We start from the raw sequence: 48,483 nt of genomic DNA on the forward strand, positions 1-48,483 counted from the left end.
GGGGTGTCGGAGGTGGTCGCGGCGCTGTTTCCGGGGAAGGGCTGGGCCTATCCCGCGATCCCGCCGGCGTTCACCACCGTGCCGTCGCCGCCGTTGCCACCCGCTCCCCCGTTGCCGAACAGGATGCCGCCCCGGCCACCGTTGCCGCCGCCGGCCCCGGCGCCACCGCTCCCGCCCGGACCGCCGTTACCGATGAGGCCCGCATTCCCGCCGTTGGTGCCCGGCACGCCGTTGGTCGTGCTGGTGAATCCGGCCCCGCCATCGCCGTACAGGATTCCGCCCGCGCCGCCGGGCTGGCCCGGCGCCGTCGCGTTGGCCCCGTTGCCGATCAGGGGACGCCCGAGCAGCGCCTGCGTCGGGGCGTTGATCGCGGTGAGCACCTGCTGCTCGAACAGCTCGAAAACCTGCAGCGGGGTCAGGTTCGCGGCCTCCGCGGTGGAATACGTGGCGGCGCCGACGCTCAACGCCTGCAAAAACCGCTCGTGAAACGCTTCCGCCTGGGCCGCGAGCGCGTGATAGGCCCTGCCCTGCCCCGAAAACAGCGCGGCGACCACCTCCGACACCTCGTCGCCGCCCGCCGCCAGTATCGCCGTCGTCGGGCCGACGGCTTCCGCGTTCGCCGCGCTCAGCGCCGCGCCGAGATTCGCCAGATTCCCCGCCGACGAAGCCAAAATCTCCGGGATGACCACCAGATGCGGCATCGGCGTCCTCCTAAACCGGCCAGCATCTTCGACCGTAAGCACAGCCCGTGTCGCCGCGCCTACGCGCAGGCGGATTTCGTATCGAGTTCATAGACTTACCTGCGGTCGGCCAGCGCCCGCAGGAAGAATCCCAGGTTGGCGGGGCGCTCGGCCAGGCGCCGCACGAAGTATCCGTACCACTGGGTGCCGAACGGGACGTAGACCCGCACGTGATTGCCGGCCTCGGCCAGCCGAAGCTGCTGGTCGTCGCGGATGCCATATAGCATCTGATATTCGAAATCGTCCGCACCGCGGCAGGATTCGCGAGCTAGGCGGGGCACCGCATCGAGGATCACCGGATCGTGCGAGGCCACCATGGGATAGCCCGAGCCCGCCATCAGCACGGCAAGGCACCGCAGGTAGGAGTCGGTGACCTCCGCGCCGGTGCGGTAGGCCACCGACGCCGGTTCGTCGTAGGCGCCCTTGCACAACCGGGCCCGCGCACCCACGGTGGCCAGCTCCTCGCAGTCGCCGAGCGTCCGCCGCAGGTAGGCCTGCAGAACCGTGCCGAGCCAAGGAAAGTCGACCCGCAGGTCGCCGGAGATCGACAGTGTCGAATCGGTGGTGGTGTGGTCTTCGGCGTCCACGGTGACCCAGGCGCCCACCCGCTCGGCACGTTCGCAGATCGTCCGGGCGTTGTCCAGGGCGATCTTCTGGCCGTCACGATCCAGCGCCTGCCCGAGCGCCGACAGTTTCAGCGACACCTCCAGCGGCCGCACCCCCTCGTGCCCCGCGTCCCCGCGCCCGCCCAGCGCGTCGAGCAGCGACAGGTACGCCCTGACCGTGGCGTCGGCGTCGTCGGCGCCGGTGACGTTCTCACCCAGGTAGTCGATGCTGATGTAGCGACCCGAATCCCGCAGCCCGGCAATGCTTCCCAGGACGTCATCGAGCGAGTCGCCCGGCACGAACCGGCGCACCACGCTGCGCGTGACGGGCGAGCGCTCGACGGTGCGACGCAACCCGCCGGCCCGGCTGGCCGCCAGCATGACCGGGCGCACCGTGTGGGCGAACAAACCGGCCATCAGTCTTGTCCGGTTTCGGGTGCCATGTGCGGGTAGGTGTGGTCGGTGGCCGGGACGAACGTCTCCTTGATCGTCCGCGCCGAAGTCCAGCGCACCAGGTTCAGCACCGACCCGGCCTTGTCGTTGGTGCCCGAACCGCGCGAGCCACCGAACGGCTGGCGCCCCACCACCGCGCCGGTCGGCTTGTCGTTGACGTAGAAGTTGCCCGCCGCGAACCGCAGCCGCTCCTGCGCGGTCCGCACGGCGGCGCGGTCGTCGGCGATCACCGCGCCGGTCAACGCGTAGCGCGAACCGGTGTCGACGACGTCGAGGATCCGCTCGTAGTCGTCGTCGGGGTAGACGTGCACCGAGAGCAGCGGGCCGAAGTACTCCGTCGAGAACGACTCGTCGGCCGGATCGTCGGACAACAGCACCGTGGGTCGCACGAAATAGCCGACGCTGTCGTCGTATTCGCCGCCCACCGCGATCGTGACACCCGGCGTTCCCTTCGCCCGCTCGATCGCGTCGACGTTCTTCAAAAACGCGCGGCGGTCGATCAGCGCGCCGCCGTAGTTGCTCAGGTCGGTGACGTCGCCGTAGCGCAGCGCGGCCGTGGCGCCCAGGAAGTCGTCGCCCATGCGCTGCCACACCGAATGCGGTATGAAGGCCCGCGACGCAGCCGAGCACTTCTGTCCCTGGTAGTCGAAGGCGCCCCGAATCAAAGCCGTGGTCAGCACGTCCGGGCGTGCCGATGCGTGCGCGACGACGAAGTCCTTACCGCCGGTCTCGCCGACCAGGCGCGGATAGCTGTGGTAGTGGCCGATATTCGTGCCGACGTGATACCACAGCCGCTGGAAGGTGGCCGTCGAGCCGGTGAAGTGGATGCCGGCCAGCCGCCGATCCGCCAGGGCCACATCGGAAACCGCGAAGCCGTCGCCGGCGACCAGGTTGATCACGCCGGGCGGCAGGCCCGCGGCCTCGAGCAGTTGCATCGTCAGGTACGCGGAGAGGGTCTGGGTGACCGACGGCTTCCACACGACCGTGTTGCCCATCAGCGCCGGCGCGGTCGGCAGGTTCCCGGCGATCGAGGTGAAGTTGAACGGCGTGATCGCGTAGACGAAGCCGTCCAGGGGGCGGTAGTCGCTGCGGTTCCACTCGCCGGGCCCACTGATCGGCTGCAGCGCCAACAGTTGGCGGGCGAACGCCACGTTGAACCGCCAGAAGTCGACCTGTTCGCACGGCGAGTCGATCTCGGCCTGGTAGACCGACTTGGATTGGCCGAGCATCGTTGCGGCCGCGATCTTTTCGCGCCACGGCCCGGCCAGCAGGTCGGCGGCCCGCAGGAACACGGCGGCGCGCTCGTCGAAGGGCATTGCCGCCCAAGAGTTCTTGGCGGCCACAGCGGCCTCGATCGCCGTCGTCGCGTCGGCGTGCACGGCGTTGGTCAGGGTGCCCAGCTTCGCCGCGTGCCGGTGTGGCTGGACGACGTCGATGCGCTCACCGTCGCCCATCCGGTGCCGGCCGCCGATGACGTGCGGCAGGTCGATCGGGTCGCCGGCCAGAGCACGGAGCTGCGCGAGCAGCCGGCCGCGTTCCGGGGATTCCGGCGCATAGTCACAGACCGGCTCGTTGGCCGGCGTCGGTACCTGAATGATCGCGTCCATGCTCCCCAGGGTCCTCGGCGCAAGGCCCGGTTGTGTTGGTCGATCGGACAAGAATGGGCTCTTGGTGTAGTAAAATCGAACAACATGCGGATGGCCGGTGTCGGGCTGGGACGACTGCTGCTGGCGCTGGACGCGACGCTGGTCAGCCTGGTCGACGCCCCCCGCGGGCTGGACCTGCCGGTGTCGTCGGCGGCACTGATCGACTCCGACGACGTGCGGCTGGGCCTGGCGGCGGCGGCGGGGTCGGCCGACGTTTTCTTTTTGCTCGGCGTCGCCGACGAGGAGGCGTTGCGCTGGGTGGACCGGCAGGTGCGGGAACGCGTGCCGGTGGCGATCTTCGCCAAGGAGCCGTCGCACGCCCTGGTGGCGGCGGCGGTCGCCGCCGGGTCGGCGGTGGTGGCGGTGGAACCGCGGGCGCGATGGGAGCGGCTGTATCGGTTGGTCAACCACGTCTTGGAGCATCACGGCGACCGCGGCGGTGCGACGGATGACTCGGGCACCGACCTGTTCGGTCTGGCGCAGTCGCTGGCCGACCGCATCCACGGCATGGTCAGCATCGAGGACGCCCAGTCGCACGTGCTGGCGTACTCGGCCTCCAACGACGAGGCCGACGAGCTGCGCCGCCTGTCCATCCTGGGCCGCGCCGGCCCTCCCGAACACCTGGAGTGGATCGGCCAGTGGGGCATCTTCGACGCGCTGCGGGCCGGCGACGCGGTGGTGCGCGTGGCCGAGCGCCCGGAGCTGGGTCTGCGCCCGCGGCTGGCGATCGGGATCCATCAGCCCCCGGCCGACGCGCGCCGGCCGCCGGTGTTCGCCGGGGCCATCTGGGTGCAGCAGGGCTCGCGGCCGCTGGCCGACGATGCCGAGGAGATGCTGCGGGGAGCGTCGGTTTTGGCCGCCCGCATCATGTTTCGGCTGGCGACCCGGCCGTCCGCGCACGCACGGCGGGTCCAGCAACTCCTGGGCCTGGCCGACGAAGTCGCCGACGCCGCGACCGTCGCCCGCGAGCTCGGCCTGCCATCCGACGGGACCGCCGCCCTCATCGGCTGGGACACCGCCGGGACGCGTCATCCGCGGTTGGTCGACGTTGTGGCGTTGAGCGCCAGCGCGTTTCGACGTGACGCCCAGGTCGCGTCGCGCAACTCGCGCATCTACGTCGTGCTGCCGCAGACCCAGACCCGGCCGGTCACTTCGTGGGTGCGGGGCACGATCGGGTCCCTGCGCACCGAACTGGGCGTCGAGTTGCGGGCGGCGATCGCCGCGCCGGTCCCCGGCCCCGCGCAATTTGCGGCGGTGCGTGCCGAGGTGGACCGCGTGCTCGACAGCGCCGAGCGCCACCCGGTTTTAGGACGGGTGATCACGCTCGACGAGGCGCGCACCACCGTGCTGCTCGACGAGATCGTCACCCTGGTCGGCGCCGACGAGCGCCTGGTCGATCCGCGGATACGCGACCTGCGTGCGAAAGACCCGGCGCTGGCCGAGACGCTGCGGGCCTACCTGGACGGCTTCGGCGACATCGGCGCGGCCGCGCGGGCGCTGCGCGTCCACCCCAACACCGTGCGGTATCGGGTGCGCCGCATCGAGAAGCTGCTGGCGACCTCGCTGGCCGACCCCGAGGCGCGGTTGCTGTTCTCGCTGGGGTTGCGGGCGACCGAGGTCACCAATTCCGCGTGCCCGCTTTGAGTTTCGCCGCGGCGCCCTGGACCGCGGCGACCCGGGAGCGGTCGACGCCCCAGGGCTGGTCGACGCCGACGCGGCCGTCGAGATCCCACAGGACGCATTCCTCGCCCGGCGCAGCCACGAGCGACCAGGCGAGGACCGTCCGGCGCAGCTGCTCGCCGGGCGGATCGGCCGCCCCCCCAATCCCCTCCGGTGTGCCGCCCTCGGGATGATGGTGCAGGAACTCCCCGTATGCCTTCTCGCAGAACGCCGCATACCGTGCCGTGCACAGGATCAGGCCGTGCCACGCCTCGTCGACCGCGCGCGAGGGCATCCCGATCACCCGGCGGTCGCGCACCGCCGGCGCGCAGCACCGCAGCCACCGCCGCAACCCGGCGTCGACCAGGGTTCTCGGCTGCCACGGGCACGTCTTTGAACACCGCCGCGGGAAGCTCGAGCTCCGCCACCGCGGCGTTGGCCCGGTCGAACCCGCGCCGCCGCACGATGTTCCGCAGGTCAGTGACCCCCGCCACCGCAGCCGCCTCCGCCGCACCCGGATCCCCCGCCGCACCCGCCGTGGCCGCCGCCGCACCCGGAATTGCTTGCGCCGTCTCCCCCACCGGCGGCCCAATAGCGATGGCGGCGCCTGTTGCGGGACCGCAGGTGCCAGACCACGTAGCCGACACCGGCCACCACTGGCATGGCCAGGATCACCAACCCCATCCAGTCCGGCGCGGGTCCGTCCAGCGGCACGAGGCGACCGAGAAATCGCAGCCCGGCCCCGCCCCCGGCGAGAAGAACGAAACCGAGGAGATACCAGAGCCAGAAGCTGCCGAACACCGCCGCGCCGACATCGAGAAGCCTGCGGCCCGGGCTTTGGGGGGCCGCGGCGTGTGTCGCGGGCGTCCCGCCGGGGGGTGGCGGCGCAACCGCCGCCGGATCGGCGCCCCGCTGGGCCCTCAGTTGCTGCTCGACGAGGCCCAGAAAGGTGTCGACCTCGTCCTCGTTGTAGCCGCGCCGGCCGAGCGGGGGCCTCCCGAAGGCCACGCCGCGGACCTGCTCTGCGCCCAGGGTTCCCGCGGGCTGCCGCAGCTCCGCCTCGACGAGATCCAGAAACGCGTCGACCTCGTCCTCGTTATAGCCGGATCTTCCGAGGGGCGGCTTGGAGAAAGCCACGTGGCGAACCTGCTCCGCGGTAAGGCAACCGGGCGCCGGCAACGCGAATCTGTTGACCTTCCATTTGTGTCTCCCATTCGGGCCGGGGGCGCCGGTCGCGCGCTTTTGCTCGGCCAGTTGGCGCTCCAGCTCGGCGATGCGTTTCTCGGGGTCGTCCATGGCGGTTCCTGTCGCGGCAGTCGGGGCGACAGGTTATCGCCGGCCATTTGCGAAATTCTTGCGTCTTGATGCGCGCCCGCGGTCGACCCGGCCCACGGGGCCCACGGCTAGGGCCCGCCCGCCCGCTTGCGGATCGCGACGTTGAGGTACGGCATGAACAGCCCGACGGGCAGCTCCGGGCATTGCCGGTGCAACAAGTTCACGAAGCGACGGTTGGTGGACTGGCGGTAGTACAGCCACCGAAGCGGGTTCTGCTTCATTTGATAGCTGTGCCGGTCGACCATGAAATCGAGCTCGCCGACCGGCCCGAGGGCCAGCTCGAGGTCGTGATAGCTGACGCCCCGGCCGCGGCGGCTGAGCTCCAGGATCGCGCCCTCCGACGCGGTGTCGAACGCCGACGCCTGGTATTTCGGCGTCCGCTTCAGGTACTCCAGCGCGATCTCGTCGGGCAGCCAATGAAAGAACGGCAAGTCCGCGGTGTGGTCGTCGAAAAACCACAGCCGGTTGGGTGCCTCGACGATGCAGAGGATTCCGTCGTCGGCCAACAGCTGCCAGGCGCCGCGGAGGCTGGCCGATCGCTCGCTGTGGGTCATGTGCTCCAGCGATGCGAAGAAGATGACGAAATCGAAGCTGGCGTGGGCGAATTGCGTGCCGATCTCGGTCGCGTTCAGGTGATGCAACGCCGGCTCGTCGAGGCCGAAGAATTGCATCCTGGTCCGCGACACCTCGACGGATTCCGGCACCGCGTCGATGCCGGTGACCTCGCTGCCCTGCTCGACCAGCGCCATGACCGACGACCCTGTCCCGCAGCCGATCTCGAAGATGCGGGCCCCGTCCAGGCGCCGCAGCGCGTTGAGCCAGGGCACGTATTCGTGCCGGCTGTAGGTGAGCCGCCCGACGGTGTGCTCGTCGAGGTCGTGGCGGCCCACCTCGGAATCCCAGTACCCAGGGGTCGCCCAGTTTTCGAGCAGGTGCTCACGGAACTTGTCCACGACCGGCGGGTCGAGCGGCACGAACCGCCGACGAAGACCCGCGGTGGTGCCCCGATCGGCCCGCCAGATGATCCGGCGGACCGACTCTTTGGCGGTGTTCTGCACGATGCGGGCTTCCCGTCGGTAGTGGAGTGCGGTCGGACGGTAATCATCGCATCCGGTAACCGCCACCGCGCGCGGATACCGTAACAGCGCTGGACCCCGCGCAACGGTTATGTTCACAGTGACGAAAAATCGGTGCCTTGCAGCGGGTTTTCCCGCGGTTAGGCTTCGTTGGTGACCGAACGCCCGTCGTCGTATCTGGTGCTGGCCTCCCAGCGCAGCGGCAGCACGCTGCTCGTGGAGTCGCTGCGCGCCACCGGCGTGGCCGGCGAGCCCCAGGAGTTCTTCCAATACATACCGAGCACCAGCCAGGCCCCTCAGCCACGGGAGTGGTTCGCCGGCGTGGACGACGAGTCGATCCTGCGCCTGCTCGACCCCCTGGATGCGGGCACGCCCGACCTCGCGCCGGCCGAGATCTGGCGCGACTACATCCGCACGGTCGGACGGACACCGAACGGGGTGTGGGGCGGCAAGCTGATGTGGAACCAGACGCCGCTGCTGCTGGACCGGGCGAAGGGCCTGCCGAATCGGTCCGGCGACGGGCTGCTCGCCGCGATCCGCGACGTCGTCGGCGAGGAACCGCTCCTGATCCACGTCCACCGGCCCGACGTGGTTTCGCAGGCGGTGTCGTTCTGGCGCGCGGTGCAGACGCGGGTGTGGCGCGGGCGGCCCGACCCGGCGCGCGACGCGCGCGCGATCTATCACGCGGGCGCGATCGCCCACGTCGTCACCATGCTGCGCGCCCAGGAGGAGGGCTGGCGCACCTGGTTCGCCGAGGAGGGCGTCGCGCCGATGGAAGTTCCGTATCCGGTGTTGTGGCGCAATCTGACTCAGGTGGTGGCCACGGTCCTGGAGGCGTTGGGGCTCGACCCCGCGCTGGCGCCCGAGCCGGCGCTGGAACGCCAGGCCGACCAACGCTCCGACGAGTGGGTGGAGCGCTACCGCGCGGACGCCGAGAGGGGCGGGCTGCCGACCTGACGGCGGCCCGAGCAGACACAGCCGTTGCGCCGCCGTGGTTTTCGGCGACCCCGCGGGCCTGGATTCAGCGCGAGCCAATCGCTTGGTCGCCCCTGGCCCGCGGGCCACCATGTCGTGGTGGGTGATACGGAAACGCCGCGGTGGCCTGGCCGGCTCGGACGGCTCGGTGAGGACTGGTGGGCGACGCTGCGCTGATCGGTTTCGTCGTGCTGGGCTTCGCGCTGTTTTGGGGCGCGCGGGGCCAGGCCGACGAGATCGCGCCCGGCGCGCGCGCCAGGGCCGCCTTCATCTGGGCGAAGTTCCCGAAATTCGTGCTCGGCTTCCTCGTGGTCGCGGTCATCGCGACCGCGCACTGGCTCACCAAGGGCCAGGCCGCGAACCTGGCCAACGCGTCGAAGTCGGCGTTCTTGCTGACCTTCGCCGGCGTGGGGCTCGCCACCGACATCCGCCAGATCGCGCGCACCGGATTGCGCCCCTCGTGGTCGCGGTCATCGGGCTCATGGTCGTCGCAACGGTCTCCCTCGGTCTGGTCCTGCTCACCTCTCGCGTGTTCCATTGGGGCTGGGCCACATAGCGGCGGACGGTAACGTGGCCGCATGCAGACCAGGCGGGCGCGCAACCGACATGTCGCATGTGGCTGACCATCCTGGTGATGGCCGTCGCCGTCAGCCTCGAACCGTTCCGGATCGGCATGACGGTGCTGATGCTGAACCGGCCACGGCCGATCCTGCAGCTGCTCGCTTTCCTCGGTGGCGGCTTCGTGATGGGCATGACCGTCGGCGGTGTCGTCCTGTTCGTCCTGCGGCGCCGGCTGCTCGGCTCGACGTACTTCACCTTGCCCCGGGTGCAGATCTTCATCGGCGTGCTGGCGCTGTTGGGCGCCGCCGCCGCGCTGGTCCTCAAACGCGACGACGCGGCGGGACCCGGGAGGCTGGCGGCGCGGGCCCAGCGGCTGGCGGTCGGGCCGTCGCTATGGGTCGCCGGCGCCGCCGGGCTGGGGATCGCGCTGCCGTCGGTGGACTATCTGGCCGCGCTGGCGGTCATCCTGGCCTCGGGCGCCGCGGCCATGACCCAGGTCGGCGCGCTGGTGATGTTCAACGTCGTCGCGTTCGCGCTGGTGGAGGCGCCGCTCGTCGCCTATGCGCTGGCGCCGGATGCGACCCGCGCGTCGATGAGGGCGCTGCACGACTGGATCCGGGCGCGGCGCCGCATCGAGGTCGCCGCCCTGCTGGGCGGGGTGGGCTGCGTCCTGCTGGCCGTTGGCCTAACCGGCGCCTGACAGCGGGTTCGCCGCCCGCCGCGAAGCGTAGATCTCGGCGAGGAACTGCTCGACGGCCACCGCGGCGTGCGCCGCCCGGGCCGATCCGAAAATGTCGAATGCGTGTTGGGCGCAAGGCAACTCGGCGTACACCACCGGCTGGCGGCTGACCTCACGCAGGCGCGCGGTAAAGCTGCGGGCCTGCTCGACCGGGATCAGCGAGTCGTTGGTGCCGTGCAGCACGAAAAACGGTGGCGCGTCCGCGGATACGTGGGTGATCGGCGAGGCGAGGCGGAACGGCTCGGCGACGTCGGTCAGGCTCAGCTTGAACACGCGTTTGGCCACGATCGGCGCCATCAGCGGATGCATCGCCCCGTCGTTGCGGGTGAAGTCGTAGACGCCGTAGAACGGGACGGCCGCCTGCACCCGGGTGTCGGCGTCCGTGAAGCCCGGCTGAAACCGCGGGTCGTTGGGCGTCAGCGCGGCCAGCGACGACAGGTGCCCGCCGGCCGAGCCGCCGGTGATCGCGATCCAGTCCGGGTCGCCGCCGTAGGAGGCGATGTGCTCCTTCGTCCACGCGATCGCCCGCTTGACGTCGACGATCTGGTCCGGCCAGGTGGAGCGGGGACTCAGCCGGTAGTTGATCGCGACACACACCCACCCCGCCTCGGCCAGGTGGCTCATCAGCGGATGTGCCTGTCCCCGTTTGTTTCCCACCATCCACGCGCCGCCGGGGACCTGCAGCAGCACCGGGGCCCGCCCGCCGCGGTCCAGGTCCGGTCGCCGCCAGATGTCCAGGTGGTTCCGCGAGCCGCATTCGCCGTAGCTGATGTCGCCGTCGTGCGCGTAGTCGCGGTAGACCCGCAGCATCCGCGCCACGCCGGGCCGCTTGGCGGTCGCGGCCCCGGGCGGGCGCCGCTTCCACAGATCACCCGACTGCCGGCGGCGGTCGGGGCCCAGCCCGGCGTCCAGCGCTGCGGTCAGGGGCTCGTTCGCGCGCCGCCCGGCGCGGCGCAGGCCCAGCAACCCCAGCCACGACAGCGCCGCCACCAGCCAGCTGAAGCGCAGGATCCGCGCGGGCCCCCGGTGGGACACCGCGGCCAGGGACGCGAGCTGGACGGCGAGGGTCTGCAGCGGAAGCTCGGATGCGAGCAGGCCGTAGCCGAACGCGAGCCCCGACCCCAAGCGGTCCCGGGTCAACGGTCGATAGCCGTTGGCGGTGAACGCGAGACCCAGCATGGACACCAGCACCGCCGCCGATCGCCTCACCGCTGTCCCTCCTTTTCGTCCCTCTCGTCGGCCCCGCCGGATTCCCTGTCGCTCGCGGGGTCCTCGATGACGTGATAGGCCGGGTCGACCATCGACATCGGCCTGTTGCCGCTCTGCCGGGCTTTGCCGGTGATCCGCAACAGCTGACCGGGCTGGATGTCGGCGCCCCCGCGGCCGGACCGGAACGTGATGGTGATTTCGCCGCTGTTGTCGCCGACGACGACCCGGCGAACCGTTCGCCTGCGTTCGTTGATGTCCTGGACCTCGTTGACCCGCCCTTCGAAGGTGGCGCGCTGCCCGGGGATCAGGCCGCCCACCGTGATCACCGACGGCCGCTCGGGGTGTTCGTACGCGTCGACGTCCCGCTCCTCGCTTCTGGCGACCCACGCCTCGAGCTTGTCGAGTCCGCGCGCGATTCGTTGCTCGAAACCGTCGGGGTAGGCCTCCTTGATCCGGGACTGCACGTCGTACGGCACGATCGTCGCAGCGGCGTCCGGGATGAGGCCGACGGCGCGGGAAACCCTGTCCGCGGTGCGGTCATGCAGCAGGCGCCCCAACAGCGGCGCGTACGTCCGACGCGGCAACAGCACCGTCACGTTGGTGTTTCGGTGTTCACCGCGCTCCTTGGCGACGAGCACCTGTGCGGCCCGGGTCACCCGCCGGTCGGGGCAGTCGATGACGCGCAGCGGCGTATCGAGTTCGAAGTCGTCCCAACGCTTTCGCAAAATCTTGGCGTGGGCGTCGTCGAGCATGAAATGCACCGCGACCAATTCGTCGGCCCGCAGCCCCCTGCCGTACCGCAGCGCTTCGAGCACCGCGAGGTCGAGCGAATTCACGAACACGAAAACCTTGTGCCGGGAGTACTTCACCAATTCGGGTCGGTCGGTGCGGAACATCTCGAGAATGGCGGCCTCGGCGCGGTATTCGCGGTTGAGCCGCATCAACACGACGACCAGCACGGGGAACACCACGACGACCAGCCACGCACCCTCGGTGAATTTGGCAACCGCGAAGATGGCCACCACGATCGTCGACAGGATCGCCGCGGACAGGTTGATCGCCAGCCGGCGCCGCCATCCCCGTTCCCGATGGGTCAGGTGGTGTCTGGTCATGCCGTAACCGGCCATCGAGAACCCGGTGAACACACCGATCGCGTAGAACGGGACCAGCGCGTTGACCGAGCCGCCGGTCGTCACCAGCAACGCCAGCGATAGCGCGGTGAGCGCGATGATGCCGTTCGAAAAGACAAGGCGGTGACCGCGTTTGGTGAGCTGGCGCGGCAGGAAGCGGTCCTCGGCGACGAAATTGGCCAGCGCGGGGAACCCGTTGAAGCTGGTGTTGGCACCGGTGAACAAGATGGCCGCCGTGGCCGCCTGGACCAGTGTGAACAGGACTTGGCCGACGGGACCGTGTCCGAATACCGCGCGAGCGACCTGCGACAAAACGGACGGATATTCGCTCAGGTACGGCGTCGCGTGGGTGACAGATGCGAGGTACGCCACGCCCGCCAGCAGCACCCCCAGGATGGCCGCCATGGCGGTGAGCACGCGACGGGCATTGTGGCCCTGCGGTTTCCGGAACACGTCGACGGTGTTGGAGATCGCCTCGACCCCGGTCAGCGACGAACCCCCGTTGGCGAACGCGCGCAACAACACCAGGATGGTGGCGCCCATCACCAGGGCGTCGCCCTGATGGACCGGCACCGTGCCGGGCAGACGCGCGGGATCGTAGACCGGTAGATCGCCGAGCAGCACGCGCGCGACGCCCACCACGATCGTCAGGCCGACCAGCACGACGAACAGGTACGTCGCCAGCGCGAACTGCCAGCCCGCCTCGCGCAATCCGCGCAGGTTCAGGTAGCAGATGACAAGCACGACACCGACCGTGATTTGCAGGCTGTGCGGGCCCAGCGCGGGGATCGCCGACACCACCGCGACCGTGCCGGCCGCCGACTGGACCGCCACGGTCACCACATAGTCGATCAACAGCGCGGCGGCCGCGACCTGCGCCACCCGGGGCCCGAAATTCTCCCGCGCCACGATGTACGAACCGCCGGCGCGGGTGTAGGCCATGACGACCTGGCGATACGACGCCGCGACCAGGACCAGGATCAGCAGGATGACGCCGGTGATCGGCAGCAACAACACGAACGCCGCCAGCCCCGCGTGCGGCAGGAGCTCGATCAGTACCTGTTCGGGCCCGTACGCGGTCGACGAGATCGCGTCGGGCGAAAGAGCGCCGAGCGCAACCGGATTCGACAGCTTCTCGGACGTCAGTTCCTCGGTGATCAGAGGCTTGCCCAAAAACACCCGCTTGGCGATGTCCCCGACCGACGCCGGGATGCGCGGCTTTTCCGCCGAACTGGTCACGGATGCATTCTGCCGTCCCCCCGGACCGCGCGGGAGGCGGCCGGGCTAAGTCAGCCCCCGGCCAGCCGGTGCGCGGCGGCGGCGACGCGTTCGTCGGTGGCGGTCAGCGCCACCCGCACGTGGCGAGCGCCGCCCGGGCCGTAGAAATGGCCGGGCGCCACCAACACGCCACGGGCAGCCAGCCAGGCCACGCTGTCCGCGCACGGCTCATCGCGGGTGGCCCACAGGTACAGGCCCGCCTCGGAATGGTCGACGGCGAAGCCGGCCGCGCGCAGCGCCGGCAACAGCGCGTCCCGCCGGCGTTCGTACCGCGCGCGCTGCTCCTTTTCGTGGGCGTCGTCGTCGAGGGCGGCCACCATGGCGGCCTGCACCGGCGTGGGCACCATCATCCCGGCGTGCTTGCGCACCGCCAGCAGCTCGGCGACCACCGCCGGATCACCCGCGACGAAGCCGGCCCGATAGCCGGCCAGCGACGAGCTCTTCGACAGCGAGTGGATCGCGAGCAGCCCGGTGTGGTCGCCGTCGCAGACCGAGGGATGCAGGATCGACCGCGGCTGCGCCTCCCAGCCGAGGCCCAGGTAGCACTCGTCAGAGGCGACCAGCACACCGCGCTCGCGCGCCCACCCGACGACCTTGCGCAGGTGGTCGACCCCCAGCACCCGCCCGGTCGGATTGCTCGGCGAGTTCAGGTAGAACAGCGCCGGGGCTTGCGGCCCCAGCTGGGTCAGCGAATCGGCGCGCAGCACCCGCGCGCCCGCCAGCCGCGCCCCCACGTCGTACGTCGGGTAGGCCAGCTCCGGCACCACGACCGCGTCGGCCGGGCCCAGGCCCAACAGCGTCGGCAGCCAAGCGATGAGTTCCTTGCTGCCGATCACCGGCAGCACGGCCGCCTCGGTCACCCCGGTGATGCCGAACCGGCGGGCCAGCGCGGCCGCCGCCGCCTCCCGCAGCCGCGCGGTGCCGGCGGTGGCCGGATAGCCCGAGGCGGAACCGGCGGCGGCCAGCGCGTCGGAGATCAGCGGCGCGACCGGGTCGACCGGGGTGCCGACCGACAGGTCGACGATGCCGTCGGGATGGGCCCCGGCCAGCGCCTTCGCGTCGGCCAGGGTGTCCCAGGGGAACTCCGGCAGCGACGCCGAGACGCCCCGGGGCTGGTGCGGCACCGGCCCGCTCAGTCGCCCTCGCCCTGCGGCGGCAGATCCTTGACCACCTGCGGGTCGTTCTCGGTCATGCCGACCTTCGCCGCGCCGCCCGGCGACCCGAGCTCGACGAAGAAGTCGGCGTTGATCTGCGTGTACTGGCTCCACTGCTCGGGCACGTCGTCTTCGTAGTAGATCGCTTCGACGGGACAGACGGGCTCACAGGCCCCGCAGTCGACGCATTCGTCGGGGTGGATGTACAGCATGCGGGTGCCCTCGTAAATGCAGTCGACCGGGCACTCCTCGATGCACGCTTTGTCCTTGATGTCGACGCAGGGTTCGGCGATCGTGTACGTCACAGACGTCTCCTCCATGTACCGCGTGTGGGCTGCTGTTCGGCTCGCCGCGGCGCTTCGGCCGCGTCGGCGAAAGCTTTCGGTTACTGATACTAGACGTTGCACATACACGTCAACTAAACGGGGACGCGCGTCGGGTCGCCCGCGCGCCCGCGGCCGCGGGTTCTCCCGGGGCGGCCCGGGTTTCACTCCTGGCGAACAGCGCCGCACACCGCCGCTCACCTGCGGATAGTTACGATTAGAGCTTGCTGTGCGATAACCGTTGCGGCAAAGAAAGCTCGCGGGGCCTGGTAACCTCGACCGCAGACGGCAACCGTTGGGCAGATGTCGTCGCCGTTTTTCGGACGGTGCATTGAATGGGGAAGGTGTCCATAGATGGTGAGGCTGTCGTTGACCAAGTTTGCCGCTGCCGTTGGCGGTGTGGCGTGCGCGTTGACGGCCGGCGCGGGGATCGCATCCGCAGATCCCCTGGATCCGGTCATCAACACCACCTGCAACTACGGGCAGGTGATGGCGGCGCTCAACGCGACGGATCCGGCAGCCGCAGCGCAGTTGACCGCGTCGCCGATTGCGGTGAGTTACCTGCACCAGTTCCTTGCCTCGCCGCCGCCGAAGCGGTTGCAGATGGCCCACCAGATCCAGGCCATGCCGCAGGCCGCGCCGTACTTCAACGACGTGCTGGCCGTGGCCGGCAGCTGCAACAACTACTGAGCGAGCGCGAAAGCGCGCGAAAAGTCAGTAGCCGCTGAGCAATCGGCGCACCCGGCCCAAGATTTCGGGCCCGGCGTCGCTGCAAATCCGCGACGGATCGCCGGGGCGTCGGCCCCATAGCAGCAAGACCCGCGCGGCGGCATCGGTTTCCAGCGTGGCCGGCCCCTCGGGGCCGGCCATCGCAATCGTGGTGTGTTCGGCGTCGGCGCTGATCGCCACGTCGTCGGTGTTGCGAACCCGCAGCCGGGCCTCGATTCGCTCCCCCGGGCGCAGCCGTTCGGCGCCCTTGGCGAGCAGCGGGCGCCCGACCGCCACGACGCTGTGCGAGGTCATCCAGGGCTCGGCGAGCGGGGCCCCGACTCGGAGGTCGCTATCTCCGGTGATGTCCCAGCCGTGCAGGACGAGCTCCTCGCGCATGTGCTCGGCGAACCAGGGCACCTTCATGGTGCGGCCGGTCCACGCGACGTCGGTGTCCGCCGACACGCCCTCCGCCGCGGCGGCGACCTCGTCCAGCGCTGCCATCCGGTCGTGCAGCGCGTCCCAGAGGTCCGCGTCACTCAGGGCGCGCAGCGGGTCCTCACGTTCGGCGAAGCCGCGGGTGCCGACGGGTTCGCCCCGGAGGTGAGCCCCCAGCACCCGGGCGAGCTCCTCGGCGTTGCCGGCCTGATGGGCCACGATGTCGCGGACCGTCCACGCCTCGCACCAGGTGCCGGCGTCGGGCCTGCGCCGCTGCACGGCCTCGGTGAACGGCCGCCATTCGGGGAATCGCTCGTCGTCGATGCGTCGGCGCACCCTCTGGGGGTACCCATCGCGCCCCATCGCGCCTCATCCAGCCGCGAGGGTCCGCAAATTGCCTGAATTACGGCGTGTCGCCGTGCAGACAGGCGTGGTCGCGGTGAGGGGCGATGAGGGGGTGGGGGTTACGCCGCGAGCGGGGCGTAGGTCGTGGTGCGCTGGCGCGCGGGGCGCCCGATGCCCTCGGCGATCGCGGTCAGCTCCGCCACGGTCTTCGACGACCCGTGCTCCGAACCGGCCATCCGCGAGATGGTCTCCTCCATCAGGGTGCCGCCCAGGTCGTTGGCGCCGCCGTTGAGCATCACCCGAGTGCGCTCGACGCCGAGCTTGACCCAGCTGGTCTGGATGTGGGAGATGCGGCCGTGCAACATGATTCGCGCCAGCGCGTGCACGGCCCGGTTGTCGCGGTGGCTGGGCCCTGGTCGCGCCGCGCCGGCCAGGTACAGCGGCGAGTTCTGGTGCACGAACGGCAACGGCACGAACTCGGTGAAACCGCCCGTGCGGTCCTGGATCCGGCGCAGCACGTTCAGGTGGGCGACCCAGTGCCCCGGGCTGTCGACGTGCCCGTACATCATCGTCGACGACGACCGCAGGCCCACCTCGTGCGCGGTGGTCACGATGTCGATCCACATCGACGTCGGCAGCTTGCCCTTGGTGAGCACCCAGCGCACCTCGTCGTCCAGGATCTCGGCCGCGGTGCCCGGGATGGTGTCGAGGCCGGCCTCGCGCAGGCTGGTCAGCCACTCGCGAATGCTCAACCCGCTCTTGGTGACGCCGTTGGCGATCTCCATCGGCGAAAACGCGTGCACGTGCATCGACGGCACACGGGCCTTGACCGCGCGCACCAGGTCGGCGTACCCGGTGACCGGCAGCTCGGGATCGATGCCGCCCTGCATGCACACCTCGGTCGCACCCTCGACGTGGGCCTCCCACGCGCGGTCGGCCACCTCCTCGGTGGACAGCGAATACGCGTCGGCGTCACCCTTGCGTTGCGCGAACGCGCAGAACCGGCAGCCGGTGTAGCAGATGTTGGTGAAGTTGATGTTGCGGTTCACGACGAACGTCACGTCGTCACCGACGGCGTCGCGGCGCAGCGAATCCGCCAGCGCGGCAACGGCTTCCAGGGCGGGGCCGTCCGCGGTCGCCAGCGCGAGGTACTCGGCGTCGGTGCAGCCGGCGGGATCGCGTTCGGCCGAGGCCAGCGCGGCGAGCACGTCGGTGTCTAGGCGTTCCGGCGCTTTGGCGCCTTGCGCGGCCAGCTCGTGCACGCGCGCCCGGATCGACTCCCAATCGCCGAAGGCGCTCTGCAGGTCGCTGCGCGCCTCGGTGTTGCGGCCCTCGGTGTCGATCGCCGCGTGCAGGTCGACCCGGCCGGCGGACTCCACGTCGTCGGGTTCCTGCCATGGCCTGCCGACAGGATTGACGTCGCGGGCCAGGCCGGTGGCCGGATCGGCAAGGGCCGCAACGTGTCCGGACACTCGCGGGTCGATCCATGCGGCGCCGGCCTGCACGTATTTGGGCTGGGCGGTCAACCGCTGCACCAGGTCGTAGCCGGCCTCGGCGGTCACGGCGGCCAGCTCGTCCAGCGCGGGCCACGGCCGTTCGGGGTTGACGTGGTCGGGCGTCAGCGGCGAGACGCCGCCCCAGTCGTCGACGCCGGCCGCGACCAGCGCCAGGCACTCGTCGCGCGACACCAGATTCGGCGGCGCCTGGATGCGCATGCCGGGCCCGAGCACCAGCCGCGCGACCGCGACCGTGGCCAGGTAGTCCTCGATCCCGGCGTCGGGTACCGCGGCCATCGCGGTGTGTTCCTTGGCCCGGAAGTTCTGCACGATCACTTCCTGGACATGCCCGAACTCCTTATGCGACTTGCGGATCGCGTGCAGGGTGTCCGCGCGTTCGGCCAGCGTCTCGCCGATGCCGACGAGCAGCCCGGTGGTGAAGGGGATGGACAGCCGCCCGGCGTCGGTGAGGGTGCGCAGGCGAACCGCCGGGTCCTTGTCCGGGCTGCCGTAGTGCGCGAGGCCCTTGGTTTCGAACAGGCGCCGCGACGTCGTCTCGAGCATCATGCCCATCGACGGCGCCACCGGCTTGAGTCGCGACATCTCCGACCAGCTCATCACGCCGGGGTTCAGGTGCGGCAGCAGCCCGGTCTCCTCGAGCACCCGGATCGCCATCGCCCGGACATAGGACAGCGTCGAGTCGTAGCCTCGTTCACCCAGCCAGTCGCGCGCCTCCGGCCAGCGGTCCTCGGGCCGGTCGCCGAGGGTGAATAGCGCCTCCTTGCAACCGAGTTCGGCCCCGCGGCGGGCGAGGTCGACGATCTCGTCGGGCTCCAGGTACATGCCGGCCCCGCGAGCGCGCAGCTTGCCCGGGACGGTGACGAACGTGCAGTAGTGGCAGGAGTCGCGGCACAGGTGGGTGACCGGGATGAACACCTTGCGCGAATAGCTGATGGGCAGCCGGCCGCCGGGGCCGCGCCGCCCGGCCGATTCCAGGCCCGCGTCGCGCACCCGCGCCGCGCTCGCGCACAGGTCGGCGAGGTCGTCGCCGCGGGCGGTCATCGCGATGGCCGACTCCTCGAGGTTCAGCGCCACCCCGTCGCGGGCGCGCCGCAGGACCCGGCGCAACGCCGACGCGCTGGGCTGCGGCGAGACCTTCGACGAATCCACGGCCGGGACGACGGGGCTGGGCAGAGCGACGGGCGCCGACGGCTCCGGTGTTAGCGGCACGTTGGTGTAACTTCCCCGCGATCCAATTTCATCCGCCCGTCCAACCTGGGAAATTCTGGGGCAGCGGTGCCATACGGGCAACAGTAGCGGCACGCCCGAGCCGGCCCGCTATCGACATCCCGGCCTCGGCGGGCGCCGCCGGGTGCCTTATCTATGCGTTTTGGCGACTTGCCCGCTAGCCAGCTGCGATCGCGATACCATCCGTCCACAAGGAGGTGCCGGATGTCGTTCCTATTCGCGGCTCCGGAGGCGCTGGCCACGGCGGCTTCGGATTTGGCCGGGATCGGTTCGACGCTCAGCACGGCCAACGCGGCCGCCTCGGTGCCGACGTCGGCGGTGGTGGCGTCCGCCGCCGACGACGTCTCGGCTCAGGTCGCCGCGTTCCTCTCCGAGCACGGGCTGGGATATCAGCAGGTCAGTGCGCAGATCGCCAAGTTCCACGAGCAGTTCGTCCAGACCCTGACCTCGGGCGCCAACGCGTACGCCGCGGCCGAGTCCAGCGCCGCGCAAACGCTCGCGGGCGCAGGTGGCGGCATCGCCGGTGCGGCCGGCGGCGCCGTCTCCAGCGCGGTGTCCAGCGCCGCGAACCAGGTCGAGAGCGTCCTGGGCACGTTCGGCGGCGGCGTCCAGGCCGTGGCCGGCCAGGCCGCCGCGCTGTTTGGCACCACCAGCGGAATCCGCGCCCTGACCGCGGCCGGCGCGCTGCTCGCCCCGGCCGCCATGACCAACGCCGCCGCGGTGACCGCGGCGAACGCGTTCACGCCCATCGGCGCCGCGATCGAGTCCGCCTATCTCGCGATCGAGCCGTGGGTGCAGTACGGCTTCGAGCTGGCCTCGTACGCGGCGGGGTGGGTGCCCTGGATCGGGTGGATATTGGGGCCGCAGATCATGTTCTTCTACAACCTGTTCGAGCCCATGGTGCAGAGCGGTCTGTTCAACATCCTGGACTGGTTGGGGGGTTCGATCACGTTCGCCCAGGGGCTGAACAACTTCGCCGCGGCCACGTCGGCGTCGATCAACTATTTCATCCAGACCGAGATCAACTGGTTCTTGGGCTTCCTGCCGCCCCTGCCCCCGATCGGCGTCAACGCGCCTTAGCGGCTAGCGCCGGCTTTGCCGCCACAGCACCCACACCGGCGGCGTCACCCCGAGCACGATCAGGACCAGCGCCCCGTAGGCCATCAGCCCCCGGCCACCCAGGATCACGTCGCCGCCCGGGCCGCCCACGCTCATCACGGCCACCGTCAGCAGCCACGTCCATAGCGGCAACGCCGCCACGCGCGCGGACCGCGCCCACAGGCCCGCCGCCCAGACGAGCGCCGCGTTGAGCAGGCCGCTGATCAGCCCACTGATGGGAAACGGAATCGCACCGATATAGGTAGGCAGCAGCAGCGCGCCGATCAGCGCGGAGAGGATCCCGTCGACGGCCAGGAGCGCCAGGACAACGAAACGAATCGCGGGATCTGTCGCGCCGCTGTCCGGGACGGGCGCGGCGCGCGGTTTGGTTTCGATCAGGTCGGGACGCTGTCGATGTTGGAGAGAATCGAGCCGATGACCCACTGAAAGCTGTCGAGCCTGTCCTGCCAGTGCTGCAGGTTGGGGTCCAGGTCGGGGTCCATGCGAATTCCTTCCGTGGCTGCCTGTTTGGCAGCCTACCGCGTTGCGGGGGCGGTGAAGTCAAGTCCCGCGAGCAGATCCGTCTCCCAGCCGCGCCCGTCGCGCTCCCCCGCGACGCCGCCGGCCAGCACGTAATGCTCCTCGCCAAGGATCGGCAGCGCCATGTTGTTCGACAGGGCGCAGGCCCGGCCCGTCGGCCCGACCACGACCTGGGTGGCGTGCGCGGCGAGCGCGGCGGCCTTCGCGGCCAGCGCGTCCGGGTCGGTCTCGATGACGGCGTCGATGCCGGCGTCGGCGTAGCCGAAGTCGAACTCGTCGTATGGCGGGACGGTCCACTCGGGTAACAGGTCCTGGCGATCCAGCGCCGCCCATCCCGCGGCGAAGGCGCTGGCGGCGAACACCGCCCAGTAGAACTTCGGCACCGCCCAGGGTTCGCCGGGGTAGTCGGCGGTGCCTGCCGCGGCGACGGCGGCCGTCGTGACGGTGTGGGTGTGGACGTGGTCGGGGTGGCCGTAGCCGCCGTTGGGGTCGTAGGTCACCACGACGTGCGGGCGCTGCTCGCGAATGACGGCGACCAACGCGCCGACGGCCTCGCGCTCGTCGGCGTCGATGAACCTCTGGCGCCGCCGCGGGGGCGTGCCCGGCATGCCCGAGTCGCGCCACCGCCCCGCGCCACCGAGATAACAGGGTGCGCCGGCGCCCAACGCGCGCAGGGCCGCGGTGAGTTCGGTGACCCGGTAGCCGCCGAGTTGGTCCGCGCGGTCGACGGCCAGCTCCGCCCATTGGTCGCCGATGACCTCACCCTCCTCGCCGAGCGTGCAGGTCACGACCCGCACCTGCGCCCCGCGGGCGGCGTAGTGCGCGATGGTGGCGCCGTTGCTGAGGGTTTCGTCGTCGGGGTGGGCGTGGACGAACAGCAGCCGCGGGGTCTCGGGCATGGACGCACCATACCGCGCCGCCAATAGGAACGCGGGCGGCTACTATCGAGAAATGCCGCAGCTAGCCGAGGACCGCGCCAACGCCCGGAGCCGTCGCCGGGGCGAGGTGCTCGAGCGGGCGCTCTATGAGGCGACGCTGGCGGAATTGGCCGAAGTCGGGTACGGCGGGCTGACGATGGAGGGGATCGCGGCGCGCGCCCACACCGGCAAGGCGGCGCTGTACCGGCGCTGGTGCAGCAAGCACGATCTGGTGCACGCCGCCCTCGTCTACGCCCTGCCGCCGGTGCCCGAGCTGCGGTCCGGCCGCTCGGCCCGGGAGAACCTGCTGGCGGTGTTCGTCTCGCACCGCGACATCCTGGCGGGAAAGACCGCCTTCCCCGGCATGGTGATCATCCACCAGCTGCTGCACGAGCCGGAGATGCGCGCGATCTTCGCCGACGCGGTGGTGGGCCCGCGCCTCGAGATCGTCGAGTCGATCCTGCGGGCCGCGGTCGACGACGGCGACATCGACGCCGCCACTGTCACCCCGCTGACCGCGCGGGTCGGGCCGGCGTTGATCAACCACCACTTCCTGCTCACCGGCGAACCGCCGACCCGGCGGGAGCTGGAGCTGGTCGTCGACACCGTGATCCCGCCGCGACGGCGCGCGGCCGGCGGCTGATCTGCCGGGGTTTCTTAACCCATCACCACCGGCGGCGGGGTGCTGACCGATCCGGTGAACAGCCCGGCCAGGTCGGCGCCGAACGCCAGGCTCTGGTTGAAGATGCCCTCCAGGCCGCCGATGTTGCCCGCGTTGAAGACCTGCGCGGCGCTGCCGGTCAGGAACAGCGCGGGGACCTGCGTTCCGGTCAGCAGGGAGTTGACCGTCTGTTCCCCGGTGGATATGAACAGGTTGCCCACGTTGAAGAGCCGGTTGAGCGCCCCGTTGAGGGCGCTGTTGGTGCCGAACGTGCTCGTCTCCCAAGCGATCTCGCTGGCGAGCAGGTTCGTGTTGAAGTTCGTCTCGGCCGTGACCAGGTTGTTGACGAACGCGATCTGGCCCGACGCCAGCCCCTGCAGCCCGGCGATCGGCGCGGCCACCAGCGCCGCCCCCGTCGCGGGCAGTCCGGCGAACAGCGACCCGTTGAGGGCACCGGTGAGCGACGCCTGCAGGCCCAGGCCGTTGATGGCCGCACCCAGGGACGCCTGCAGCGAGCCGTTGCCGGTCAACGCGCCGACCACGCCCTCGACGACGTTGAGGTCCCACAGGAACTTGTCGTCGGCGGCGCCCAGGATGCCACCGAGCGCGCCGCCGCCGATGATGTTGGCGGGGTTGCCGACCAGGAGGCTCGCCAGGATGGCGCCGCCCGCGGGAAGCTGCGCCCCGAGCAGGCTGTCGAAGGTCACCTCGCCGGTGCCCAGCACCATGTTCCAGAAGTTGAAGAAGCTGTCCAGCGTGCCGCCGACGGCGCCGGTGCCGCCGAACAGGGCCGTCTCCAGCGCCGTCTCCTGGGCCACCAGGGCCGCGTTGAAGCCGAGCTCGTTGGTGATCAGGGCCGTGTTGAAGCCGAGCTCCATCGCCTGCAACTGCGCGAAGAAGGCGGCGGGTGAGGCCGCGGTGAACAACGCCTGGAACGGCGCCACCAGATTGGCCAGCAGCGTGGGCAGCCCCGAAAGCCCAAGGGCCAGACCGCCATTCAGCGCGGCGTTGAGCTGGGCGCTCAGGCCGGACAGTCCGGCGCTGATGCTGACGCCCAGGCTCGGGCTGAAGCCGAAGGCGCCGCCCAGGGCGGCCAGTGCGGCGTTCAGGTTGGCCGGCAGCGCGAAGCCGAAGCCGCCCGTCAGGCCGGGCAGGTTGCCGAACAGCGACGCGCCCGTCTGCAACAGACCGGACAGCCCGGCGCCCAGGCCCGACAGGCTGCCGCCGAAGCCGCCCGACAGCGCCGCGTTCAAAGCACCGTTGATCGCGCCGTTCAGCCCCGGCAGCCCGGCGCCCAGGCTGGTCACCAGCGCACCCCCGGTCTGCGCCAATCCCGACAGCCCGCTGTTGATGTCCGCCGCCAGCGTCGCGCCGAGCGGCCCCAGCCCCGCGAGGCTGCCGCCGATGTTGAAGCCGCCCGACAGCGCGGCGTTGATCGCGCCGCTCAGGCCCGACAGGCCCCCGCCCAGGCTGGCCTGCAGCCCCGGCAGCATGGCGGCGAAACCACCCGAAAGGGCGGGCAGCGCGGCGCTCAAACCCGTTGCCAGGCCGGCGATTCCGGCATTGAAGCTGTTTGACAGCGCCGCCCCGGTCTGCGCCAGCGCCGACAGCCCACCGTTGAAGTTCGCCGCCAGCGCCGCACCGAGCGGCGCCAACCCCGCGAGGCTGCCGCCCAGGCTGCCCGACAAAGCGGCATTGAGCGAACCGCCCAGCCCGGACAGCCCGCCGTTGAGGCTGGCCTGCAGGCCCGGCAGGGCGGCGTCGAAGCCGCCCGAAAGCCCGGACAGCCCGGTGCCGATGTTGGTCGCCAGCGCCCCGCCGGTCTGCGCCAGCGCCGACAGCCCGCCGTTGACCTGCGTCGCGATGGCCGAGCCGAGTGGCGCCAGCCCCAGCACGTTCGCACCGAAGCTGGCCGACACCGCGGCATTGAGCGAGGCGCCCAGCCCGGCGAGCTCGGCGCTCAGGGTCGCCCCCAGCGCCCCCAGCCCACCGCTGATGTCGATGGCGGCGGCGGGCAAGGCGTTCGCCAGGGTCTGCACGACGTTTACCTCGGCGGCGGCATACGTGCCGGCCCCCGCGGCCAAATTCTGCACGAACTGCTGGTGGAACACCGCCGCCTGCGCGCTGAGCTGTTGGTAGCCCGCCGCGTGCGAGGAAAACAGCGCCGCAATTTGCGCCGAAACCTCGTCGGCGGCGGCGGGCAGCACCCCCGTGGTCGCGGCGGCCGCCGCGGTGTTGGCCGACCCGATGAGGGAACCGATATTCGCCAAATTCGATGCCGCATCGGCGATTAGCTCCGGCCCCGCAATGAGAAACGACACTCTGACCTCCCCGGCTCAGCGCGAACTGAACGCAATCCCCCCCTTTGCCCATTGGGCGGGTTTCGCGATGGCCGAAGCGTATCGAAATGGCACGCTGAAAATGCCTATTTGCAATAACTAACGAATGCAAATAGTCGTTCCGATTAAACCGTGATTAATTCGTTACATTTCCATCGGGTTCGATGCCGAACCGGGGGCCTCGGATCCCCCGGCCGCCGGTTTTTACGCGCCGGTGAACAGGCCGGCCACGTCGGCAGCGAACGCCAGGCTCTGGTCGAAGGCCCCCACCAGCCCGGCGATCTGTCCGCCATTGAAGGTCTGCTGCCCGGTTCCCGTGAGCAGGCTCTGGTTGAAGGCCAGCTGCGGCGGCAGCGCACCCGTGAGGCCGTTGAAGGCCTGTTGGCCGGTGCCAACCAAGAGGTTGGCGACGTTGAAGGCGCGGTTGACCGTGCCGTTGAGCGCGGAATCGGTGCCGAAGATCGCCTTCTCCAGCCCCACCTCGTTGGTGAGCAACGTGTTGTTGAAGGCGAACTCGCTCTTGATCAGGTTGGTGTTGAAGTTGATCTGCGACGTCTCGAGCCCCTGCAGGAAATTGCCGGGCGCGCTCAGAATCGCCGCCTGGGTGGACGCGGGGAGCGCGCTCAGCAACGCCTGCCCGGGCGGGCTGCTCAGGACGAGACCGGCGAAGTCGGCGCCGACCACCAGGCTCTGATCGAAGGCGCCCAGCGGCCCGCCGATCGCGCCGCTGTTGAACACCTGCGCCGAGCTCCCCTGCAGCAGGCTGGAGGTGAAGTTCGTCGGAACCGGCGCGCCCACAATGGTGTTGAGCGTTTGCTGCGCCGTGCCCCACAGCAGGTTGCCGACGTTGAAGGTGCGGTTGACCACGCCGTTGAGCGCGCTATCGGTGCCGAAAATCGCACGCTCCAGCGCGACCTCGTTGGTGAGCAACGACTTGTTGAACGTGAGCTCGCTCGCGAGCAGGTTGGTGTTGAAGTTGATCTGGGCCGTCTCGATTTGCTGGAGCAGGCTGCCCGGCGTGTTCGCCGCGGCTTGGGCCGCCGCGGCGGGCGTCGACCCGGACAGGGTTTGCACGACATTGGCCTCGGCGTTGGCGTACGCGCTGGCGCTCGCCGCCATGGTCTGCACGAACTGCTCGTGGAACTGCGCGGCCTGCGCGCTGAGCGCCTGATACAGCTGGCCGTGCGCGCCGAACATCGCCGCGATTCCGGCCGACACCTCGTCGAGCGCGGCGGGCAATATCCCGGTCGTCGCGGCGGCCGCCGCGCCGTTGGCCGAGCCGATCGCCGAAGCGAGGTTCGTTAAGTCCGCGGTCGCCGCCGACACCAACTCCGGCGTCGCAATCAGAAACGACATCGTGCACCTCCGTGAGACGAATACGCCCGGTCGGTGAGGCTCCGCGTTCCGGGCTGCCGGGGACGAGCAGAGCCTATCGCCTCGACGGGGCGCAAACAGGCGTTTCGGAAATTGTTGTTTTCAGAAATTGACGCGGGTCGGCGAGCCTTTACGGGCCGGTCTTGGTCCACTGCCCGGCATCGCCCACGATGCCGACCGGCACCGCGCCCGAGAGGCTGACGTTCTGCACGCTCGGGCCGGCCGCGACGATGGTGGTGTCCTGCAGGATCGGCAACACCGTCGACATGTTCCACAGCCGCGGTTCGACCGCGGTGATCACGTCGTTGATGGGCTTGGTGCCGTTGAGGGCGGCGTCGATGTTCGACTGGATGCTGCGATCGCAGATGCCGGTGAGGTTCGACGGCGCCTGCACCAGCGCGCCGGGCTCGGGCGGGCGGCTGGGCGGCGTCGGGGTGGGCGTCACCGAGGACGCCGCGGTGCTGCCCGGCCCCGGCCCGGGGGGCGGCGAGGGCCCGCCGGCGCCGGGGGTACCGGGGGCCGAGGCGCTCGGGGTCGGCACCTGCGTGGACTGCAGGGCCGGGCAGCCGTAACGCGAGGCGAGCAGAGTCGCCAGGTTCCCGCCGGCCTGGTGCCAGCCGACGATCGCATCCACCCGGTTGTCGTTCAGCGCGTCGCGATACAGCGTCACCGGGTCCAGCGCCATCACGGTCGCGAGGATGCCGACGTTGCGCAGCTGGTCGGCGGCGGTGTTGGCCACCGCGACCGAGGTGGGGTCGTTCGCCGCCACCCCGATGACCAGTGACAGCTGCTGGCCGTCCTTGCTGATCCGGCCCCGGACCACCTCCGGCGGCCCGCTGGTCGGCGGGGTCGGCGCCGCCGACGTCGACGAGGTGGCCTCGATCTGATAGCCGGCCGCCGAGAGCAACGCCAGCGCCGCCGGCGTCGTCATCGCCGGGGGCGCGGTCGGCTCGTAGCCGGGGTCGCTGGGCGAGCGGATCTGGGCCTGGTCCAGCGTGACGGTGTTGTCGCTGCCGGCGCCCACGGCCGCCAGCAGGTCCACGTCCAGCAGCCCCAGGATCGCCTTGCGGACCTGCGTGTCGGCCAGCTTCGGCTCGTTGGCGCGCAGCGTGAGCTGCATGACCCGCGGCGTCACGATCCGTGCGGTCCGCACGTCCGGGATGGCCGACAGCTGCGCGAAGGCGGCCGAGCCGCCGTGCACCTGCGCCACCTGGGTGTCGCCGTTGCGCACGGAGTCGGCCAGCGCGGCCGGCGCCCCGGCCCGGCGGAACAGGATCAGGGCGGGCTTGGCGGGCGGGCCCCAGTAGCGGTCGTTGCGCGCGATCAGGATCTCGTCGCGCTGCGGATCGATGCCCTCCACGCGGAACTGCCCGCCGGTGACCGGCAGCGTGCGGGCCAGCCCGGCGGCGAAACCGCCGGGAACGTCCTTGACGATGTGCGCCGGCAGGATGTTGCTGAACAGCTCTTTCCAGGCCGGATACGGCTGCGCGAAGGTGACCACGGCCTGCTTGCCGCCCTCGAGCGATTGCACGCCGGTGATGAGGTCGTATCCGGCCGGGTCGACGACGCCCGGCTGGCTGACCATCTGCCGCCACAGGTACCAAAAGTCGTCGGCCGCGATCGGGGCGTTGTCGGTCCACTGCGCCTCGGGCCGGATCGTGTAGGTCACGGTGAACGGGTTCTGGCTGGTCACGTCCGCGGACACCAGCAGCGTCGGGTCCATCTCCCAGCGCGAGCCCGTCGGCGTGGTGGGGTCGGGCACCGGCCGAAACGCGCTGGGCAGCACCAGCGCGCTGATCGCCGCGTTCACCGGCGACAGGTCGGACAACAGGTGCGGGTTGAACCCGGGGCCGATCGAGTCGATGCCCATGATGATCTGGGTGGGCCGCTGCGGGGGCGGCGGGGAGTTGTGCGGGGTGTCGGTGCTTTGCGGCGCCGGCGGGGGTTTGACCGTGCACGCCGCCAGCGCGAGCACGACCAGCGAGACGACGGCGCCGGCCGTCATGAACGGTCGGCGGGCTCGTCGCGGCACGGACATCAGGGTATCGAGCGCCCGACCGGCGGCCCGGCTAACCACGGGCGCTAGCCCCGGGCCTTGGCCCGCGCCCGGCTGCGGGCCCGCGCGGTGGCGTCCAGCTCGACTTTGCGGACCCGCACGATCTCGGGCGTCACCTCGACGCATTCGTCGGGCGCGCAGAACTCCATGGCTTGTTCGAGGTCGAGTTCCAGCGGCTTGGACAACGTCTCCATCACGTCGGCCGTCGACGACCGCATGTTGGTCAGCTTCTTCTCACGGGTGACATTGATGTCGAGATCCTCCGGGCGCGGGTTGATCCCGACGACCATGCCCTCGTAGGTGTCCTGGCCCGGCTCGACGAAGAACTGGCCGCGATCGGCGAGCTGCAGCAGCGCGAACGGGGTGATGGTTCCCGACCGGTCGGACACCAGCGAGCCGGTGTGGCGGGCCCGGATCTCCCCCGCCCACGGCTTGTAGCCGTCGAACACCGCATGCCCGACGCCGGTGCCGCGGGTCTCGGTGAGAAAGTCTGTGCGCCAACCGATCAGGCCGCGGCTGGGGACCACGAAGTCCATCCGCACCCAGCCGGTGGTGTGGTTGGCCATGTCGACCATGCGTCCCTTGCGGGCGGCCATCAGCTGGGTAACCGCGCCGACGAATTCCTCCGGGCAGTCGATGGTCATCGCCTCGAACGGCTCGCACAGCCTGCCGTCGACGGTCTTGGTCACCACCTGCGGCTTTCCCACGGTCAGTTCGAAGCCCTCCCGGCGCATCTGCTCGACCAGCACGGCCAGGGCCAACTCGCCGCGGCCCTGTACCTCCCAGGCATCGGGTGCGCCGATGTCGACGACACGGATCGACACGTTGCCCACCAGTTCGGTGTCCAGCCGGCTGCGCACCATCCGGGCGGTGAGCTTGTGGCCGGGCACCTTGCCCGCCAGCGGCGAGGTGTTGGTGCCGATCGTCACCGAGATCGCCGGCTCGTCCACGGTAATCCTCGGCAGGGCAACGGGATTCGCGAGATCGGCCAGCGTGTCGCCGATCATGATCTCCGGGATGCCGGCCACGGCGACGATGTCGCCGGCGATGGCCTCGTCGGTCGGCGTGCGCTCCACGCCTTCGGTGGCCAGCAACTCGGTGATCTTGGCCGTCGCCGTCGTCTCCTGGCCGTCCACTTCGCGGATCCAGGCGACCTGCTGGCCCTTGCGGATGCGCCCGTTGTAGATGCGGATCAGCGCCAGCCGGCCCAGGAAGGCCGACGCGTCGAGGTTGGTGACCAGCGCCTGCAGCGGCGCCTCCGGGTCGCCCTTGGGCGGCGGCACGTGCTCCTCGAGGACCTCGAACAGCGGGTCCAGGTTGGTACCGTCCGGCACCTGGCCGTCGGGCGGCTGGGTGGTGCTGGCCACCCCGGCGCGCCCGGAGGCGTACAACGTCGGCAGGCCCAGCGCCTGCTCGGCCGCGGCGGCCGCTTCGTCGTCGAGATCCGAGGCCACGTCGAGCAACAGGTCGTGGCTGTCCTCCACCACCTCGGCGATGCGGGCGTCGGGGCGGTCGGTCTTGTTGACGACAAGGATCACCGGAAGGTGGGCGGCCAGCGCCTTGCGCAGCACGAACCGCGTCTGCGGCAACGGGCCCTCCGAGGCGTCGACCAGCAGCAGCACCCCGTCCACCATGGACAGACCGCGCTCCACCTCGCCGCCGAAGTCGGCGTGCCCGGGCGTGTCGATCACGTTGATCACGGTGACCGTGCCATCCGGGTGGTGGCGGTGGACGGCGGTGTTCTTGGCCAGGATGGTGATGCCCTTTTCCCGCTCCAGGTCGCCGGTGTCCATCACGCGTTCCTGCACCTCGCCGCGCTCGTGCAGGGCGCCGGATTGCCGCAGCATCGCGTCGACCAGGGTGGTTTTCCCGTGGTCGACGTGGGCGACGATGGCGACGTTGCGGAATGGCACGTCGGAGATTCTGGCAGCCGGGCGCGTCAGATGGCGAACCGGACCACCGGCGCTACCAGCCGCGGCGGCGCGGCGCCGTGCCGATCAATTCGGGGGTGTCGGCCACGTCGCGGCTGCGATACACGATGTAGGGCCGGAACAGATAGGCGATCGGGGCGCTGAACGCGTGCACCAACCGCGTGAATGGCCACAGCGCGAACAGCGCGAGCGCGATGAACACGTGGATCTGGTAGTAGAACGCGGCGTGGGCCATCAGGTCCCCGCGCGGGTCGAGGATCCAGATCGACCGGAACCAGACCGACACCTTCTGCCGGTAGTCGTGCAGCTCCCCGAAGTGGGTGGCGCCGGCCAGGGTGCAGCACATCCCGGCGACCAGGGCGCACACCAGCACGAAGTACATCAGCTTGTCGTTGCGGGTGGTGGACAGGTAGACGGGTCCGTAGGCGCGGCGCCGGTAGACCAGCAGCCCGATGCCGATCAGCGTGGCGAACCCGGCGGGCACGCCGAGCAGCAGCGCCTGCAGGTGATAGATGTGATCGCTCATGCCGATGTCCCGGGTCAGCCACTCCGGGACGAACAGGCCCATGATGTGGCCCAAGATGACCGCGAGGCTGCCGAAGTGAAACATCGGGCTGCCGATCGACAGCAGCTTCGACTCGTAGATCTGTGACGACCGGGTGGTCCAGCCGAACTTGTCGTAGCGGTAGCGCCACCAGGTGCCGACGGCCGCGGCCGCCAGAACGGCGTAAGGGATGTCGTCCCAGAAGATCTCGAGCAGCTTCATGTGAACCAACGTCAGGCCCCCTTGGTGCGCTTCGGCGGGACGGTCAGGGTAAACGGTTGCAGCCCAACGGCTTCGGTGGGAGGCCCGGCCTTCGCGAGCCGTTCGGCTCGGCGCACGTCCTGGTCGGTGGCCGCCGGCAGCGTCGCGCAGACGGCCGCGACGGTGTGTTCGTAGGGCGAGCCGGCATCGGCCAGCGCGCCCCGCAGCACGTCGATCGGAATCCGGTGCTCGGCCAGCAGGCGGCGCCCCGCCTCGGGGTCGACGGTCGCGGCGAATTCCAGCACGACGGGCAGGTGGTCAGGCGCCTCGGAGCGCGGCGGTTCGACGCCGGCGGCGCGGTAGGCGGTCGCGAACGTCAGCATCTCCCGGCCGCGGTTGCGGGTGTCCCCGGCGGTCCAGTAGGTCAGGTACATGGTGTTGCGCCGGCGCATGTCGAAGGTCTCGACGTAGTCCATCTCGGCGGCCATCGGTTCGAGGGAGCGCAGGGCCGCAACCGTGCGGCCGAGCAGCGCGGCCGCCGGGCCGTCGAGGTGTCCCAGCAGCTCCTCGACGGTGTCCAGCCGGTCGGCGAATCCCCCGTCGGGGTAGGCCAGCAGCAGCGACGCAGCCTGCCACACCAGCCGGTCCTGCATGGTGCGGTCGCGCGCACGGCCGCGCACCTGTCGCGGCAGCCTCATCCGCCGGCCTCCGGAAACAGGCCCGCGGGCGTGCCGTTACCGTCCCAGGTGAGCAGGTTCACCCGGGAGCGGCCGCCCCCGCGGGAGCGCTCGGCGACGTCGCCGCCGGTGGCGGCCTCACCGCGCTGACGCTGTTGTTTGAGGACGTGGAAGGTCTCCACGGCAACCGGCACCGGGGCGCCGCTTCCCTCGCCGAACGGGCCCGATTCGTACATCCCCGGGCCGCCTTCGCCCGACAGCGAGCACCCCATCTCCTCCAGATCTTTGGCCTGGGGGCTGAAGGCGGTCGGAATGACGTACCGCTCTTCGTATTTCGCGATCGCGAGGAGCCGGTACATCTCGTAGATCTCTTCCTCGGTCATCCCGACGGCGTGCGGGATGTGGGGCTGGGTCTCCCGCCCGAGGTTGATGTCGCGCATGTAGGAGCGCATCGCCGCAAGCCGCCGCAACACGCCCTCGACGACCGTGGTGTCGCCGGCGGTGAACAATTCCGCCAGGTATTGCATGGGGATCCGCAGCACGTCCAGCGCGCCGAAGAGGTTGCCCAGGTCCTCGCCGTCGTGCCCGTCGCGGCTGACCGCGTCGACCACCGGCGACAGCGGCGGGATGTACCAGACCATCGGCATGGTCCGGTACTCCGGGTGCAACGGCAGCGCCACCTTGTACTTGTTGATCAGCGCGTATATCGGCGAGCGCTGCGCGGCCTCGATCCACTCGTCGGTGATCCCCTCGGCACGTGCGGCCGCGATCACCTCGGGGGCACTGGGGTCCAACAGAATCCGGCGCTGCGCCTCGTAAAGGTCGGTGTCGCGTTCCACCGACGCCGCCTCGAGCACCCGGTCGGCGTCGTAGAGCACCAGCCCGAGGTAACGCAGCCGGCCCACGCACGTCTCCGAGCAGATCGTCGGCAGGCCCACCTCGATCCGCGGGTAGCACAGCGTGCACTTCTCGGCCTTGCCGGTCTTGTGGTTGAAATACACCTTCTTGTAGGGACATCCGGAAACGCACATCCGCCAGCCACGGCAGCGGTCCTGGTCGACCAGCACGATGCCGTCCTCGCTGCGCTTGTACATCGCGCCCGACGGGCACGAGGCCACACACGAGGGGTTGAGGCAGTGCTCGCAGATCCGGGGCAGGTAGAACATGAAGGTCTCTTCGAGCTTGAGCCTGATCTCGTCGTTGACCTTCTTCAAAATCGGGTCACCGGATAGGATTTCGGGCGACCCGGCCAGGTTGTCGTCCCAGTTAGGTCCCCAGGAGACTTTCATCGGCTTGCCGGTGATCAGGCTGCGCGGGGCGGCCGTCGGGAAGGTGTCGCCCGCGGGCGCCGTGGTCAGATTCTCGTAGTCGTAGGTCCACGGCTCGTAGTACTCGTCGAGGGTGGGCAGCTTCGGGTTGGCGAAGATCCGCAGCAGCTTGCTGAGGCGGCCCCCATCGCGCAGCCGCAGCCGGCCCTTCTTGTCGCGGATCCACCCGCCGCGCCAGCGCTCCTGGTCCTCGTAGGTACGCGGATAGCCTTGTCCCGGACGCGTTTCGACGTTGTTGAACCACACGTACTCGGTGCCGCTGCGGTTGGTCCACGCCTGTTTGCAGGTGACCGAGCAGGTGTGGCAGCCGATGCACTTGTCGAGGTTCATCACCATCGCCATCTGCGCCATTACTTTCATCGCTAGTACTGCACCTCCTGGCTGCGACGGCGCACGACGGTCACCTCGTCGCGCTGGTTGCCGGTGGGCCCGAGGTAGTTGAAGGCGAACGCGTGCTGGCCGTAGCCGCCGGCCAGGTGGCTGGGCTTGATGCGCACCCGGGTCAGCGCGTTGTGGTTGCCGCCGCGCTTGTTGTTGGTCTCGGTGCGGGGGGTATCCACGGTGCGTTCCTGGACGTGGTAGACGAATACCACGCCATCGGGCATCCGGTGCGACACGATCGCCCGGCACACATAGATCCCGTTGGCGTTCACCGCCTCGACCCAGTCGTTATCGCGCACTTTGATTTTCGCGGCGTCGCCGGGGCTCATCCACATCGTCGGGCCGCCCCGCGACAGCGACAGCATGTACAGGTTGTCCTGGTAGGTGGAGTGGAACGACCACTTCGAGTGCGGGGTGAGATACCGCACGGTGAGCCCGATGCCGTCGTCCGTCGGACCGAGCTCGGGTTGGCCGAACAGCCGCGTCATGTCCAGTGGCGGCCGGAACACCGGCAGGTGCTCGCCGAGTTCCTCGACCCAGTCGTGGGCCAGGTAGAAGTGCATCCGACCGGTGAGCGTGTGGAACGGCTTGAGGTGTTCGATGTTGATGGTGAACGGCGCGTACCGGCGCCCGCCGGTTTCGCTGCCCGACCATTCCGGGCTGGTGATCACCGGGACTGGGCGCGCCTGGGTGTCTGCGTAGGTGATGCGGCGCTCCTCGCTGCCCTCGGCCAGGTGCGCCAGCCGCTGGCCCGTGCGCTTCTCCAGCTCCCGGAAGCCCTCGACGGCCAGCCGGCCGTTGGTGGTGCCCGACAGCAGCAGCAGCACGTCGGCCATCCGCTGCGCGGTGGTGATGGCCGGACGGCCGGCGGCCACACCGGAACTCAGCACGCCGAACCTGGCGGCCAGCTCCTCGACCTCCCGGAACGGATGCACCGTGATGCCCTTGGTGGTCACCCCGAACTGATCGACGAGGGGGCCCAGCGTCAGCCACTTGTCGTAGATCGCGGTGTAATCGCGTTCCACCACGGTCAGTTTGCCCATCGTGTGCCCCGGGACCGGGGTGGCGCCGTTGCGCAGCCAGTCCCTCTCGATGCCGTCGGGATAGGCCATCGCGTCCGGGGTATCGTGCTGCAGCGCGGTGAGCACCACGTCGCTGCGGGTGCCCAGATGGCGCTTGGCCATCGCGCTGAACGCGCGGGCGATGGCACCGAAAGCGTCGAAGTCCGAACGGGTTTCCCACGGCGGATCGGTGGCGGCGCTGAACGCGTGCACGTAGGGATGCATGTCGGTGCTGGACAGGTCTGCCTTCTCGTACCAGGTGGCCGCCGGCAGCACGACGTCCGACACCAGCGTCGTCGAGGTCATCCGGAAGTCGATCGACATCATCAAATCGAGCTTGCCCTCGGGGATCTCGCCGTCGCACACCACGTCGACCGGCCGCACGCCGTCTTCCGGCGGCTGCGCCGTCGCGTTGGAATCGGTGCCCAGCAGATGGCGCAGGAAGTACTCGCCGCCCTTGCCCGACGAGCCGATCAGGTTGGCCCGCCACACGGTCAGCACCCGTGGCCAGTTGACCGGGTTGTCGGGGTCGGTCACGGCGAGCTTGAGCTTGCGCTGGGCGAGCTGGTCGGCGACGTACTCGGCGACGTCGCGATCGGCGCCGCGCGCCGCGTCGGCGAGTTCCAGGCTGGACCGGTCGAACTGCGGATAGAACGGGCTCCATCCCATCGCCACCGCCGAGGCCAACACGTCCATGGTGTGCTTGCCCGAGAATCTGCCGCGGCCCACCGGGCTGCTCAGCTTGTCGGCGCCGTACCCGTCGTAGCGCCACTGGTCGGTATGGGCGTACCAGTACGAGGCGCCGGGCACCTGCCGCGGCGGTCGCGACCAGTCGGTGGCCATCGCCATGGTCTGAAACCCGGTGAGCGGCCGCACCTTCTCCTGGCCGACGTAGTGCGCCCATCCCCCGCCGTTGCGGCCCATCGACCCGGTCAGCATCAGCAGCGCGAGCACCGCGCGGTAGATCGCGTCGGCGTGGAACCAGTGGCAGATGCCGCCGCCCATGATGATCATCGAGCGGCCGCCGGATTCGTCGGCGCTGCGGGCGAATTCCCTGGCGACGCGGATCGCCTGCGCGGCCGAGACGCCGGTGATCGGTTCCTGCCAGGCCGGGGTGTTCTGGTGCGTCGCGTCGTCGTAGCCGGTGGGCCATTCGCCCGGCAGCCCGGGGCGTGCCACCGCGTACTGGGCGAGCATCAGGTCGAATACCGTGCACACCAGGTGTTTACCGAATCGGCGCACAGGCACGCCCCGTGCGATCGTGCAGCCTTCGCCGTTGACGGTGTCGAAGCTGGGCAGGTGCACGAGCGCGGGGCCGGGGTCACTATCGTCACCGTCGCCGGCGGGGGCATCGGCGACGCTCAGCGCCGGCAGCACGTCGCCGAGATCCAGGTTCCACTTGCCGACGCCGTCCTCGCCGTACCGGAATCCGAGCGAACCGTGAGGCACCACAACGGAATTCGTCGCCTCGTCGAGCACCGCCGGCTTCAACGCGGCGTTTTCGACGGCCCCGCCGATATCGGCGGCCGTCAGGTGTTTGCCCGGCACCAGCATGTCGCCGCGCTGCTCCAGCTTGATCAGGAACGGCAGGTCGGTGTAGCGGCGCGCGAAGTCGGCGAAGAACGGGACCCGTTTCTGCACATAGCATTCCGAAAGAATCACGTGGCCCATGGCCATCGCCAGCGCACCGTCCGTCCCGGCGGCGCACGGCATCCACTCGTCGGCGAACTTGGTGTTGTCGGCGTAGTCGGGGCTGACGGTCACCACCTTGGTGCCGCGGTAGCGGGCTTCCGCCATCCAGTGCGCGTCGGGGGTCCGGGTGATCGGCACGTTGGAGCCCCACATCATCAGATACGCCGCGTCCCACCAGTCCCCCGACTCCGGCACGTCGGTCTGGTCGCCGAACACCTGCGGCGACGCCACCGGCAGGTCGGCGTACCAGTCGTAGAACGACGTCATCGCGCCGCCGATCAGCTCGTAAAAGCGCGAGCCGGCGGTGTAGGAGACCATCGACATCGCCGGGATCGGGGAGAAGCCCGCGACCCGGTCCGGGCCGTAGGTCTTGATGGTGTGCACGTGCGCGGCCGCGATCAGTTCGGTGGCCTCGGCCCAGGCGATCCGCACCAGCCCGCCCTTGCCGCGCGCCCGCTGGTAGCGGCGCCTGCGTTCGGGGTCGGCCTGGATGTCGGCCCACGCCAGCACGGGGTCGCCGAGCCGCGCCTTGGCCTCGCGGAACATCTCGACCAGCACGCCGCGGGCGTAGGGATAGCGCACCCGGGTGGGCGAGTAGCTGTACCACGAGAACGACGCGCCGCGCGGGCAGCCGCGCGGCTCGTACTCGGGCCGGTCGGGGCCCACCGATGGGTAGTCGGTCTGCTGGGTCTCCCAGGTGATGATCCCGTCCTTGACGTAGATCTTCCACGAGCAGGACCCCGTGCAGTTGACCCCGTGGGTGGAGCGGACCACTTTGTCGTGGCTCCACCGGTCGCGGTAGAAGACGTCGCCCTCCCGGCCGCCCCGCCGGGTGACGGTGCGCAGGTCGTCGGAGATCTCGCCCGGGGTGAAGAATCGCCCGGTGCGCTCTAGTAACTCCTCGAGCGGTCCACCGATATGAGGTGTGACGGTCAAGGGGTGACCCTCCTAGTCGCTGGCTGGTGTCGGGCGGTCCCTGGCTCGGTCCGCACGCGCGACAGCGCACCAGCATAGGTAGCCGGCAGGGCGCCCGCCAGCCGTGCCGGGCGGCTCCTGTTGGCGCAGCTTCGCGCCGTCAACCTGGGCTTTTTCGCGGGCACGCCGCGACCCGGTGTGTCAGCCGTGACCACACCGTCGCAAACAACCGTCGGGATCGCTACCGGCATGCTGATCGAGGTTAGGGGGACTTTTTGGGTTATTACCTTTCGATTTCACGCGTGTCAGCTGCCACAGCGCTGTAAGTTCACTGAAGGAGAGCTGTGGACCGGATATGAGGTCGCTCACAGCGTTCCGGCAAGGTCCTCCAGCCAGCCGCGATCGGCCGGCACCCAGTCGACGTCGTGCAGTTCCGCGGCGGTCACCCAGCGCAGCGACTGGTGGTCGTGCGGGTGCGGCCTGCCCCGCAACAGCCGCACCCGATACGCCCGCAGCGTCGTCGTGCCGTTCAGTTCGATGTCGGCGCCGAGCCGGTCGCCGACCGCGATGTCGCCGATCGCCAGGCCCAGCTCCTCGGTCAGCTCCCGGGCCAGCGCGTCGCGCTCGGTCTCACCGGGGGCGACCTTGCCGCCGGGGAGTTCCCAGCGCCCGGCCAGCTCCGGCGGCCGGGCGCGCTGCGCCACCAGGAGCCTGGAGCCGGAGATGACCGCGGCGGCGACGACGATCTGGGTCGGCATGCCAGGACGGTATACGGTCGGGATATGGCTGTATTAACGGATGAGCAAGTGGACGCCGCACTGCCCGAACTCAACGGATGGGAACATTCCGGCGGCGCCATTCGCCGCTCGGTCAAGTTTCCCAGCTTCCTCGACGGCATCGACGCGGTGCGCCGGGTGGCCGAGCACGCGGAGAGCAAGGACCATCACCCGGACATCGACATTCGCTGGCGGACGGTCACTTTCGCGCTCGTCACGCATTCCGAGGGCGGGATCACCCAAAACGACATCGACATGGCGCGCGACATCGACGGGATCGTCGGAAACTAGCCGTCCGACCCGGCCCGACGGGCCGCGTCGCCCGTGGCCGCGATCCAGATCAGCGTCGCCACCGCGGCCACGATGTAGACGAGTCCTGCCCACGCCAGGTACCACGGCCGGCCGACCTGCCAGATGGTCGGCTGGGCGAAGCTCAGCAGCCAGGGCACGCCGACAAGGGTGAGCGCCAGCCAGCCCCAGCCCACGACCCTCGCGCCCGGCCGCTCGCGCGGCGGCCCGTGGATGGCCCAGATCATCAGCGGCACCAGCCACACCCAGTGGTGGCTCCACGAGATCGGCGACAGCAGCAGCCCGAACAGCTCGACCACCAGCAGCCTGCCCAGCCGGTCGGAGGGCTCCAGCGCCCGCCAGGCCAGGAAGGCCAGCACCGCAGTGACCGCGATCGCGGCCAGCACCAGCGGGCCGAAGCCCGCGTCGTGGCCGAGGATCCGGGAGATGCCGCCCCGCCAGGATTGGTTGAACGACGTGCCGATCGGCCCGACCCGGCGCGCGTCACCCAGCAGCTCGGTGAAGTAGTAGCGCGCCTGGTCGCCCACGATCAGGGCCGACACGGCGACGGTGGCGGCGAAGACGGCGGCCGAAAACGCCGCCGCGGCCCAGCGCCGAGCGCCGACCAGGTAGACGCCGGCGATGGCCGGGGTCAGCTTGATGCCGGCCGCGACGCCGACCAGCAGCCCCGCCAACCACCACCGGGTGGTGTAGACGCCCCACAGCACCGCCACCATGAGCAGGACGTTGACCTGCCCGTAGTCGAACGTGCTGCGCAGCGGCTCGATCCAGATGGTGACCGCCGTCCACGCCATCGCCGCGCGCCGACCGGCGCCGGCGGGGACGCCGATCAGGCGCTGGCCGATCCGGATCGCGCCGTACAACGCGGCCATGGTCGCCAGCTGCCAACCGAAGGCGACCAGCCCGAACGGCAGTAGGTGCAGCGGGTAGAAGACGACGGCCGCGAACGGCGGATAGGTGAACGGCAGCGGGAAGTCCGGCGTCTGGTCGGCGTAGGCGTAGCTGTACAGGGTGCCGGGATGGTCGAGGGCCGCGGCGCCGCCGAGGTAGACGTGCAGGTCGACGAAGTTGGCGCCGTTGGGCGCCAGGTAGGTCCAGGCGAGCCGGGCGGCGACGCTGACCAGCAACAGCACCGGCGCGGCCGCCTGCAGCGGGCCCGCCAGCCGCCGCGTCAGGTGTGCCGCCGGGGCGGCCGTCGTGTCGGTGGTGGTGTCTATCCGCCCGACTTTAGCGATCGCGCCGCGCGCGGTGGGGCGTCCGGTCACCGCCCTCACTCGTATCGGTAACGATCGAATAAATGCCACACGTGTCACTTGAGTCACACCAGCATCAAAGTAGCTTCGGCGGCGGGACCAGTCATCGACAACCAGGGAGAGTCATGCCAACCATCTGGACTTACTTGCGCGCAACCGCCGTCCTCGTCGGTTCGTCCGCAGCCTTACTGACGGGCGGTATCGCCCACGCGGACCCGGCGCCGGCGCCGGCGCCCTTGCCCAACATCCCGCAGCAGCTGATCAGCTCGGCGGCCAACGCGCCGCAAATCCTGCAGAACCTCGCCACCGCGCTCGGGGCCACCCCGCCGGCGGCGCCGGCCTCGCCCGGCGTCACCTTCCCGGGGCTGCCGGCGGCGGCCTCACCGGTGTCGTCCCCGTCGCCGATCTCGGCGATTCCGGGGCTCACCTCGCCCGCCGTGCCCGCGGCCCCGGCCGCTCCGACGATTCCGGGGCTGCCGGCCATTCCCGGGTTGTCGGCGCCGGCGGCCCCCGCGGCCCCGGCGGCTCCCCAGCTCCCGCAGGCGAGGGTGAACATGCCGGCGCTGCCGTCCGGGATGCCCGTCAACGTGCCCGCGCAAATGACGCTTCCGCAGGACCTCTCGTCGTTGGCCACGGGTCAGGCCCCGGCCGCACCGGCCGCCCCGGCGCCGGCCGCACCGGCGCTTCCCAACCCGATGTCCCCGCTGCTTGCGGCCATCCCCTGAGCGGCCCCTTAGACAGCTAACCCACTACCCAGGACCGGAGGACACCGTGGGAAACACTTGGAACCTGTCTAAAGGTGTGGCCGCTGTCGTCACCGCGTCGGCTGCCGCGTTCGGGTTCTGCCCGAGCGCGGCGGCCGACCCGGCGGCACCGCAGCCGGCGCCGCAACCCGCCGCCGCCCAGCAGCTACCGGGCCTGCCGGCCCTGTCGCAGCTGAGCCCGATCATCCAGCAGGCGGCCAGCAATCCCGGGCAGGCGACACAGCTGCTCATGGCCGCCGCCCAGGCCTTCGCCCACAACCCGGCGGCGCCGGGCGAATCCAGGAACGTCGCGGCGTCGGTGAACCAGTTCGTGCAGGAGCCCGGCGCGCCGGTGCCCGGCGCACCGGTGCCGGCGGCCGACACCGCCCCGGCGCAGCACGTGCCGCCGGCGGGCATCGAACCGGGGCTGCAGTCGCACCTGCCGCCGGGAATCGATCCGACTCACGCCGTGGGTCCCGGGCCCGCGACGGCACCGCCCGCCGCTCCCGCGCCGGCTCCGGCGGCGGCACCCGCCGCGGCCGCTCCGGCCCCGGCCGCCGCCCCGGCGCCGGCCCCCGCACCCGACGCCGCTCCCGGCCCGGCGCCGGCACCCGACGCCGCTCCCGCCCCGGCACCGGCTCCGGCCCCCGCACCCGACGCCGCTCCCGCCGCGGCGCCCGGCCTGGGGCCCGACGCCCCGCCCACGCAGGACTTCATGTACCCGTCCATCGGCACCAATTGCCTTGCGGACGGCAGTAGTTCGATCGCCACCGCGCTGTCGGTCGCGGGGCCGGCCAAGATCCCGACGCCCGGCCCCGGGCCCGGCCAGACCGCCTACGTGTTCACCGCGGTCGGCACGCCGGGACCCGCCGAGGTGCAGAAGCTGCCGCTGAACGTCACCTGGGTCAACCTGACCACGGGCAAGTCGGGCACGGCCACGCTCAAGCCGCGCACCGACATCAACGGCGACGGGCCGACGACGCTGACGGCGATCGTCGACACCGGCTCGGGCAGCATCATGTCGACGATCTTCGGGCAGGTCACCACCAAGGAAAAGCAGTGCCAGTTCATGCCCACCATCGGCTCGACGGTGGTGCCCTAGCCGGGTGCCGCCGCCGGGCGGGTGTCGCTAGTACGCCATGAACAGGATGGCGTCGCGGTCGTACTCGAGGCCCGGATGGTCCTTGGCCAGGTGAGCCTGGGTCAGCTCGACCAGCTCGTCCTCATCCTTGCCGACGATGGCTTCGCCGCACGGACACGTCAGGTGTGTCTTCACGTTGCCGCCTTTCCCTTCGCTGCCTTCATCTGCTTCTTGTACGACCGCACCTGGCCGAGCGAACGGTCGTCGACGATGTCCGCAACGGACAGGTGCGTGCCGGCCTTGCCGAACTCTCCGGCCGCCTCCCGCCAGCCCTTCGGTGTCACGCCGTACTGCTTGCCGAGCAACGCCAGAAAGATCTTCGCCTTCTGCTCGCCGAAGCCGGGCAGCCCCTTGAGCCGCCGCAGCAGCTCCTTCCCGTCGGGCTCACCCGCCGTCCACAACCCCGCGGCCCTACCGTCGTAGCGGTCGGTGATGATCTGCGCCAGGGCCTGGATGCGCTTGGCCATCGATCCTGGGAAGCGATGCACCGCGGGCCTTTCCGAGCACAGCGCGGCGAACTTGTCGGGGTCGTAGCCGGCGATCTCGCCGGCGTCCAGAGAACCCATGCGGTCCGCGATCTTCTTCGGCCCCGCGAAGGCGGTCTCGAACGGCACCTGTTGGTCCAGCAGCATCCCGATCAGCAGGGCGAAGGGATCGTCGTCCAGCAGTGCGTCGGCGGCCGGATCCTGGGCGAGCTGCAGTCTGGGCACCCGCACAGCATAACCACCGGGTTAATGTGGCCGGGTGGTGGACGAAGCCAAGGTGTCACTGATGCTGGCCCGCGACGAACTGCATCAGCTCGTCGCCGCCTATTGCCGCGCCGTCGACCGCGCTGACTACGGGGCGCTCCGGGACCTGTACCACCCCGACGCGACCGACTCGCACGGCTCGTTCTCGGCGGGCGGCGTGGAGAATTTCATCGCGCAACTGCAGGCCGCGGAACCGTATGTGCGTGTCTCGCAACACAACATCACCACAACGAACTTCGCGATCGACGGCGACACCGCCCGGGGCGAGATCTACTGCCTGGTTTTTCACACCTTCGCGGGCCCCGAACACGACGTGGACGTCATCATCGGCGGCCGGTACCTGGACGCCTACACCAAACACGACGGCCGCTGGAAGTTCAGTCGGCGCACCATCGTGGCGGACTGGGCATACCAGAACGACCCGTCCCGGGTGAACTTCGAGCACCCCAGCACCCGGGGCAGCCTGCGCGGCAAGCCCGGCCAGGCCGACCCTTCGATCGACCTGTTCGCGCCGGACCGGGGCTGATCACCGATCGGTCGGAATCGGCTGCGCTGCAACGGTTTCGAAATTGCTCGCCTTAGCCGCTCTTGCGGCGGAATTCGCGGCGACTCTCCACCGGGCCGTGCGCGCGCCCGTGCTTGTCGCCGGCGTCCTTGTGGTCGGACGCGCCCGCAGACTTGGCCCTCTTGCGATCGAGGGCTTCGCGGAACTTGCGCTTCGTCGCGTCCCCGTCTTGGGATTTCGATCCGGCCATGACAGCAGCCTAGCCTGCGTGGCCGCGCGTGGCTTGCGGTTTTTCAGCGCTTGCCCGGCGGCATGCCGTAGACGTGTGAGATCCGCAGCGTCATCAGCACCCGCCGGTCGGTGACCATCGCCTGGCGGTACTCGTCCCAGTCGGGGTGCTCACCGGCGATGTTGCGGTACAAGGCGATCAGCCCCTCGACGGTGTCGTCGTCGGGCGCGGCCGCCGGGGGCGTCAGCTCGGCGGTGCCCTCGGCGACGGCGTACGACCACCCGTCGTCGGCGTCCACCAGGATCGACGCCCGCGGGTCCCGGCGCAGGTTGCGGGTCTTGGCCCGCGGCTCGGTGATCGATACCCGCACCACCAGCTCGCGCGGGTCGAAGTGGTAGCTCACGTTCGACAGTTGGGGACGCCCGTCGCGCTTGATGGTCGCCAGCACCCCCATGGAGTTCCCGCTGATCACGGCCAACAGCTTGTCGTCGAAGACCTGGCGTCCCATGCCGAAAGCCTACGTCGTGGTGGAATCGGACCATGACCGGATACGCAGCGTTCCTGCGCGGCGTCAACGTCGGCGGCGTCAACCTGAAGATGGCCGAGGTGGCGGCCGCGTTGACCGGCGCCGGGTTCGCCAGTGTGCGCACGATCTTGGCCAGCGGCAACGTGCTGCTGGAGTCGTCGGCGGGGGCGGCTGGGGCTGCTGAGGTGCGCCGGAGGGCCGAGGCCGCGCTGCGCGAGCGGTTCGGCTACGACGCGTGGGTGCTGGTCTACGACCTTGAAACCGTGCGCGCCGTCGTCGACGCCTACCCCTTCGAGCGCGAGGTCGAGGGGTATCAGTCGTACGTCACCTTCGTCGCCGACCCGGGCGTGCTCGACGAGCTCGCCGGGCTCAAGGGCGGCGCCGACGAGAAGATCCGCCGCGGCCCCGATCCACTAGGCGTCGTCTATTGGCAGGTCCGCAAGGGCGCCACGCTGGACAGCACGATCGGCAAGACGATGGGCAAGCCGCGCTACAAGTCCTCGACGACGACCCGCAACCTACGCACGTTGGACAAAGTGCTGCGGTGATTCGGCGGCTCAGTCGTCGGGCACGTTGGTCAGGTAGCGCATCGCGTCGGACTTGGTCAGGCCCAACGCCTTAGCGACCTCGACGTACTCCTTGGCGGCGGCCGCCATCGCCGCGTCGGTCGGGTCGAAGCGGGAGATGAAAGTGCCGAAGCGCCCACGCGTTTCGACGATCGCCGCCGACTCCAGCTCGCGGTAGGCCCGGGCCACGGTGTTCGCGGCGACGCCCAGCTGGCCGGCCAGGTCGCGCACCGTCGGGAGGCGGCTGCCCGGCGGCAGGGCGCCGCTGCGGACCCCGTCGATGACCTGGGTCCTGAGCTGGTCGAACAGCGGTTTGCCCGCCTTCACGTCGACCCGTAACCAATCCCGCAGCTCCACGGGTCCAGTATCGCGCACGCGAGGCTATGTTGGTGGGATGCGAGTAACGGTGCTCAGCGGCGCGGGGATCTCCGCGGAGAGCGGCGTGCCGACGTTCCGTGACGACAAGAACGGGTTGTGGGCGCGTTTCGATCCCTACGAGCTGTCCAGCATCCAGGGGTGGCGCAACAATCCCGAGCGCGTGTGGGGCTGGTATCTGTGGCGCCACTACCTCGTCGCCGACGTCGAGCCCAACGCCGGGCACCGCGCGATCGCCGCCTGGCAGGACCACGCCGAGGTCACCGTCGTCACCCAGAACGTCGACGACCTGCACGAGCGTGCCGGCAGCGTCCCGGTGCACCACCTGCACGGCAGCCTGTTCGAATTCCGTTGTGAGCGTTGCGATAAGCCCTACACCGAGACGCTTCCCGTGATGACCGAACCGGCGCTGGAGGTGGAGCCCCCGGTGTGCCGCTGCGGCGGGCTGATCAGGCCCGACATCGTCTGGTTCGGCGAGGCGCTGCCCGACGAGCCGTGGCAGAAGTCGGTCGCGGCCACACAGGCCGCCGACGTGATGGTGGTGGTGGGCACGTCGGCGATCGTCTATCCGGCGGCCGGCCTGCCGGATCTGGCGCTGGCCCGCGGCGCGGTGGTCGTCGAGGTCAATCCCGAGCCGACGCCGCTTACCTCCAGCGCCACGATCAGCATCCGCGAGAGCGCGAGCCACGCGTTGCCCGAGCTGCTGCAACGGCTGCCCGCCCTGCTGGGGTAGCCGCACCGCCTCACCGCGCGAACCGTTAGGCCCGGGTGGCCCGCCCCAGCGCCAGCTCCGACACCGGCAACGGCGCCCACGCCGGCAACGTCCATTCCCGCCGCGACGTGTGCACCTCGAACCCGGCGTCGGCGATCGCGCGCTCCGTGTCCCGATGGGTGTGGCAGTTGCCGAACAACCTCGGCCACAACGTCGCGTCGGCCAGCCGCTGCAGCCTCCCCCGCGCGCCGGCGCTCGCTACGTGCTCGAGGTAGCGCAGCTGCCCGCCCGGCTTCAGCAGCGAATGCACCCGCCGCAGCACGCCGGCCGCGTCGCGCACCGAGCACAACACCAGCGAGCACACCGCCGCGTCGAACGGCTCGCCGTCGCTGAACACCTCCGCGGTCTCCGCCTTGACGACGACGGGCACGGGCGCATCGGCGGCCGCGGCGCGGGCGTGCGCCGCCAGCCGCGGCTCCGGCTCGACCGCGACCACCTGGGAGACCGACCGCGGGTAGTTGGCGAAGTTCGTCCCGACGCCCGCGCCGATCTCGAGCACCCGGCCCGACAGGCCGGCCAGGTTCTCCCGGCGCAGGGCCCGCACCGCCTCGGTCTCGTGGGCGGCGACGATGGGCCACACGCGCGCGAAGAAGGGGTGGTCGACCGTGGACCCCGCCGCCGGCGTCACGTCCGCGACGCCTCAGACGGGCGATGCGCCACCACCCACGCCGCCAACTTCCGCGGGGTGGCCTCCCGGCCGCAATACCCGAGCACCAATTGCCCGCAGAACACCGACGACAGCACCCGGTCGACGAATGCCTCGGTGTCGCCGAAAGGCAAGTGCGGCTTGGCGATCAACATGGCCGCCACACCGTGGGCCGCACTCCACAGTTCCAACGCGACGGTGGTGGGGTCGTCGGGCCGGTACGTGCCGTCGTCCATCAGCTTCTGCACGGTGGCGCGAATGTGCTTGAACGCCGAGCTGTTCAGCGTCGTGTCGACGCTGCTTCCCCAGCGCCACTCCCCCATCATGGCGATGCGATACAACTCCGGGGTCTCGACCGCGAACCGGACATAGGCGCGCGCCTGGGCGCGCAGCACCTCGACCGGCGAGGCGTATTCGGCTGCCAGCCGCCGCATCTCCGGGTCGAGCTTTTCGAAGTACCGCGCGCACACCGCGTCCATCAGCGCGTCCTTGTCGGCGAAGTGCAGATAGATCGATGGCGGTGTGACGCCGACACGCTGTGCCACCGAACGGATGGACACCGACCGGGCGCTCCCCGTCTCCAGCAGCAGTTCGGTGGTCGCGTCGAGGATCTCGTCGCGCAGCCGCTCGCCGGTCCCGCGGCGCGCCCTGACGCGGCGGAGGCCGTCGACCGAGACGTCAACCAATGTGGGTCACCGATTCTTTGACCGGGCGCCCGTTGTGCCGCACCGGCTGAGGCCCCGTCTCCAGGGCAGGCCCCCCGATTCGTTCGTCGATGCCCTCGCTGATGCCGAAGCGCTCGTGCAGCCAGACCAAAGGCTTTGGCGCCCACCAGTTCCAGCGACCCATCACGTGCATGAATGCGGGCACCAGGACCATGCGCACCAGCGTCGCATCGGCGAACACGGCCACGGTTAGCCCGAGGCCGAACATGCGCATGAACGACACGTGCGCGGCGATCAGCGCGGCGAAGGACATCGACATCACCAACGCCGCGGCGGTGATCACCCGGCCGGTGCGGGCGACGCCGCGCGCGACGCTCTCGTCGTTGGCGGCATGCGCCTCCTTGGCGGTGGGCGTCGCCGGCCGGGCGGCCCCCGAGGCCAGCCAGTACTCCCGGATCCGCGAGAGCAGGAACACCTCGTAGTCCATCGAGAGTCCAAACGCGATGCAGAACAACAACACCGGCATGTTCGCCACCAGCGTCCCGCTCGGCGTCGTGCCCAACGCACCGAGGTGGCCGTCCTGGAAGATCCACACCAGCGCCCCGAACGCGGCGGTCAGCGACAACACGTTGCACACCAAGGCCTTGGCCGGCAGCAGCACGCTGCCGGTGAGCAGGAACAGCAGTGCGAACGTCACCGCGGCCATTAGCCCCAACACCAGCGGAAGCCGGTCGGTCACCGCATCGACGCTGTCGCGGTTGACCTGGGCCACGCCGGCCATCTCGACGGATCGGCCGGCCGGGCCGGCGACCTCGTGCAGCCGCTTCAGCTGCTCGTCGGAGGCCTTGGAGAACAGCGGCGCATCGCTGCTCACGGTCAGAAACGCGCTGCCCTCGGCCAATCCCGTTGCGGCGACCGGTGGTCCGGCCGGGTTGCCGTGCACGAAGGTCCCGCTCGGCGCCGACACGGCCGATACGTCGGGAACGCGGGACAGGTCGGCGGCATAGCGGTCGATGTCCACCATGCTCAGGTTGCGGGCATCGGGGATGACGATGGGCACCGCGGTCGCGGAGTCGTCGGCGAATCCGCTGCGCAGCCGGTCGCCAACCTCATGCGACGACGCGGACCGGGGCAGCACCCGGTCGTCCGGGAAGCCCCACTTGACCGAGAAGAACGGCAGCCCGAGCAACACCAGCAGCGCCAGCACGGACAGCCCGATCGGCGCCCAGCGGCGCATCACATATTTGCTGGATCGGTACCAGAACATCTCCTCCACCGGCTTGTGCACCGGATCGGGGCGCGTCCATCTCCCCAGCCACGTCCGGCGCAACAGCCGGCGCACGTTCAGCGCGTCCAGCTTCGGACCCAGCAGCACGATCGCGGCCGGGGTGATCACGATCGACGCGACCGCGACGAACGCCACGGAGGCCACCCCGGCGTAGGCGAACGACTTCAGGAAGTACATCGGGAACAGCGCCGTCGCCGACATCGACAGCGCCACGGTGACCGCGGAGAACAGGACGGTGCGACCCGAGGTGACCATCGTCCGGATCAGCGCCTCGTCGCGGTCGCCGCCCTCGGCCAACTCGTCGCGGTAGCGGCTGACGATCAGCAGGGTGTAGTCGATGGCCAACGCCAGGCTCAACGCGGTGCTCAGGTTGAGCGCGAAGATCGACACCTCGGTGGTGAAGGTGATGAGCCGCAACACCGTCATCGAGCCCACGACGGCCAGCGCGCCGAGGGTCATCGGCAACGCCGCCGCAAGCAGTCCCCCGAACACCCAGATCAGCACCAGGAAGCTGAGCGGGAGCGCGATCATCTCCATGACCAACAGGTCGTCCTGGTTCTGCTTGTTGATCTGGGCGTATTGCATCGCCGGGCCGCCGGCGCGGACGGTGACGCCGTCGGTGTCGTGCACGAATTCGTCGGCCAGGCTCTGGGCGTTCTTCTGCACGAAGTTTTCGCCGCCCTTGAGGTTCACCACCAGCAAGCCCGACTTGCCGTCGGTGCTGATCAGGTCCGCTGCGGCGCGCGGCGGCGCGGTCCAGGCCGAGGTCACGTTGTACACCACCGGCGATGCCTGCAGTTCGGAGACGAGGTCGGTGCCCACCTTGCGGGCCTGTGGGCTGTTGGCGCCCGCGGGCGACGTCACCATGATCACCATCTGCTGACCGCTCTGCCCGAACTTGTCGGCCAGGGTCTTGATGGCGCGGGCCGATTCGGAGTTGGGGTCCTGGAAGCCCCCGGGAGACAGGCTCTTGGCGACGGGGAGCCCGAAGACCGCTGCGGCGATGAAGATCAGTACCGCGACCGCGATGATGCGACGTGGCGCCCTAATGGCCAATCGAGCGATCGCTTGAAGCACTGTTCCCCGATCCTCCCCATCCCCCTAATC

At 70.2% G+C, this 48,483-nt stretch carries 42 protein-coding genes and 4 pseudogenes; 13 read left to right on the plus strand and 33 right to left on the minus strand.

Translation table 11 applies throughout. From position 1 onward, the window contains the following. Positions 1–50: 50 nt before the first annotated feature. The 3 genes and pseudogenes from BST11_RS20570 to pruA all read right to left on the minus strand — a co-directional run. Positions 51–701 (minus strand): annotated as a pseudogene (locus BST11_RS20570) (PE family protein); the annotation flags it as partial. Between the two features lie 95 nt (positions 702–796). Continuing rightward, positions 797–1,762 carry a proline dehydrogenase family protein gene (locus tag BST11_RS20575; protein ID WP_083139831.1) on the minus strand — a complete coding sequence of 322 codons (966 nt, stop codon included), beginning with the start codon at positions 1,760–1,762 and terminating at the stop codon, positions 797–799. Further along, a complete protein-coding gene (gene pruA / locus BST11_RS20580; RefSeq protein WP_083139832.1) occupies positions 1,762–3,405 on the minus strand; it encodes an L-glutamate gamma-semialdehyde dehydrogenase in 1,644 nt (547 codons plus the stop codon). The genes BST11_RS20575 and pruA overlap by 1 nt, the downstream gene beginning before the upstream one ends. 84 nt (positions 3,406–3,489) lie before the next feature. Between pruA and BST11_RS20585 the strand changes: the two genes are divergently transcribed. Continuing rightward, complete coding sequence (locus BST11_RS20585; protein ID WP_142276468.1) at positions 3,490–5,088, plus strand: PucR family transcriptional regulator; 1,599 nt, start codon at positions 3,490–3,492, stop codon at positions 5,086–5,088. Here BST11_RS20585 and BST11_RS20590 read toward each other — a convergent pair. From BST11_RS20590 to BST11_RS20600, 4 genes and pseudogenes are all read right to left on the minus strand, one after another. Continuing rightward, a pseudogene (locus BST11_RS20590) lies at positions 5,063–5,570 on the minus strand (glycine-rich domain-containing protein). The gene BST11_RS20585 and the pseudogene BST11_RS20590 overlap by 26 nt on opposite strands. A gap of 10 nt (positions 5,571–5,580) precedes the next feature. Continuing rightward, a complete protein-coding gene (locus BST11_RS28970) occupies positions 5,581–6,177 on the minus strand; it encodes a DivIVA domain-containing protein (protein ID WP_280522727.1) in 597 nt (198 codons plus the stop codon). Next, a pseudogene (locus tag BST11_RS29310) lies at positions 6,154–6,282 on the minus strand (DivIVA domain-containing protein); the annotation flags it as partial. The pseudogene BST11_RS29310 and the gene BST11_RS28970, both read right to left, overlap by 24 nt. A 224-nt stretch (positions 6,283–6,506) precedes the next feature. Continuing rightward, positions 6,507–7,496, minus strand: coding sequence for a class I SAM-dependent methyltransferase (locus BST11_RS20600; protein ID WP_158086811.1), 990 nt, complete (start codon positions 7,494–7,496; stop codon positions 6,507–6,509). 171 nt (positions 7,497–7,667) lie between these two features. On the opposite strand from BST11_RS20600, the gene stf0 reads away from it, so the two are divergent. The 3 genes and pseudogenes from stf0 (at position 7,668) to BST11_RS20615 (ending at position 9,750) form a co-directional block, all read left to right on the plus strand. Continuing rightward, positions 7,668–8,471, plus strand: a complete 804-nt coding sequence (gene stf0, locus BST11_RS20605) for a trehalose 2-sulfotransferase (protein ID WP_083139877.1) — start codon at positions 7,668–7,670, stop codon at positions 8,469–8,471. A gap of 188 nt (positions 8,472–8,659) precedes the next feature. Continuing rightward, a pseudogene (locus BST11_RS20610) lies at positions 8,660–9,045 on the plus strand (putative sulfate exporter family transporter); the annotation flags it as partial. A 57-nt stretch (positions 9,046–9,102) separates the two neighbouring features. Beyond that, positions 9,103–9,750 carry a GAP family protein gene (locus tag BST11_RS20615; RefSeq protein ID WP_083139837.1) on the plus strand — a complete coding sequence of 216 codons (648 nt, stop codon included), beginning with the start codon at positions 9,103–9,105 and terminating at the stop codon, positions 9,748–9,750. Here BST11_RS20615 and BST11_RS20620 read toward each other — a convergent pair. Genes BST11_RS20620 through fdxA form a run of 4 tightly spaced genes read right to left on the minus strand, consistent with a single transcriptional unit; the run spans position 9,736 to position 14,865 of the window. Further along, a complete protein-coding gene (locus BST11_RS20620) occupies positions 9,736–10,968 on the minus strand; it encodes an alpha/beta hydrolase (RefSeq protein WP_083139878.1) in 1,233 nt (410 codons plus the stop codon). The genes BST11_RS20615 and BST11_RS20620 overlap by 15 nt on opposite strands. Before the next feature lie 26 nt (positions 10,969–10,994). Next, entirely contained in the window at positions 10,995–13,367 is a 2,373-nt protein-coding gene (locus tag BST11_RS20625; protein WP_083139839.1) for an APC family permease, read from the minus strand. 50 nt (positions 13,368–13,417) lie between these two features. Continuing rightward, positions 13,418–14,530, minus strand: a complete 1,113-nt coding sequence (gene dapC / locus BST11_RS20630; RefSeq protein WP_083139840.1) for a succinyldiaminopimelate transaminase — start codon at positions 14,528–14,530, stop codon at positions 13,418–13,420. A gap of 8 nt (positions 14,531–14,538) precedes the next feature. Then, a complete protein-coding gene (gene fdxA, locus BST11_RS20635; RefSeq protein WP_067315864.1) occupies positions 14,539–14,865 on the minus strand; it encodes a ferredoxin in 327 nt (108 codons plus the stop codon). A 375-nt stretch (positions 14,866–15,240) separates the two neighbouring features. Here fdxA and BST11_RS20640 point away from each other — a divergent pair, with 375 nt between their 5' ends. Continuing rightward, positions 15,241–15,573: a hemophore-related protein gene (locus BST11_RS20640; RefSeq protein WP_083139879.1), complete on the plus strand. Its 333-nt coding sequence runs from the start codon at positions 15,241–15,243 to the stop codon at positions 15,571–15,573. A 24-nt stretch (positions 15,574–15,597) separates the two neighbouring features. Here BST11_RS20640 and BST11_RS20645 read toward each other — a convergent pair whose 3' ends face one another. After that, positions 15,598–16,365, minus strand: coding sequence for a maleylpyruvate isomerase N-terminal domain-containing protein (locus BST11_RS20645; protein ID WP_083139842.1), 768 nt, complete (start codon positions 16,363–16,365; stop codon positions 15,598–15,600). A gap of 128 nt (positions 16,366–16,493) precedes the next feature. Beyond that, on the minus strand, positions 16,494–19,100 hold the full coding sequence (locus tag BST11_RS20650; RefSeq protein WP_083139843.1) for a bifunctional FO biosynthesis protein CofGH: 2,607 nt from the start codon (positions 19,098–19,100) through the stop codon (positions 16,494–16,496). Between the two features lie 222 nt (positions 19,101–19,322). On the opposite strand from BST11_RS20650, the gene BST11_RS20655 reads away from it, so the two are divergent. After that, positions 19,323–20,198: a PE family protein gene (locus tag BST11_RS20655; RefSeq protein ID WP_083139845.1), complete on the plus strand. Its 876-nt coding sequence runs from the start codon at positions 19,323–19,325 to the stop codon at positions 20,196–20,198. 3 nt (positions 20,199–20,201) lie between these two features. Here BST11_RS20655 and BST11_RS20660 read toward each other — a convergent pair whose 3' ends face one another. Both BST11_RS20660 and mshB read right to left on the minus strand, forming a co-directional pair. Next, positions 20,202–20,660: a hypothetical protein gene (locus BST11_RS20660; protein ID WP_083139846.1), complete on the minus strand. Its 459-nt coding sequence runs from the start codon at positions 20,658–20,660 to the stop codon at positions 20,202–20,204. A gap of 92 nt (positions 20,661–20,752) precedes the next feature. Continuing rightward, positions 20,753–21,655, minus strand: a complete 903-nt coding sequence (gene mshB / locus BST11_RS20665) for an N-acetyl-1-D-myo-inositol-2-amino-2-deoxy-alpha-D-glucopyranoside deacetylase (RefSeq protein ID WP_083139848.1) — start codon at positions 21,653–21,655, stop codon at positions 20,753–20,755. 52 nt (positions 21,656–21,707) lie between these two features. Between mshB and BST11_RS20670 the strand changes: the two genes are divergently transcribed. Beyond that, positions 21,708–22,316: a TetR/AcrR family transcriptional regulator gene (locus BST11_RS20670; protein ID WP_083139850.1), complete on the plus strand. Its 609-nt coding sequence runs from the start codon at positions 21,708–21,710 to the stop codon at positions 22,314–22,316. Positions 22,317–22,330: 14 nt separating this feature from the next. On the opposite strand, the gene BST11_RS28980 is transcribed toward BST11_RS20670, so the two are convergent. The 9 genes from BST11_RS28980 to BST11_RS20715 form a co-directional block, all read right to left on the minus strand. Further along, positions 22,331–24,655 carry a PE family protein gene (locus BST11_RS28980; protein WP_083139851.1) on the minus strand — a complete coding sequence of 775 codons (2,325 nt, stop codon included), beginning with the start codon at positions 24,653–24,655 and terminating at the stop codon, positions 22,331–22,333. A gap of 222 nt (positions 24,656–24,877) precedes the next feature. Continuing rightward, a complete protein-coding gene (locus tag BST11_RS20680; RefSeq protein WP_083139853.1) occupies positions 24,878–26,029 on the minus strand; it encodes a PE family protein in 1,152 nt (383 codons plus the stop codon). Positions 26,030–26,177: 148 nt separating this feature from the next. Beyond that, on the minus strand, positions 26,178–28,085 hold the full coding sequence (locus tag BST11_RS20685) for an ABC transporter family substrate-binding protein (protein ID WP_169834941.1): 1,908 nt from the start codon (positions 28,083–28,085) through the stop codon (positions 26,178–26,180). A gap of 44 nt (positions 28,086–28,129) precedes the next feature. Beyond that, complete coding sequence (gene typA / locus BST11_RS20690; RefSeq protein ID WP_083139856.1) at positions 28,130–30,016, minus strand: translational GTPase TypA; 1,887 nt, start codon at positions 30,014–30,016, stop codon at positions 28,130–28,132. A gap of 52 nt (positions 30,017–30,068) precedes the next feature. Further along, entirely contained in the window at positions 30,069–30,800 is a 732-nt protein-coding gene (gene narI / locus BST11_RS20695) for a respiratory nitrate reductase subunit gamma (RefSeq protein ID WP_083139857.1), read from the minus strand. Between the two features lie 11 nt (positions 30,801–30,811). After that, positions 30,812–31,477: a nitrate reductase molybdenum cofactor assembly chaperone gene (gene narJ, locus BST11_RS20700; RefSeq protein WP_083139859.1), complete on the minus strand. Its 666-nt coding sequence runs from the start codon at positions 31,475–31,477 to the stop codon at positions 30,812–30,814. Beyond that, entirely contained in the window at positions 31,474–33,144 is a 1,671-nt protein-coding gene (gene narH, locus BST11_RS20705; protein WP_083139860.1) for a nitrate reductase subunit beta, read from the minus strand. Before narH ends, narJ begins: the two co-directional genes overlap by 4 nt. Positions 33,145–33,146: 2 nt before the next feature. Then, positions 33,147–36,854 carry a nitrate reductase subunit alpha gene (locus BST11_RS20710; RefSeq protein WP_083139862.1) on the minus strand — a complete coding sequence of 1,236 codons (3,708 nt, stop codon included), beginning with the start codon at positions 36,852–36,854 and terminating at the stop codon, positions 33,147–33,149. Between the two features lie 344 nt (positions 36,855–37,198). Continuing rightward, entirely contained in the window at positions 37,199–37,591 is a 393-nt protein-coding gene (locus BST11_RS20715) for a (deoxy)nucleoside triphosphate pyrophosphohydrolase (RefSeq protein ID WP_083139863.1), read from the minus strand. A gap of 24 nt (positions 37,592–37,615) precedes the next feature. Between BST11_RS20715 and BST11_RS20720 the strand changes: the two genes are divergently transcribed. Further along, positions 37,616–37,900 (plus strand): 4a-hydroxytetrahydrobiopterin dehydratase, encoded by a 285-nt coding sequence (locus BST11_RS20720; RefSeq protein WP_083139865.1) that lies wholly within the window; start codon positions 37,616–37,618, stop codon positions 37,898–37,900. Here BST11_RS20720 and BST11_RS20725 read toward each other — a convergent pair. After that, positions 37,897–39,183 (minus strand): mannosyltransferase, encoded by a 1,287-nt coding sequence (locus tag BST11_RS20725; protein ID WP_083139866.1) that lies wholly within the window; start codon positions 39,181–39,183, stop codon positions 37,897–37,899. The genes BST11_RS20720 and BST11_RS20725 overlap by 4 nt on opposite strands. Before the next feature lie 113 nt (positions 39,184–39,296). On the opposite strand from BST11_RS20725, the gene BST11_RS20730 reads away from it, so the two are divergent. Together BST11_RS20730 and BST11_RS20735 are read left to right on the plus strand one after the other, a co-directional pair. Further along, the gene (locus BST11_RS20730; protein WP_067315841.1) at positions 39,297–39,896 is read left to right on the plus strand and encodes a hypothetical protein; all 600 of its coding nucleotides are present in this window, start codon (positions 39,297–39,299) and stop codon (positions 39,894–39,896) included. Beyond that, a complete protein-coding gene (locus BST11_RS20735) occupies positions 39,880–41,016 on the plus strand; it encodes an Rv1157c family protein (RefSeq protein ID WP_211284745.1) in 1,137 nt (378 codons plus the stop codon). The genes BST11_RS20730 and BST11_RS20735 overlap by 17 nt, the downstream gene beginning before the upstream one ends. Positions 41,017–41,043: 27 nt before the next feature. Here BST11_RS20735 and BST11_RS20740 read toward each other — a convergent pair whose 3' ends face one another. Then, on the minus strand, positions 41,044–41,190 hold the full coding sequence (locus BST11_RS20740; protein ID WP_067325215.1) for a DUF1059 domain-containing protein: 147 nt from the start codon (positions 41,188–41,190) through the stop codon (positions 41,044–41,046). Then, positions 41,187–41,765 carry an HhH-GPD-type base excision DNA repair protein gene (locus BST11_RS20745; protein ID WP_083139880.1) on the minus strand — a complete coding sequence of 193 codons (579 nt, stop codon included), beginning with the start codon at positions 41,763–41,765 and terminating at the stop codon, positions 41,187–41,189. The genes BST11_RS20740 and BST11_RS20745 overlap by 4 nt, the downstream gene beginning before the upstream one ends. A 61-nt stretch (positions 41,766–41,826) precedes the next feature. Between BST11_RS20745 and BST11_RS20750 the strand changes: the two genes are divergently transcribed. Next, on the plus strand, positions 41,827–42,330 hold the full coding sequence (locus BST11_RS20750; RefSeq protein ID WP_083139881.1) for a nuclear transport factor 2 family protein: 504 nt from the start codon (positions 41,827–41,829) through the stop codon (positions 42,328–42,330). Positions 42,331–42,382: 52 nt separating this feature from the next. Here the strand turns inward: BST11_RS20750 and BST11_RS27675 are convergent, their stop codons facing one another. Together BST11_RS27675 and BST11_RS20755 are read right to left on the minus strand one after the other, a co-directional pair. Next, on the minus strand, positions 42,383–42,559 hold the full coding sequence (locus tag BST11_RS27675) for a DUF5302 domain-containing protein (RefSeq protein WP_158086812.1): 177 nt from the start codon (positions 42,557–42,559) through the stop codon (positions 42,383–42,385). A gap of 43 nt (positions 42,560–42,602) precedes the next feature. Next, positions 42,603–43,046 (minus strand): PPOX class F420-dependent oxidoreductase, encoded by a 444-nt coding sequence (locus tag BST11_RS20755; RefSeq protein ID WP_067325218.1) that lies wholly within the window; start codon positions 43,044–43,046, stop codon positions 42,603–42,605. Positions 43,047–43,078: 32 nt separating this feature from the next. Here BST11_RS20755 and BST11_RS20760 point away from each other — a divergent pair, with 32 nt between their 5' ends. Beyond that, positions 43,079–43,612 carry a DUF1697 domain-containing protein gene (locus tag BST11_RS20760; RefSeq protein ID WP_083139869.1) on the plus strand — a complete coding sequence of 178 codons (534 nt, stop codon included), beginning with the start codon at positions 43,079–43,081 and terminating at the stop codon, positions 43,610–43,612. A gap of 9 nt (positions 43,613–43,621) precedes the next feature. Here the strand turns inward: BST11_RS20760 and BST11_RS20765 are convergent, their stop codons facing one another. Continuing rightward, positions 43,622–43,987, minus strand: coding sequence for an Rv1152 family transcriptional regulator (locus tag BST11_RS20765; RefSeq protein WP_067325224.1), 366 nt, complete (start codon positions 43,985–43,987; stop codon positions 43,622–43,624). A 37-nt stretch (positions 43,988–44,024) separates the two neighbouring features. Here BST11_RS20765 and BST11_RS20770 point away from each other — a divergent pair, with 37 nt between their 5' ends. Beyond that, positions 44,025–44,738, plus strand: coding sequence for an NAD-dependent deacylase (locus BST11_RS20770; RefSeq protein ID WP_083139871.1), 714 nt, complete (start codon positions 44,025–44,027; stop codon positions 44,736–44,738). A 25-nt stretch (positions 44,739–44,763) separates the two neighbouring features. On the opposite strand, the gene BST11_RS20775 is transcribed toward BST11_RS20770, so the two are convergent. The 3 genes from BST11_RS20775 to BST11_RS20785 are packed head-to-tail and all read right to left on the minus strand — an operon-like array spanning position 44,764 to position 48,453. Further along, on the minus strand, positions 44,764–45,405 hold the full coding sequence (locus BST11_RS20775; protein WP_083139872.1) for a class I SAM-dependent methyltransferase: 642 nt from the start codon (positions 45,403–45,405) through the stop codon (positions 44,764–44,766). Next, the gene (locus tag BST11_RS20780; RefSeq protein WP_083139874.1) at positions 45,402–46,109 is read right to left on the minus strand and encodes a TetR/AcrR family transcriptional regulator; all 708 of its coding nucleotides are present in this window, start codon (positions 46,107–46,109) and stop codon (positions 45,402–45,404) included. Before BST11_RS20780 ends, BST11_RS20775 begins: the two co-directional genes overlap by 4 nt. Next, entirely contained in the window at positions 46,102–48,453 is a 2,352-nt protein-coding gene (locus BST11_RS20785; protein ID WP_083139875.1) for an MMPL family transporter, read from the minus strand. Before BST11_RS20785 ends, BST11_RS20780 begins: the two co-directional genes overlap by 8 nt. Between the last annotated feature and the right edge of the window lie 30 nt (positions 48,454–48,483).

The sequence above is a fragment of the Mycobacterium alsense genome, from assembly GCF_002086635.1.
Classification (GTDB): Bacteria; Actinomycetota; Actinomycetes; order Mycobacteriales; family Mycobacteriaceae; genus Mycobacterium; species Mycobacterium alsense.

Bases quoted from the DNA above. Each gene is read 5' to 3' on its own strand.
- BST11_RS20575 (WP_083139831.1), bottom strand. From the start codon at position 1,762: ATGGCCGGTTTGTTCGCCCACACGGTGCGCCCGGTCATGCTGGCGGCC.
- pruA (WP_083139832.1), bottom strand. From the start codon at position 3,405: ATGGACGCGATCATTCAGGTACCGACGCCGGCCAACGAGCCGGTCTGT.
- BST11_RS20585 (WP_142276468.1), top strand. From the start codon at position 3,490: ATGCGGATGGCCGGTGTCGGGCTGGGACGACTGCTGCTGGCGCTGGAC.
- BST11_RS20615 (WP_083139837.1), top strand. From the start codon at position 9,103: ATGTGGCTGACCATCCTGGTGATGGCCGTCGCCGTCAGCCTCGAACCG.
- BST11_RS20620 (WP_083139878.1), bottom strand. From the start codon at position 10,968: ATGCTGGGTCTCGCGTTCACCGCCAACGGCTATCGACCGTTGACCCGG.
- BST11_RS20655 (WP_083139845.1), top strand. From the start codon at position 19,323: ATGTCGTTCCTATTCGCGGCTCCGGAGGCGCTGGCCACGGCGGCTTCG.
- mshB (WP_083139848.1), bottom strand. From the start codon at position 21,655: ATGCCCGAGACCCCGCGGCTGCTGTTCGTCCACGCCCACCCCGACGAC.
- BST11_RS20670 (WP_083139850.1), top strand. From the start codon at position 21,708: ATGCCGCAGCTAGCCGAGGACCGCGCCAACGCCCGGAGCCGTCGCCGG.
- BST11_RS20680 (WP_083139853.1), bottom strand. From the start codon at position 26,029: ATGTCGTTTCTGATTGCGACGCCGGAGTTGGTGTCGGCGGCGACCGCG.
- BST11_RS20685 (WP_169834941.1), bottom strand. From the start codon at position 28,085: ATGTCCGTGCCGCGACGAGCCCGCCGACCGTTCATGACGGCCGGCGCC.
- narI (WP_083139857.1), bottom strand. From the start codon at position 30,800: ATGAAGCTGCTCGAGATCTTCTGGGACGACATCCCTTACGCCGTTCTG.
- narJ (WP_083139859.1), bottom strand. From the start codon at position 31,477: ATGAGGCTGCCGCGACAGGTGCGCGGCCGTGCGCGCGACCGCACCATG.
- narH (WP_083139860.1), bottom strand. From the start codon at position 33,144: ATGAAAGTAATGGCGCAGATGGCGATGGTGATGAACCTCGACAAGTGC.
- BST11_RS20715 (WP_083139863.1), bottom strand. From the start codon at position 37,591: ATGCCGACCCAGATCGTCGTCGCCGCCGCGGTCATCTCCGGCTCCAGG.
- BST11_RS20720 (WP_083139865.1), top strand. From the start codon at position 37,616: ATGGCTGTATTAACGGATGAGCAAGTGGACGCCGCACTGCCCGAACTC.
- BST11_RS20730 (WP_067315841.1), top strand. From the start codon at position 39,297: ATGCCAACCATCTGGACTTACTTGCGCGCAACCGCCGTCCTCGTCGGT.
- BST11_RS20750 (WP_083139881.1), top strand. From the start codon at position 41,827: ATGCTGGCCCGCGACGAACTGCATCAGCTCGTCGCCGCCTATTGCCGC.
- BST11_RS27675 (WP_158086812.1), bottom strand. From the start codon at position 42,559: ATGGCCGGATCGAAATCCCAAGACGGGGACGCGACGAAGCGCAAGTTC.
- BST11_RS20755 (WP_067325218.1), bottom strand. From the start codon at position 43,046: ATGGGACGCCAGGTCTTCGACGACAAGCTGTTGGCCGTGATCAGCGGG.
- BST11_RS20760 (WP_083139869.1), top strand. From the start codon at position 43,079: ATGACCGGATACGCAGCGTTCCTGCGCGGCGTCAACGTCGGCGGCGTC.
- BST11_RS20770 (WP_083139871.1), top strand. From the start codon at position 44,025: ATGCGAGTAACGGTGCTCAGCGGCGCGGGGATCTCCGCGGAGAGCGGC.